The organism is Thermocladium sp. ECH_B (genome assembly GCA_001516585.1).
GTDB lineage: Archaea > Thermoproteota > Thermoprotei > Thermoproteales > Thermocladiaceae > Thermocladium.
Genome location: LOBW01000003.1, coordinates 1 through 44,786 on the forward strand (window position 1 = coordinate 1; position 44,786 = coordinate 44,786).

Here is a 44,786-nt window from a genome sequence, read left to right on the forward strand (position 1 = left end):
TTATTACTCGTATTTATTGAAGCTCAGCGTAACTCCTAATTACGCTAAGTGTGGACTCGATATTAAATCAACAATGTATAATTACGTGACCACGGACTCTAGAACCTTAAGCTATATTTATCCACTAAATGTTTGTAATTTATTTAATCAAAAAAACATAACCAGCATTAACTTCATCGTGAATGCAAGCAGAATAGATGTAAGCCAAGCTACTCCAGAAAATAGTCCTAGCGGCNCTAATTCCGTGTATAATGGTGTGTATTATCTTTATAATACTACTAGTGTTTTGTATGATTTGTATTCCGTTCGTAATCCATCTGTTACTTATTATTTGCCCTCATTTCTCAACTATAGTTTTAGTCTCATAAATAAGCTTAATGTTGTGCCGGTTCAGTTCCGTGAGAGGCTGCCAACACCGGAGTTTTCGCCTACTGCGGAGGCTAATTATGTAATTCAGTTACCAAATGGTTCATATTACTTAATAGTTATTGGGCTTAGCAGCANAAATAATGGGTGATATCGTTGAGGGGCAATAAGGGCGAGGGCGAGGTAATCACTGTGATAATAATAATTGGATTAACCATTGCGTTGGCTATTCTCTTTTACATTATTGCAAGCCGTAACTTTGGTTCAGCTATGGCTAATTCAGTAATGTCCAGCGGCGAAACCCTATTCCTAAATATTGCAACTGATCTAGATGGATCCCTTTCAAATACCATTAGCGAGTCATCCTTGTCCTATGCCATTCCTCCCACGAATTTAGCCGTAATCAACATAGTAAATAATTATTGTTTACTGTACATAAATGGGACCCTCTATAGCGAGTCCGCGGCGGTGATATTTGGGGCGTCCCCATCACTGGTATCTGCGCCGGCAGGATTTAGAGTCGCATTGCTTGGCAATAATTCCATTATCTCATTCAATAGAACATCAAGCATATTTAATGTGAATATGTATGGCTATGGAACAATAAATGGCGTCACTTATGGGGAATACATCGTATTATACCCAAAGATAAGCATATTCCCCGCGAGCAGCACGTATTATATATATGTCCCAACATTCAAAGCGGGAATACATCATGGATTCCATGGATTGCTGAACTTCAATGTAACCGGCTATAGGTACTCATCCCTCTACGTGAAGACGATCGAGTATAGATGTGGAGCTGAAACCCAATATATCGATGATGAGAAAGAGCTTAATAGCAGCGTGATGCTGATAAATAATACGGTGATAGTAAATGAATAAGGAAGGACAAGGCAGCGTGATCAGCACGGTAATATTGGTCTCAACAATGCTCGTGGTGAGCGCAATTCTATTTATTTATGCTATGTTCTTCTTTACGCAATCAGTATCTAATTACTCGATATCATATGTGGCCTCATTCCTAACTAATGTGGCGGATGATATTGATACTTTCATGCTGACGCCGGGTTCTAGATTAACATATAACCCGCCCAACACTAATTACGGTTCATATAATCTCGAGCTAGTTCCCTCCGCTAATTGCAGCATATTCGTTGCTTACTCTAATGAGACTATAATTAATGAGACCTCAGGCATATTAGTATATGGCGTGCCTCCTCAACGCTACTCATTGCCGTCAGGCTATATATACATATGGAGAGGCAGCAACTCCACCGGCGGTCCGAGTCAATCAATTTCAGATTTTTCCTTAATAGTGATGCCGCACTCGTATGCACCCATGGCTACCGTTATGGCGCTAATACAAGGAGGTTATAATTTAATTAATGGCATTACATACGGAACTTATATAGCTATGCTGCCTCGCGTAGTGGCCATAAATGGATCCACGGGAAATGGAGTGGGATACATCTATATACCGGTAATAGTTCCGATCCATGCTACCGATTCAACTGTTAATTCACTGGTTGTTTACATTCTGAACACAGAATCAACCAGTATAAATAATGGTGAAGCAACTAATTTTCTTGTTAAGGAGGATTGTACTATTGGGAACCAGGAATTGAGTTCATTATCCAATGTGTCTGGTAACTCCGTATATGTAACCGTTATATATATCGGGATCAGTTAGGTGATAACAATGGATACGCTGGCATTCATAATAACAACGGCTGCATTAATAGTCTTCGTTATAGTGTTTTCAATTTATATATCCAATTTCATCAATAATAACCTAATTAGTACCGATACCTATGTTTATTCCCTAATAGATGCAGCGCTCCTACATGAGTTCCAGACAGTCGTGTCACTGGCATCGCTGGAGTCGGTTACTGGATCATTTAATTATACGATATCGTTGCCCACAGCCTCATTCGCAACACAAGGCATTGCAATACAGTACAATATAACCATTTATATCAAGGAAACAAGCACTCCAACGCTTATTGGCAACATAACCATAACCTCAAGGCTAGGATCAATAAGTAGAACAATACGTGGATCAGTACCGCTCTACTCTGCTCAGGAACCATTCACCATGTATGCATATAATTGCGAAAAAAGCACAGGTCCAGTGAATCTCGCTAACTCAAGCTGTACATGGAGCAGCCAGGACATAGTGCTGGGGAACGCAATAATAGAGGTATCAAAATAATTCATATGGCCCTGATTACAGAGACAACAATACACTGACTATTGAAATCTATGTGAAAGCTTCAGGATAAGGTTTCCCTTCAAAAGAAAAGGATTGGCTTGAAAAATAATTAATTTTAATAACCCCCGCCATGTTTATCCCATGTGTCCCTGTTATTGGTTAGTGATTTGCATAAGTCTATTTATCCTGAGGAATTTTACTCAATTAATTGGTTAATTAATTTGATTAATGATGTTAAGCCCGATGCAGTGCTCTCGGCCGGTGATTGGGACGAGTATGTAACTCCAAGCGATATGTATGAGGTGATTAGCAGAGTAAGCTTAATCACGATTTACGGTAATCATGAGAATTTCAGCCTAATTAAGCGGTACGCCATAAGTGATGGCTCAATTCATGTGGTGAAGGGATTAAGGGTGAGCGGGATTAACGGGTTAATAGGAGAGGAGGACGGCTTATACACGATCAGCATTGATAGATTCATGAATGTCATTGATAAGGTTAAGAGGAGGATAGGCAGGCCCGACATATTTATAATGCATCAACCACCGTACTTACCCGATCAATACCCATGGATGAGGCAAGACAAGTTTAGTGAAGCTGCCCTGGAGGCCGTTAATATACTTAGGCCAAGACTATTGCTGAATGGCCACATGACTGGCAGTTGCTATAATTACGGCAAGTATGAGTGGGCACTTACCTACGCGTGGATTCATCCCAGAGATACAAGTGCTACGCAGTACTTACAATCAGCAATTCAAGGATTAAGGTATTTAATGATGGGGAACCACAGCAGGACCTGCCCATCTAAATAGTAGTCTTCCATGATAATTCATACTGCGATAGAAAGGATGAACCCCGCCCTTTAGGATGGGAATTAGCCTCACGTGTTTCGCAATGCATTGTCCAAGTCATTAATTATGTCCTCCACGTCCTCCAGCCCCACAGATAATCTGAGGAGGGAATCATCAATCCCAAGAGCCTTCCTATGCTCCTCAGGTATTGCTGATGATGCGCTAACTATTGGGTAAGTAATCAGTGACTCCGGTCCCCCGAAGCTTGGGGTTGGCTTAATTAATTTAAGGGATCCCAATAACTTCTCAACTGAGGATTGACCCCCCTTTACCTTAAATGATACTACTCCCCCGAATCCACCCCTTAGCTTGGAGGCCGCCTCATCACTGCTTAGTCCAGGATAATGAACGGCAGCTACCTTGGGGTGATCCTCCAGGAATTGGGCGATAACCATGGCTGACTCGCATTGCCGCTTCACCCGCAACTCAAGAGTCTTTAATCCCCTCATTACTAGGAACGCCTCCATTGGTTGAAGAATTGAGCCAAGCCTCCTGCGCCAATGCCATAAATCAACAATCGAATCGCCGTCCCCAATTATGGCTCCCGCAACAACGTCATTATGCCCCGAGAGGTACTTAGTGGCGCTGTGAATAACTAAGTCGGCCCCCAACTCAATTGGGTTCAGTAGTATTGGCGTCGCTATTGTGTTATCAACGATAACCGTGGCTCCAGCGTCATGAGCCGCCTTCGCTATTTCCTCCACGTCAAGAACTCTCAGCATTGGGTTAGTTATTGACTCTATCATGACTAGCCCAGCCCCATTCATTGCCTGAATTATTGAGCCGGTGTCTGGAAATGGCGTTCTCAGCCTTACCCCGAATTTCCCTAATTCCCTGGCTAGCCCCAGAGTGGTTCCATACATCTCCATCGGCATCACGACCGTATCGCCGCCCCGCAGTAATCCTAGGAGCACTGCGGAGACCGCGGCCATGCCGCTATTCATGGCTAACGCATCATCGCCCTTCTCCAGCTTAGCCAATGCATGCTCCAGGGCTCGCGTTGTTGGATTCTCCTCCCTGGAGTACTTTAAATCAACCCCCCTATCCGATTTATTGGCCTCAATTAATTGAATAAACATTGCCGAGAGGTGGATGGGTGGAATAAATGACCCTAACTCATCATCGAAGTAATCATGGCCATGAATCGAGTCGGTCTGCCTACCCATATGCCTCAATAATCCCCCTATTTTTAAGTATATATAAGCACGTCAACAATAAATAATTGTATTTGAAAAGTGAACTAACTGACCTCCTCCCCGCCATTTGGCGAGGGTTCCCCGAGGTCTAGAGGGTTACGCCCCATTATGGGCGCTACTCGATTATGATCCACGATAAAGGAGAGAGGCCTCTTTATCGCTGAGATCACTATGCCGGTAGCCTTCTTCAATATGTTTAATGCACCGTTTAGATCACTGTGTAGTTTATGCCCTTTAGGGCAATTAACTACTCCCCTCGGCCCCCTCACAACCTCAACACCATGATAAGCACAGTACTTGGACGTATTATACTCAATGACCTCAAACACCCTCATACCGTATTCTTGAGCCTTCAGTTCTATGACCTCCATGAGTTTACGATAAGACCACATGTTCACTGTGAACTTATTGCCCCTTTGTTGAGCAATGTTGAAGGGGTACCCCAAGTAGATTGTGGATACGCCTAATTCATGCAACTCCCTCAACAGGTGGGAGGCGAAATTTCTGTACAAGTGAAGAAGCCTCCTAATTAGTTTCTTGAAGAGCCTCCTCTTCTCCCTATTAAGCTCATAATACGCCTCGTATTCCTCTAGGTTCTTCATCTTGTCTGACATGGATTGTACCTCACTTATCTTGTTTTGTAGGTAGAAGTAATCCTCCTTCGCCCTAACGCCCTTATAGAGAAGCCACGTACCATCATCAATCACCACGCTCGCCAAGACATTAATGCCCAAGTCTATTGAAGCCATTTTGCTACCCTTAGGCGATTTAACTTGAATGGCCTTCCTCTCCCCCCTCACTATGTGCTTACTCCTCCTTCCCGTTTTAGTTACCTCGACACCAACCTCCACGGGGATGGAGGCGAACCACGCATTTCCAACCTCGTCGTAATAAATCTCCAACCTACCTTGTTTTCCAAGCCACCTTAATCTACCCGTAAATCTAATTTCCATCTTGAAATACTTGAGGACTAGTTTGTGGTTTTTCTCATCCACTACATAATTATCTTCCCTCACGACTAGCATTAGCTTCCTCCCTCCAGTTTCCCCATCCTTCCAATAACTTGGCGGCGAAACGCGATCCATGTGGGGTGGTAGTTTCTCCTCCTTCTTCAGCTTTAGGAGGGAGAAGAACGACGACCAAGCTTCGTTATTCTTATTAAGCACTTGTTGTGCATTGGCACTACCCAATTCATCCTTATACTTCCCATAATACTTATCATACGTCCCCTTTAAGTCAACTCTCCCCTCACGAAAGAATTCTTGCCTCCTCTCATAATTAACCTCATTAAACAACTTGGCAGAGATGTTCGCCAGCCTTCTTAGCTTTCTTTCCTGGAAGCCATTTGGTAGGAGGCGAACCACATTAGTCCTCCTATTCTTTAATTCGATTTCTTTGATGCCCTCTCCCGGTATTGCGGGAGGAATCAGCTCCCGCTCCTCATTCCCAAGAAATTGACCGGAAGAGGACATCCTAAGGAATGCTTTTCCTCATTTTTAAACTTTACCTCGCCCTAAAGAGAGGGGGCTTTTAATCCTTGAACTATTAAATATAGGGGGCCATCCCCGCCCTAAAGGGGCGAGGCTTTCCGCTCTTTTTGTAAATAGCTCCGTTTAATGCCTCCTCCGCACGGCTAGGTACGCACCTATAATCACCACCACAACTATCACAATTATTACCGCAATTAATGATCCCTGCGATGATGAGGATGAAACAGTTGAGGTAGATGGCGGGGGAGGCGTAATCGACGAGGAGGTTGAGGTGGTTACGCTGGTCACCGTCGATGATGGCACTGCGGTGCTCGTCGATGATGGAGGCGAGGAGGTTGAGGTGGATGGGGCTTGCTGCAGTGAGGCAAGTGGTTGTGATATGAAGTATACGTTCCCAGCTCCAGCTGAGCTGGTGAATCCCATGTAGATCAATGCTGTGCCTGGATCGATTAGAACAATTGAGGGCGAGTATTCCTGTCCGTCAGTGGTTAAGACCTCGCTCGTTAAGTTACTCAGTGGACCATATGAGTAGCCTATATTGGTTCCGCTTCCCGATTCTATGGAGTAGCCGAGGGCTATTTCATTGCCGTAGACCCCGAGGGATGGCTGGACAAGGGAGTAGCCGGCCGGTTCGCTTAGCAATAATTGGGGCTTAGCTAAGTTGTTGGGCGACCCGCTTGTGAAGTATATAGAGCCGCCGCTACTGATGGCGGCGTAAAGCATTCCTCCATAGGATGCAGCTGAGACTCCGCTTGCATTGATGGGCACTGAGCCGATTATGGAACCGCTTGCATTGATTACCAATACCTTGCCGGGAGTAGCTGCCAGCACGTAGTAGGAGCCTCCGNGGGATGCGATTGAGGCTGAGTATATTTGGGNTACTCCCTGTACGGTTAGGCTCGTCGCTTCTATTAGCGGCGATAACTTTACCATTGTTAGCCCATTACTGTAAGCCACCAGTAATGCATTGGCTGCTGGATCATATGNTAGGGACACCACTGTGCCCGTTGCATTAATTATTGGCTTGGGTTGGCTCCAGATTTCCCCATTGCTTGAGGTGGACCAGTAAACCTTATTGCCCATGAGGTAAAATGCATTCAGGCTCCCCGTGGAATTATCGTATCCAATGATTGATAGAGATGGCTTTGCTTGGGGCATCGTCGTTGATTGTGTTGATGCCTTGAGGAGAGGCAGCTTTACTGCATAAAGCGTGGCGTAGCTTGTGTTGGTGTAGTTAGAGAGAACTGCCTGCTGAGTGAGAGGCGAGTTGGGGTTGACTAGGTTAGGCGCTATGTAGCTGAATATGTTGGGGGCATAGGGAGTCTTGGCGCCGCCTCCCTGGTAATCCGTGGCGTTGGGGTAAACTGGGTCCCAACCATTAGTGGCGTATCCATCCTGGAAGCCCGCTATAATCACATAACTATACCCAGTTATGTTGCTTCCTATGAGTGACGTGGGCACCTCTATCGATACCGTCTTGGTGGCCAGATCCCCCTTAACTATTAGTGGAGTTGTGTATGTTTGCCCGGAGCAACTCTCCACGTATGAGTTGGATGGCCAGCCGGCAGCTTGTATTACCCACTGCCACGCCGAGCCCTGGGCTATCTTGGCATTCACTCCAGGCAATGCATTTGTGCAGCCGGCCTCGTTTCCTTCATGTATATAGATATCTATTATGGGCTGGGAGAAGCCGTTGGGTCCATCATATACGTTAGTTAGGTTTCCGAATGTTATATTGAATTGAACTAAGTAATCATTCATGGATACATTAACCCACCTCATCCAAACGGAGCCCGGCGGGTAATTAGCGGTGAGGAGCGGGTAAACATAGTAGCCGGGGCCATTGCTTGGAGCAGGGTTGTATATCGACATAACTGGAGTCAACTTAGCTATATTTGATGGGATTGANGCCATCATGGGCCCAATTAGGTTAACCAGTGAACCACTGCTCTCATTCACCGTGGCCACGGAGAATTCTATGGAGTCGCCGGGATTAATGCCCAATGCGGAGAACGGTATAGCTATCTCTATTGAATCGCCTATAGCCACCGCGTTGGGTATTGATGTTACGTAAGTCCATCCCGATGGACCCGACTCATATATGGCGACATCATTGGAGCCGGGGCCCACGAATATCTCGGCAAGCCTAGTCGCGGCGAAGCCAAGCGGTACCCCAGGCGCAGCTGTGTAATTCGCGTCCGGTATATTTAGCCCCATTAGGTCACCCATGCCTGGATTAATGGGGGAGAAGTATATGTATATGGTGTACTTCGGGGTGGTCAATGCATTTGGAGCCACGTAATCAAGTGGGTTGCCGTTAACCTTCACATCTATATATAGATCATTAGCATCAAACGCATAGTACACAGTATTGATGCCGCCGGCTCCCTCTGTCTTATTGAGAACATATTGATATGAACCNCTCCAGGCGAAGTTGTTGTTTATGGAGTAGGCGCGCTTGCCGTTGATGTAGATGAAGTTATACAAGTAACCGGTCATTGGAGGCGTAATCGACGTGTTTGTGCCTGTAATGCTCGGCTTAAGCGGTGGGTGCCACTGATCCGCGAGGAACGGCGTTAGGGGTAGGCCGAGAACCTTGAGGGCATTTATCATGTCTTGCCGGGCCTCGATCTCGAAGACTATCGCGTTTTGCGAGGTGAGGCTTTGATCATTGGGGTCAAACGTGAAGTATATGTCTGAGCCCTCTGCGCCGTATATTGACATCCAGGCCTCGACGTATCGGCCCTCTAGCGTTGATGTGTTCCACGTGCCGAGGAATGGGAAGTCATTGTACTCAGTTATTTGGGTAAAGTTAAGCGGCTGAGTCAGGTTGTGTTCCTTCCCGAATTGAAGCACCATTGACCTAACTATCGCTAATTGTTGCCATATTGCGTCCTGCGGCGAGTGCCCAGCCCATTGAGTGTAGAAGGGCGAGACCGTTCCCGCTGGTCCTTGATTGTTCCAGGAACCCATGGGTATGCCATTTAGCTCCGCCAGGTCATGATGAGTGGATAAGTATTGCTGCATAGTGGTCGTCTGCACCCATGATGAGTTGCCGGCCAGGGCTGTGTATAGGTCTATTAGGAAGGGCACGCCGTCCTCCGGGAATGGACTCATGAACATCCAGTTCTCTCCATCCAGCGCCACCGTGACGAGCGTATCATTATGATGGGAGGCAGGTATTGTGTCATAGATGTGCCTCAAGTAATTCATGAATTGATTGACCGCGGCCCAGTTCCCCTGGGTTGCCGCTATTTCTCCGTAATTGAATCCCCAGGCATTCGAGAGCGTTCCATCTCTGAATGCAATTACTATTGATGAATTGCCGACTATGACCCTATAGGGCTGATAGAGGTTCTCCATTTCCTGAGGAGTTGGATTAGGACCCGTGGGCACGGTTACGTTGGCCTCAGCAAGCGTGGATTCACTGGTGTATGTCCAGTAATACCCAGACTCATTTAGGAGAGGTATCATTGCGCTGGAGATAGCCATCTCGGGACTCCACATACCCATTGGGTACTGTCCAAATATTGCCTTGTATAGGTCGCGGCCAATATTTATCTGTGCCAATACATCGCTGGTCCAGGCGCCCTTTATTACTGGATTACCGTTTTCCCCAGTCCAGCTTGGGATTAGTAGGAGGGGCGTCAATGGATGATCGAATGGAGTAGTTATTATCTCAACATTGCCGCCGGTGTTGTTATTGTTCATTCTATCCATTTTAAACGCATCCAATACGATTCTTGCCTCTACGGGATAGTAACTAGTTATGAGGCGTATATCGCTTATGTTGAATGATGATTGATCATAGAGGGAGGCTATGGTTGAGTTAGCGTATTGGGAACCCAATTGACCGGTTACTATTGGGTAACTGATGCTCCATAGGAACCACTCCACCAGTGCATTAGTTAATTGCTCATTATTCAATGGAATCCCCTTCTGCTCAAGGCTGAATAATTGGGCATAGGTTCTAGAGGCCGGCGTATTGGCCGAGTAGACCCAGAGCGGAGTGTTGAATGCTAGATCAAACTCCAGTACCTGCCTCACGGTGGTTGTATTCCATTCATAACTGGGCGCGAAAGCCTCTAGGAAGGTGTAGTTGTACTGCTTTATTTCCTGGTAGAGTGTATTATTCCACTGGGATTGAGGGATCAAGGCAGCCAATATATACGTATTATTATAATCACCAGCGGCTATTGCCTCTATCTGGTAAAGCAGGGAACCCGAGAGTGAGTAAGTGACGTGAACCGTGGGGAACATGTGTATTATCAATGCCTGCTCAGCATACTCCGCCAGATGAACGGCGGCCCATGGAAGTAGGTACACATTGCTTCCCACATATGTATAGAGGGGTTGATGATCGTTAAACACGATATTTAGATATATGGGTGGGGCCGGAGCCGTGTAATTAACCAGTATCGCGAAGTTCTGTCCATAATTATTGTACCAAGTATTGGTTGTGGCATCGTAGTATACCCATTGTATCCATTGGCCCTGCTTAAATGGACCAATCACTGCAGAGTAATTACCCCACAATGGATTATACTGCATAGTCACATTAGTTATATCACTCCAAGGAAGACCAGTCTGAGGACCAGTAGTCAAACCAAAATGAAGAATGAATGTGTCCGGCGGCTTCCCCACTACGGTTATTAGAACTGAACCATTTGGGAGAACCCTAGCAAATGTGGTGGATGGGCTTGGAGCACTCGATGCCGTTTCCTCTATCGCATAGTTCTGGCCCTTATTGCTGAGCCACTTATTGAGCGCAGGGTCGTAGTATACCCATTGTATCCATTGGCCCTGCTTAAATGGACCAATCACTGCAGAGTAATTACCCCACAATGGATTATACTGCATAGTCACATTAGTTATATCACTCCAAGGAAGACCAGTCTGAGGACCAGTAGTCAAACCAAAATGAAGAATGAGGGGATCAGGAGCGCGGCCTATGGCCGTGATCAATATCGACGCATTACCAAGCACCTCTGCATACGTGTANCCTAGGTTTGGCGGGTTCACCTCTAGGTTCCAATTCCAAAATGGGTGATTTTGGTAATTGATCCACGTATTGGTGGTTTCATCATGGAAAACCCAAGCTATCCATGTCCCATTGCTTATTGGCCCTATGGTGGCCGTGAAGTTCTTCCCGTTCCACTTCATCATTGTATCAAACACTTGGATCCAATTGCCTTGGGGCGCCGACTCAATGCCCCAATGCAGATCCAGCGAATCTGCGCTGGATGGACCTGATAAGTAGATGGTTACGTAGCCGCTCTTATTGACGGTGAATGATACTTGATATGATTGCGCGGCCACTATATGCGTCAGTAGTAGGGCGGCTATTGCCGCCAATATTAGGTACGTTAACCTCATGCGCTGAGCTATTCGGTGACTCTTTTATTTTTTATAGGTTTTCTAAGTTATCTGTTTAATACTCCCTAAATATGTAATTAAGTAGATTATATATCATATATAATAAAAACAAAAAGAAGAATAATGTATTGCTAGGCCTTTAATCCGCCTAAACTATAGGCTCGAAGCAAGAATTTCTGGAGCGCCATGAATAGAATGAATATCGGCAAACCCATTAATACGGCGAAGGCGGCAAATACATTATAGAGCGTTGTTCTATTAGTGACGGCCAAGTAATACATGCCTAATGTAAGTGTCCAAAGCTTGCCGCTCGTTATGAATGCGCTGGCTAAAACATAATCCGTATATGCCCCTATGAATGAGGTCAACGCAACGAACGCCAGCACGGGTCCGCTCATGGGTAGAAGTATCCTCGTGAATGCGCTGAATCTTCCTAATCCATCTATCATTGCCGCCTCCTCGAACTCCCTCGGTATTGAATCAATGAATATCTTCCCCAAGTAAGCGCCGAATATGGAGGAACCGCCGGAGTAGGCGATTATCAAGCCATAGTACGTATTGATCAAGTGGAGCTGCGCGAACATCAAGTAAAGGGGAATCACNGTCACAGTGAATGGAAAGAACGTCAATACGTATATCATATAGATCAATGCGCTCTTGCCCGGCATGTTTATCCTGGATAATGCAACTGCGCCCAGGAACGCCGCGGCCGTGGCTATTAGCATAGATGATACGCCGAGTATAAGGCTATTCCGGAGCCATAGGAAGAACGGATTCTTGAACAATATATAATAATACGCGCTCAGGGTTAGGGTGGAGGGCCTCGGTATTAGGCTGCTTATGCTTATTGATGCCAGCGTCGGCACCTCACTGAATGACGTTATCAATACGTAGTATATGGGAAACACTGCGAATAAAACGAACGCTATCAATATAAGGTGGGAAATCAATAACCTAATGTACTTCATTAATCTATAGGAATTCATCAGGTTATCACCTTCATTATGCCGNATAACCTAAGCATGAGTAATGCAAATGCAGCCAGTATTATCGTATCCACTATGGAGTAGGCGGCGGCGATATTAAACAGGTTATAGCTGAAGGCCTCCTGATAGGCATAGACCACGAATATCTCGGTCGCCGTTCCTGGACCACCCCCCGTCAATAAGTATATCGGGTAAAAATTGTTCCAAGTAAATATGAAACTGCTTATCCCAACGAATGATAGTGCATTCTTCATTTGGGGCAGAGTAATGCTGGTGAATCTCCTGAACATGGAGGCACCATCAACATACGCAGTCTCATATAATTCCCTTGGTATTCCCTGGAGCGCCGAGGTGAAGACCACGGTAAAATATGGAAATGATAGCCAAAGATTGGTAAATATCAAGGCAGCCCATGAGGTGGGCACATAATTAAACCAAAAGATTGGCTTGATTCCAATTAATCCAAGGAATTTATTCACGATCCCGTACTCATAGTTCCACATGCCCGACCACACTAGTATGGTTATGAATGATGGGAACGCCCAGGGAAAAAGCATCAGCGTCATGTAGATATTCTTGCCCCATAAATCCCTCTGATTAAGCACTAGAGCCAATAGGAAGCCGGCAGCCATCATTGGGATAAGGCTGCCCACGGTCCAAATAATTGTCTGGAGAAATATGTTGCCCAGGGTGCCCGACTTTATTATAGTAATGTAATTCGCTAAGCCAACCCATGAGTAATGAAAGAAGTGATATAAATTGAAATTAGTAAATGATATGTAGACCGCGTACCCTATTGGATAAAGCGTTAGGAATAGTATTATGGCGATTACGGGAAGAAGATAAAGAAAACCAATAATTGTTTCTTTTTTAGCCATGACTGCTCAGCCTTACTCCTGGCTAGCCAAGCATGCCGCTCTGCTGCATCTGGGAAACCATGTACTGCTCCCAGCAATTAGCGGCGCCTTGAGCGGATAAGGTGCCGTTAACGGCAAAGAACTCGGTCACGCATTGATGGAATCCATTCCAGTAGAAATTCATCTGCGGAATATTGGGGAACTGCTGTGCATGCTCGGCTTGGGCAAGTATGCCATTCATTACGCCATTCATATATGCCGGCTGAAGCTTGCCCGCGGTTAAGTTAGCCACGACTTGGTTATATACGGGTAGGTACGCAGGTATATCGCCTGCATACTTCCACAGATTCAGCTCCTGAACCGGCCCAGTCATGAACTCAATGAATAATATGGCGGCCTTGATTTGCTCCGGCGTAGCGCCACTGGCCTGTGGACTGCTTATGACCCAACCCGTGGAGCCTAGGAACGGAGCAGCATAAAGCCCTGTCTGGGACACTATTGGTAACGGAGCAGCGCCTAAGTTGGGGCCGAGGGCCTTAACGTATGTAGCGAGGTCCCATGGTCCATCGAATATTATTGCGGCCTTGCCTTGGGAGAATAATTGACCCTCGAGCGTTGGATTCATGTCTGGAGCATTAATGTGGAGATCATATGTTAAATTATACCAGAACTGCATGGCGTTTGCGGCAGCCGGCGTTGCGTTTACAGCNGGGTAGCCGGCTCCATTGAATATGTGGCCGCCGAAGCCTGCCAGCCATGCTGCGAATCTATAACCGTACTCCGATCCCATTCCATAGGCTATTCCCCAAACACCGTACGTCTTATTCACTTGCAGCGCCATTTGAATTAATTGGTTCGTGGTGTTTGGCGGGGTGGATATGTACTTCTTGTTGTAGAACATGACGATGTAATTAATGTTATCGGGTAGGCCATAGAGGGAGCCGTTTAGTTCGAAGTTCTTTATGGAGACCGGATTATACTGGCTCAGCAATGATTGCGGTATGTAACTGGTCAGGTTTAGGAGTAAGCCGCCTGCGAATAATGCGCCAGCATCATTGCTGGTATCCCTATAAACAATGGGTGCCTTGCCGGCCTTAGCGGCCGCCGCGAAGTTGCCCGTGCTTATGGCAACGCCGTAAGTTACATCAACCTTTATACATGGATACTGGGACTCAAATTGGGCTAGGGACGCATTAAACGCTTCATCCTCGCTTGGGCTATAGGTGTCCCATACAGTTATTGTGACCGGCCCGCTCACGCTTGAGCAGAAGGAGGCAGAGGATGGGGCAGTAGTCGTGGTTGATGTGGTGGTGGAGGAAGTAGTTGTTGTAGTAGTGGAAGTTGCTGGCGGCATAGTGGATGATGTGGAGGTGGTTGCTGGCGGTGGCGTAGTGGATGATGTGGTTGTGGATGGCTTGTAGGTTAGGGCCACTGCCGCCGCGATCACTATTATGATGACGACGGCAATGATGGCCCACATAGTTCTTGAGATACCTCGTGCCATACTGTTTTCCCTAGTCAGCTATAAATAAGTATTTCTGTGAAATCCTAATACTTATGGTGATATGTTTTAAAAAATAGTAAGTTATCTATATTTAATGTAGCAATCTATCTATTGACAATAAATGAGGCAAATACTAAATATACTTGGAAAAGATGATTTATTGAGCGACGCGGATGGCCATGAATTTACCTACGCCTTACCAAAGCGTAATACATCACTACAAATATCATTATATTGAAGAATATGAAGCCAACTGCGGAGACGTAGAGTATCGCCGGCTCCATTGCTATGAGGCTAACGAGCGGCGTGAGCGTGGAGACGAACGTGGAGACTTGAAGGGTATGAGCCACCTGTACGGCGAAGTTAACNCCATATAGATTCACAAGGGACTCAGCTGCGCCGAGGGGCGGCACCAATGCGTATGGCATATGAGCAACTCCATTCATTACCTCAGATGCATCCACTATAGCTAAGGAAAACAATAATAGAAGCGCGGCAATGGATCGCGAGNGCTTCTTGATTGTGATGATTAGCAGCGCTAAGTCCCCTAGTCCCAGAACAATTATTAGGTATAATAACCAGGCAAGGTTATAGGTGGGTTCATAGACTGGGTAAAAGGCTGAAGGCAAGTAGGCCGGCGGCTTTCCAAATATGGACCACGCCACAGTGGGCGAATATAGGTAAACCTCATATAGATACCAAGCGCCAAACACTACCCACAGCGCCCCGAAGACTATGGCTAACTTGGCTCCTATGATTCTACCGCTCGAGTAGTATTGGCTCGGCGCAGCGGCCTCCCGCCACGAATAAACTGCTGCTATTAATGCGGCTGNTAGGGATAAAGCGGCGGCTAGCGTTGCCAAGAGGAGCGGAGGATAAGTTGGGTTGCCCAGTGCCTGGCCTAGGTTAACAGATAAATTGAATCCTATCATGGACGAGGAGCTCTTAGTTATCTGCACGCCCAATGGGTAATTAATCACGGCAAACACCATCCTGAACATGGCCGGTATAACCGTCATGAATGCGGCCGTCACGTAACCCACGGCCACGTGCCTCATTGGCGGGAGCGAATTGAATGTTCTATAGTAGAAGCCGAGCATGGGGAGGGCTATCACTATGCCGAACACTATGGCCACGCCCCACACCGGCCAGAAGAGGGCGCCAGCCACGTTAGTGAATATGGGGAGGAGGCCGGCTAGGAACACCGTTATTATGGTTCCAAATAAGCCTCCAATGGCGTAAATCACTATTAAGTATGACCCGATATTGCGAGCCATATTTATGTAATTCTCATTCTTGCTCCTGTAACCCATGTACTCCAGGGTAGGCAGTAGCCAGGCGAGNCCAAGAACAGTGTATACTATGGGTATGTGAATCGAGAATGCCCACGCAATTAATGCCACGGCTATTGTTGCAGCATTCATGGCTCACCACCCCTTGCCCTTGGCTTAGTGGCTAGGTATAACATGTACGCCGTTAATCCAGGTATGGCTAATATAACTAGCAGTATTGCTGCCGCGAGCAGCGGCGACACGCTTATGGTTGGGTTATATATTGCACTGACGGGGACTCCGGTTATTGTTGGCGGATTCCCGCCGAGGTTCTGAACCAGTATGAATGGGTTCCTGCCCGTCTCCGACGTCACTGCGCCGCCTATGGATGCTAATCCAGCAACTGGACCAAGTGCATAGCCCAACTTAAACCACCAGGTTGGTGGCTCCCTCCTGAATAGTAGGTATAATCCCGTTATGGCTGCCCATCCGCCTAATGCCGCGCCTAGGCCAACCATTAGTACTAGGTAAAAGAAGGGGAGAAACGCGGGGGGCCTCATGTATGCAGGCCACGTATAGTAACCCCAGAACGCATGATTGGTGGTGCCGAATGCAAAGAAGCTGAGAAGGGGATCAACCTTGAGCCCGCTCCAGAACATTCCCTCCATTGCGGCCAGCTTTAATGGGTCTCCATTCATTACTAGTTCCCCTTGGTCATGACCCAATATGAAGCCCTCGATTGCGGTTAGCACGGCTATTGTTGGAATCATCACCCTAAGTATGGATAAGTGATGGGGATCCCGACCATGCATGTACTTATAGATATATATGCTGGCAATTATTGACCAGCTGAGTATCGTGGCCGCCAGCATTCCATGCCAAATGAATACTTGGGCGCCCCACCAATACACGTTAAATACTTGGGATGGCGACTCGAACGTGGCTACGTAAGTTATTAGGCCGCCAATGTTAGCCTGTTTTATGACTAGGCCGGGCGGAGCCATGCTTAATGAGGACATCACTGCAAGTATATTATATGCGCTGAAGTAGGCTCCAAATGCGGCTAATGCACCAATGAGGAGGTGAATTCCCCTATTTAACTTGTTCCACGTGAATTCATAGAATACAATGAATATTACCTCGAAGAGGAATGCGTATAGCTCTATATAAAAGGGCAAAACGAGCGCTGACCCCATTATTGAGACGAAGTTACTCCATATGGTTACTAGGCCGAACTCCACCAGGGTACCAAAAGCGGCGCCGGTTCCAAGGAATATGCCTGCCACTCTGCCGAACATCTTGGCAGTATCAAGCCAACGGGCGTCCTTGCCATAGGCGTAAATCGCCTCCGCCACGACGGCCAGCGTTATGGTGCCTATGAACATCGACGCCAGAAGCAAGTGAACCAATATNCCTGTCGCCGATACGTACCTAACCAGTAGGGGTGCATATAGAGTAGCCATAAATTTTGGTAGCAATAGGGATAAATATAAGCATTCTATACGAAAAACGAACAAGAAGCAAGAAGCAGTCTCGAGTTAAGCCATATTATTTAATTCGATAAACGAACCCAAAAGCAATCCACGCCACCATGAGGAACGATACGCTAAGGAGCCCCAAGCAACTCCTTCTCGATGCTCCTTATTATGCCTAGGACAAGGCGTTTTTGGGAACCATTAACCATGGTTCGCCCCTCCATGACGCCGCCAATTATGGATAATACCAAGTCCCGTGGTTGCCTAACATTGTTCACGCCCATTCCCAAGCAGTAATCCGCGGCAGTCGATAATAAGACCAATAATTCGGCTCGCGTATCCACATCTATATGGCTGCTCCTAAGCATTGAAGCCACCCGCCCCAAGATATACCCATCATCAGTGCATCCCCTGGCGAAGCACGTGAGGAGACCCCTAATTGTTGTTCTACAGGCGCTGAATTTTCCCAGCCTCACTATCTCCACGAGACCCCTCTGCGCGAGGGATGAAGTCTTCTTATAGGTGGAGCTTATGGCTAGGCCCGTTATCCTGGATAACCTATACATAGTGCTGCCCTCATTGCATATCACTGCATTCAATAGCTTGAGTTCCTCATCATCCAATAGAGGCATTAATATGGCCCACTTCCTCCTTAATTCCTCTATATTCATCATAACCCATGGATGCGGAGAAGACATATTCCTTACCCACATGCGCGCAATGATGGGGATCCACATAAAACTTATTTTAAAGCGTATTAATATAGCGGGGGCTTGTGGATCCCAATGATGGCTTAAACAATAGATCGATTTATACGCATTACAATGCGTCAAGCCCCTCATGAAGCGGGTACTCATACTTGGAGCCGGCGCAGCGGGATTAATGATAGCGAATAGATTGGCCAGGGAATTAAGGACCGAAATAAGCAATGGAGAGGTGGAGGTGGCCCTTATGGATAAAGGATTCACTCATAAATTGCAGGCCGGCTTCACTTACTTACCATTCGGCATATTCAAGCCAAGCGACTTAACGAGGCCAATAAGAAGCCTAGTTAANCCCAGGATTAGATTAATGTTGGGAGACGTAGGCACGGTAGAGGAAATCAATGCCTGTGATAGGGTGGTGAAGACCAAGACCGGGAACATCAATTATGATTACCTCATCATAGCGAGCGGGGCCGAGTATGATTATGACTTCATAAATGGATTAAGAGGGGCCGGCTTAACCTATTACGATGAGGAGGGCGCAATTGCGATACGCAATGCATTACGGGGGTTCTCGAGAGGGACGATAGTGACCGTGGCAGTGGAGGCGCTCTATAAGTGCCCCGGTGCCCCCAATAAGTTTAACTTATTGCTGGATTCATATTTGAGGAATATACATGGCGGTAGGTCTGATATAAGTATCATAACGCTGTGGCCGACCGATCATGTTCATGCGCAGCGAAAATACCATAGGGCAGCCATGGAGGAATATGAGGCGCGCGGAATTGATGTTAGGCTTAACTGGATACTGGACTCAATTGATGCCGGGAACAAGACCCTGGTCTCCCTTGATGGGGAGAAAGTGAAGTATGATTTATTGATATATATACCGAAACATGTAGGCTCAACGCCGGCCAGGGGCTTAAGCAAGGATCCCGATGGGTGGCTAAATGTGGATAGGAATAGCCTTAACTTGATTATAGATAGGTTTAGGATTGATGATGTTTNTGTGGCCGGTGATGCTGGTCCACCCTGGATAACCAAGGCAGCATCAAATGCGCATTATGAGGCGCCAGTGATAGTGAGCAACATAATAAGCGATTTAGGTGGGCACGGGTATGGATATGGTTCATACTGGGGCGAAACCATTTGTCCATTTGTTTCTGATGCGCCTAGCTCCATTAATCATCAGGGAAGGGCTTGGATCCCCATTTGGACCTATGATGCGATAACGCCGGCCTTCAGGGGCATTGGTTATGGGTGGATGTTTAACCTAATGTATCTGGACATGTATTGGGATGTATTGGTGAGGGGATTGGTATGAGCGATGACTTGCTTAGATTATTAAGCGATGATAACGTTAGGGAAATCGCTAAAATAGTGGATAATATAGGTAAATATGAGTTATCGAGCGACGTCGTGGAGCTGTTGATGGCTGTGAAAATGATATCTAGGCTACTGAATGATAATATGATCCATGATGTGGCCCACGCGGTGGCCGCCGTGTTTAAGATCATTGATGCACTTGAGGGGAGCCAAGCAATTGATATCCTGCTTAGGGCACTGCAGGACCCAGAGCTAGATAGGAACATGGGATCCAAGGAGGCTGGCATTTATCAATTGCTGAAAAGCTTTAATGATCCAAGCTTCAGGACTGGGTTAGCCGTGATCGTGGAGTTAATTAAGGCAATCGGGAGATCCGCCTCAGCTTATAAATTAGCCGAACGTGAGTCCACACGATGATGCTGACGTGGGTAAGGCTTAACGTAAGCCAGCGCTGCACATCCTCGGTGGTACTGGATGTCCAAGGTAATAGAGGTCAACGGCAAGAAAATCGAGCTGGATTCCGATGGCTATCTAAAGGATCCCTGGAGCTGGAGCGAGGAGGTTGCCAAGATACTGGGGGAGGAGGAGTGCAGGGATCCGGAGACTGGGAAACCCATTATGACGGAGGAGCATTGGAAGGTGGTTAAGTATCTCCGCGAGTATTGGGAAAAGTATGGAACCTGTCCCCCAATACGGATGCTGGTGAAGGGAACTGGGATAAGTCTTCAAAGGATTTACCAATTATTTCCCAATGGGCCGGCCAAGGGCGCATGCAGGGTGGCGGGGGCACCTAAGCCAACAGGATGCGTATGAGGAATGCGCCCCGAGTAATTATTTCGGGCGTGCATGGGAAAAGCGGTAAGACAATTTTCACGACGTTGTTGATACATGACTTGGTTAGCCGCGGCATAAGGGTTAGGCCATTCAAGGTAGGGCCCGACTTCATTGATCCAATGCATCACGCTGCCGCATGCGGTTGCCCGAGCAGGAACCTGGATGAGTACTTGATGGGCATGGATGGAGTCAAGTGCAGATTAATGCGTTACTCCGACGGCGATGTATCAATAATTGAGGGAGTGCTGGGGCTCTATGATAGCGTGGATGGAGTGACTGAGACTGGGAGCACCGCTAAAATAGCGAGGGAAACCGGGACGCCGGTTATTCTTGTCATGGATGGCAACAGAACAAACAGGAGCCTAGCGGCAGTGTTACGTGGCTTTAGGGGGTTTGATGATGGGGTTAATATAGCGGGCGTGGCGGTGACCAATGTGACTAAGAGGCAGATAGATAAGTTAACTAGGCTTTTTGAGGGGGAGGGGGTTCCCATTGTTGGGGTAATACCTAGAAGCGAGGAAATAGAGCGGGACTTCAGGTATAGGCACTTGGGTCTCGTGCCTGTGGTGGAGGGGGGCGGCGGTGGGGGTTATGATCATTGGATAGATGTTGATGCGGTGCTTAGGATCGCGGGGGAAGCGTCGCCGCTGGAGCATAACTGTGGGGGTAATGAGGGGCCGCCTAAAACGGGGCTGAGGGTTGGCATAATAATGGATAAGGCATTTAGCTTCTATTACCCGGAGACCTTGGAGACCATTAACTCAGCGGCGGGGGAAGTAATCATAATAGACTCCATGAGGGATGGAGCGCTCCCCAATATAGATGCATTAATAATTGGTGGGGGTTTTCCGGAGGAGCACGCCGACTTAATAGAGAGGAATCGATCGCTCCTAGCCGATATCAGGCGATTCTCTGAGCGGGGCGGCTTCATTTATGCGGAGTGCGGTGGCTTAATGCTGCTTTCAAGTACTCTGGAGACCATTAATAACGAGGAGTACGGCATGAGCGGTGTAATAGATGCGTATGTCACTATGCTTAGGAGACCCGTGGGGCACGGCTATGTCGAGTCGGTGGCGATAATGGATACGCCCATGTTTCGGATGGGGGAGAACGTGAAGGGCCATGAATTTCACCACTCCAGGCTAATATTGAGGGAGAAGGCTGATTTCTATCTAAGAATTATTAGGGGGAGCGGGATTAATGGCTATGATGGTATAAGGAAAAGAAATACATTTGCTCAATACACCCATATGCATCCAGAGGGGCTAAATGCCGTGGGAAACGCATTGAGCAATATATGGCGAGAGAGAAACAAGTTCCCCTCGGGCCCCTCAACAGCTTAATCCCGCATGCAGTTACCGCCTCCTTACCATGAAGGGACTTATCGAATCGAGCATTAACACTATTTTTATTAATATCTAGGCCTATTTATAGTCATGAAGTGGTGGGAGTTATCACTTGATGAATTTAAGAATGTCGATAAATCAGTGGCCGTGCTGCCCGTGGGGATAATTGAGGCGCACGGCCCACACCTCCCCCTTGGCACGGATGCATTAATGGCCATTTATGTTGCGGAGAAGGCTACTGAATACNCCAATGTACTGATGCTTCCCCCAGTATGGTACGGCAACACGTATGTGCTGGATAAATTCGTTGGAACCATATCAATCGATCCCCGGGTACTGTATGAGCTATATAAGTCGATATTCATGGAGGCAGCGCGGAATGAGGTTGAGTACCTTGTGGTGGTTAATGGGCATGGAGGCAACATTGATGCATTAAGCATGGCAGCCAAGGAAGCGACGCGCAGCGTTGATTTAACAATTGTACTGGTTAATTGGTGGATTGATTTAGCGAAGGAAGCCAGGAAAGCAGTGCTGGAGACGCCGGAGGGGCACGCTGCCGAGGATGAGACTAGTGAAGTGATGGCNGCGTACCCATCGCTGGTGAAGCGAGTGCCCATTGATGGTAAGTCAGATGAGTGGGTTGAGTCCCGCTTCAGGATTTATGGTAAGCGAGTGTATGATGCTGAGTACCACTTCGCGGTGCAGGGGTACCCATCCAAGGCAAGCCAGGAAAAGGGGAGGAAAATAATGGATGCAGCAATAACTGAACTAGTTGCCCTATTAAATGATTTAAAGGTTGGGAGACTACCAATTAAGCGAGTCACGTGAGTATCTAAAATAAGTGATGTAACCACGCAGGGCATTGATGGGTGATGAGTGACCTAAATGCTGATTCCCTATAATTATTCATATTCACGCCACGAGTAGCCGCAGCGGGTGCATCTATAGAACCTGGTTGGAGGCTCATCCGCGGCCCTGGNTTGTTGTACCCAGTAATATGCCTCATCATTACCGCACTTGGGGCAGTAGGCCTTTATCTTCGGCAAGGATGATTCCTGGGCCTCTATCACTATTGGATCATCATTGGCCTTCTTCTCAATGATCATCCTATCGACGTGCCTGGTGGATGGGTCTATATCCTCCACATAGCCGCACTTGGGGCACCTATAAACAGTCTTGCCGTTCATTTTGACCGGCATCATCACGGACCTACACTTTGGGCAAAACTTTAACGGCATGGCTCCCAGCTCGTTTAGTAATATTTATAAACCTTACTAAGTACATGGATTCCGTATATGGTTAATGTCAAGGATGTTCCGCCCGACGCATTGATAAGGCGATTAGCCGCGTACCTCAAGGAGAACGTGCAACAAATGAAGCCTGCCCCCTGGTCGCTCTACGCTAAGAGCGGGGCTAGGAAGGATACTCCGCCTCAAAACATGGATTGGTGGTACATAAGGGCAGCATCGCTGCTCCGCAAGATATACCTAAATGATCCAGTCGGCGTTGGGAGCCTTCGAATGGCGTATAGCTACAGGGNACCCGTGGGCAAGAAGGCGCGAGCCCCAAGAACCAGGAAAAGCGCTGGGGCACCGATAAGGAATATACTGCATCAATTAGAGCAGGCGGGGCTTGTGACTAAGGTGCCGGGCAAAGGGAGAACCCTGACCCCGCAGGGGCGGGGCCTCCTTGATAGGATGGCCACTCAATTAGCTAAGGAACTAGTTAAGACGAGGCCTGAACTGGGGAAGTACATAACGCCTAATCAAACACAGCAATGACCTCCTCCCCCACCATTCGGCGAGGCTCATTACTTCTTTTATCGCGATGCCTTCTCGGCGTATAATCCATCCTCGGTCTCCTTAACTATGCGGAGACCAGCCATCCGCATCCTATTAATTATGCCGCGCCTAATGTCTCGTCCCCTATATTTCTCGCCGGGATGCGGTAAGTAGTGATACATCACTCCATTACGTTTCAATACTCTAGAGTACTCTCCATATATATTGGCGGAGAATAATTCCCCTGTGTCCCTCTTGAGAGTTGGTGGATCATGAATCACCACATCAAATGCGGAGTCCCTGAAGCGTTTAAGGGCGATCAACATGTCGGATAGGAGCAGATCGACCCGTGGATCCATGAAGGAGCGGCTATACTTATTATACCTAGATAATAATACAACGTTGGGGTCTGCCTCCACTGTGATCACGCGGCGAGCCCCGTGCGATAATAGGGCTAGAGTCACGTAGCCTAACCCACTGCAGCACTCGAGCACTGTTTTCCCCATTACCTTAATTGGCTTAATCTTGCCTTCAGCGTACAGGAGGGGATTCATTTTCAACGTGTGCATTATTATACCATCTATCACTAGAACCGGGGCCCAGTCCGGCTTTACTTGGCATAACTTATAAGAGCGGGAGCCGCCTAGGGCAAGCTTCATTCCATTAACATAAATCGGCTTACACTCAGCGTCGCTGCTCCAATCAATAAATGCGTCTCCCTGGATGGGGGCCCAATCCAATGAGAGCATTGATGGGTTAACATGATTCGAATAAAAATCTCTCGGGCATAGATTCATTGGGGCCTCGCTCCGGAATTGCTCATCTCAATAATTGATTTAAGCCTGAACCCTTGACTAGAATTGATGCAGTTCAGCAAGGAGGTGCGGGATCCTGTTCATGGCTGGATTCACTTAACTAAGGAGGNGGCTAACTTAATCGATGATAGCATGTACATACAGAGACTGAGGTACGTCGCTCAACTAGGGCTTGTCTACTTGACTTACCCCACGGCGAAATACACCAGATTCGATCATAGCCTAGGCGTGATGCATTTGGCTCATAGGATGGCGGAGGAGGCCGTGAGGAAAATGAGCGCCACGGAGCTTCGGAGAGCGAAGGAGGGCATGGGGATTCCAGNTGATGGGGTGGATCAAGTGCTTCAACACGTTAGACTAGCTGCTCTGCATCATGATGTGGGGCACCTTCCCCTGTCCCACACGCTTGAGGGGATACTGAGCAGCGACTCTGGTAAGGCGTGTGGGGCCGGGATTGACGGGGATTATTTGGATTGGCGAAGGAGCATGAAGTGACGGGTTACCTAATAACCATGAGGAACGATTTCCAGAAACTAATCGAGAATAACGTGGGAGGCATAAACATGGATACAATGAGGCGACTCGCATTCCCGAAACTAGNCGCGGGAGCCCCGCTTCACTCCATAATATCGAGTAGCCTCGATGCGGATAGAATGGATTACATACTTAGGGATATATACTTCACTGGGGCCGGCACCGCCACTAATGCCATTGACGTGGAGCGCCTCGTTCAATACGTGTACCTAGACGGCGATGAATTATTATTCGACGAGAAGGCAAAGCCGTTCCTGGAGGGATTCGCCATAGCCAGGTACAATTCGTATAAGTGGGTGTATTTCCATCATAAACCCCTCTTCTTCACTAAAATCGCTAGGGACCTATTGATGAAGATCGTGGGCAGCCACCCATATCCCTGCCTCCTCCTAAAATTCATTAATGGGNAGCTGGGGAATAACGTGGAGCTGCTTAAGATCACCGATGACTACTTCATTTCACTACTGCCGGAATTAGCGTCCGGCAATAATCCTATTCCAGAAGCCGTGATGCTGGCCACCAGGAAGAGCCCCTATAGAGCGCTATGGAAGAGGGATAATGATTATGTGGAGACAATGGGTAAACTATCTATTTGGTTGAATCAAGCACTGGATAAGCTTAGGGACAAGGCTGGAAATAGGCTTGAGGGGATCATTGAGCATGAATTAATTACCAAAATGAATTGCGGTAATGACTGCATAAAGACGATAATACCCAAATTCGATACTTCATTCAAGGCATTAGTGAGGGGCAGATCAGGCACCGTCACTAATATATGGGATGCATCCCCCCTCGTGCGCGCAATTGATGAGNCGTGGCAATCATCGCCCCACATATTCATATACGTGAACTCCAATTGCAATTGCACCAGGGAATCCATAGCGAGGAACCTAATTGATGTTGTGAAGGAATTAATGGAGAGGGAGACCATATCGCCGCCCTGAGAATTAATTGCTTTTGCCATTGACAAAAACTGACAAGACTCGCCCCTTCTAGGGGCGGGGAGGAGGACAGNGCACTGACATTAAACAACCCATAACTTCAGGTGTTGATCGTGAAGATCAATGTGAATTCCAATAATATTCTTGGTTCTTCAGGATAAGGCATAATCATTATCGTTTTGTTTTCTGTTTTAGAGACAGTATTTGAATTCTGACCTCCTCCCCGCCCTAAAGGGTGGGGGTTCCCCGAGGTCTTGGGGATTACGCCCCTTTATGGACGCTACTCGTTCCCCTCCCGAGCCGGTATTGCGGGGGTACGTCGGCCCCCACTCCCCATTCCCTAAAAATTGACCGGCCAAGAGCCCCATTCCCAGAGACTTTTAAGCTTTACCCCGCCCCTGAAGGGCGAGATTTGCCGTTAGTTTTATCACGTAAATAATTAGTACTATTAAGGCAATTTCTCCGGCTTTCCTTAATCCAAGCAATGCATCCGCGAATATCCAGGACGCGTAGTATGAGGCGTAGAACGCTAAAGCCACTGGGCTAGGCTTGGGCTTGAATCCAGTGCTTGCCCTGAATGCTGAGTAAATGACCAGGGATACAATGAACCAACCCACGAAATTAGTTAAGGGAACCCCAAAGTATTGCCCCCTCNCGCTCCACCTCCAGAGACCAAGGGGACCGGAGAGAACTGGATCGAATGCTATATCCAGGGCAACCATGCCGAGTGACGCCAAGTAATAATTGCCGGCCGCCTCCATAGTGAAGTAGGCAAGGGATGACCAAAGGAGAGGAATGAAGAGGGGAACGCCGAGCATCATTGGCCCCATTGCTGACGTGTAGCTATATGACCCGAAGGGAACCCCATAATGAACCCCCACGTACTCGAATAGGAATGAAATGATGGAGGCAAGCGATAGAAACACAATGGTTCTCCGCGTTCCCAAGGCAATTATGGAATTAATCATATAAAATAGTATGAAGAACATGGGAGACCCAAGTAATCCAAACACCATTCCAATGACTCGAGGAAGGGGGAAGTAACTCAATAGAAGCGATGCAACGTAGAGGAAAGCCAAGGCCCACGCAGCTTCACGCCTATCCATGAATGTGATTATAGGGGAGCCAATTAAACATTCTGACCTCTTCCCCGCCATTTGGCGAGGGTTACCCGAGGCCTCACGGGGTTACACCCCTTTCACGGGCGCTACTCGTTCCCCTGGCATTGAAGGGAAGCCAACTACCCCGCCAGCACCAGGGCTTAGGCTTTACCCCACCCTAAAGGGCGAGGTTTGTCATCCATTATCATGGGAACCAGGCTATGGTTCCAGCGTCAGTAAGGTTTAAATTTTTCCTTGAAACAATTGAATTATGAGGACGAGTCTGGGCAATGTTACCCTTGAATTAATCGAGGGAGACATAACGGAGGCGGACGCGGATGCCATAGTTAATGCCGCTAATCCCTACCTGGAGCATGGGGGAGGAGTGGCGGCAGCCATAGTTAGAAAGGGGGGATGGGAAATACAGGAAGAGAGCCGGAGATACGTGAGGGAACACGGCCCAGTCCCCGTGGGGGGCGCAGCAGTAACTGGAGCAGGTAGGCTACGGGCAAAGCACGTGATTCACGCCGTGGGGCCGCGATGGGGCATAGACCCACCTGAGAAGCTTCAGGAAGCCGTGATTAACTCACTGCGGCTCGCCGATGAGCTTGGCCTCAGGAGCATAGCGTTCCCCGCAATATCCACCGGGGTGTATGGGTGGCCCTATGAGGCGGCGGCGAGGGAAATGATTAAGGCAATCAGGAAAACCGTAAACGCTCTCAAGAACATCAATAAGATAATGATCTACCTCTACGGCAGAGACGCCTATAACGCGTTCATGGATGCATTTAACTTGCTGGAGGATTGAAGGGGCTCTCCACACATCGCCCGGGGATTTCGATGCTTCATCTTCATTTATTTGCATCTGAATGGGTCCGACTCATTCAAGCTTTTACGCTCATCCCTTTCGGGAACTTCATTGAAAAACCGCATTGCATGCCCCCATCCGCTGCATTAAAGCCCATAACATTGATGACCGGCAATTGGGGAACCCCATTCTCATCGCTTGCCTCGCCCATCATGCCGAGAAAGGGAAATGAAGATGAGGGGGAGCCGCCATGATCCCCAGAACGAATCGATGATCATTCTTCTCGCCCCATCATTCCCCCTTCCCAAAGCCTCCATCATAGAATGAGGCGTCGTAGATCCCCCTCTTAAACGGTGCTTATGGGCAATCTGGAGTCGCGAAGTCTACCGCATAGATGGGGGTTGGATATTGCGTGCTAACTTGACTTATCTGAGGGGACCCGCTTGGATTGTATTGAAGCACGAAGTACACGCTGCCGCCGAACGCTTCCTCCACGTAGCCATTAGTCAATGGGTAGCATATAACCCCACGACCGAAGTACACGGGAGACGCCGCAGTATTAATAACGCTCGGATTTACCTGCCAATCACCTTGTCCATCGATCAGCCCGAATCCGATTGGGTATATGCCTCCGGTTCTCGTGGATTCGGGTGAACAGAATAGGTATGGGTTCTCCAGTCCTATGGACCACACCAGGTTGGAGGTGCCATCGTTTCCGGGACCCGTAATGGTTAGGGATGAGACTAGGGATGCTATTGGCTGGGATGGATCTGAAGCCGTCGCTGCCTCGAATAGGTATTCCAGCGTTTCTTGGGCGAGCGATATTGCTAGCTCTAGATCGGAGCAGCTGAACCAAGAGCAGGACGTATCGCTCGGCTCCGCTGCCCCATATGAGCCCGACCAAGTCATGTATGAATTGTAGCCATTCTCACTATCGATGCTTAAGGCAGTGGTCATGTTTATCCCCACGTTATAATATCGAAACTCGCCTGTGTTGCCGTAGGAATTACTACTAGCCACTTGTATATTATTAAATCCCATATAATCGGTATAAATGGTATCGCCTACTGGACCATTAGCAGTTATTATACAATAATCAATACTATATTGATCACCAGTAGATACATCTCCACTAGCCACGATGATCTGCTCCCCAGTCCCAAACATAAATACATTGCTATTACCATTTAACGGTAATTTAGTTTCACCACATGGATCCTGATTTATATATGTTGGATCGCTTGTGAAGTTTAGAATTAGGATGCGAGAGGCGGCTTTGGCTTGCCCCGCCCACTCGTTTATCAATCCATTAATGGTAGCGGTGTAGTAATCGCGGATCTGGACCGGGCTCGCTATTAAGTAATTCACGCCGCCGAAGCCCACTATGTAGGCCGGGCCATTCACCGCCATGACGGGGTACCCAATCACCTTACTGTGGCGCTCGTCTCCCCACGCCACCGCCACCACGTTCTCCAGGAGCGTGACTAACTTGGGGTTAGCGGTGTAAAGCATCACGAAGTCCCCCCTCCCCATGGGTCCCTCCAGTACGTCCGCCAAGCGGCGCAGACCTACCCTGAGGGATTGGTTCACGTAGTCCCAATCAATGACGAGGACGGAGCCATTGGGTAGTTGAGGCACTTGGTCCAGCCCTATTTCCCTCACGGAGCTTTGGGGAGAGACATCCAGGGAGGAGGCAAAGGAGGTGGGTCCAATTACGTAGGCCGTGGAAAGCATTAATGGCTGCTGCGCCGGCGGCTCCAGCTGCATCGGCTTGGCGACGCCTAGCTCAATTCTCAGCCAGGCGTAGCGCGTCTTCATGATCATTGCATTGACCGCGTTGGAGAAGCGGGGGTTGGACACGTACTCGATCACGAATGTGGCGGTAATGAATAGAATTATAAGGAAGCCAATAAATAGCCACGCGTCCCTATTGCCTGGCTTTGGCTTGCCCATGTATTAATTGAAATAACCACGGATATAAACTTTTTTTTGGGGGTTCACCCAGAATGCACGCCCCGGGGTATCGCCCTCATCGGGATGCAGAGCAATTCCTGTGCCAAGTCGTGACTCCTTCCGAATCCNATAAGGGCGAGGCTCAATATCTATTCCTGGCCCCACCATTTGGCGAGGGCTCCCAGAGCTTNTGGGTTACGCCCCCATTCATGGGCGCTACTCCTTCCCCTGGCATTATGGNGATTGGCCCCCATCCCCGTTCCCCAAGGATTGAGGGGAANCTAATTACCCCCACTAATCAAGAGCATAACCCCACCGCTCTAGCAGACTAAAAGGCGAGGTTTCTAGTTCTTTTTACCAATGTTCTTCCCAGCGGGATGGTATATGGTGAGTTTCTTGGGAGAGGNNGGGAATCCTTGCCTTTGATGAGTAAAATTCAGAGCGCAGTATGGTTCATCAGGGATAATTCATGAATTTTGTTTGCCTCATACTGCGTTACCATTAATTGGACACGCAGTGAAAACAATTAACTCCAAACCCCAAGAACGAAGACCATTCTTCTCAGCTGACCCCCTCCCCGCCCTGAGGGGCGAGGTTTATCGTCCGTTTTATCAACTTGTTCCCTGTATATAATGGAGTGCCTCATTATTTTTGTGGGAATCATATATTTACGTGTCCACTTAGTGGTAACGCAATTGATCACTGGCCTCCACGCATCACTAGACTTATCCTCATTGCCGCAGTATAGAAAAAGGGGGAGAGAGGCGCGGGGGATTAATGATTCTTGAGGAGGCGGCTGATGTTGGAGAAATGGCTGCAGGCATAAATGAGTTACTTGGGCTTGGGCTTAACTTGGAGCGGGTTGCGTTCATTAGGAGCAGGGGATCCAGAAGCTTGGCGGTGGCTCGGACGTTCGGCGCCCCGATTCAGTGGAGATTCGTCTTAAAACCTCAAATACTTTACATTATTGAGGTTATATCCGAGAGATTCGATTCATTGAGTTGTGAGGATAAGGCCTATGTGATACTTCATGAATTGCTTCATATACCTCCACGAATGAGCGGGGGGCTGCGGAACCATGGACACCCAGCCTTTAGGCAATTAAGCAGGAACAGGGGGAAACTGAGCGAGCTATGTAGGCAGCGCTGCAATGATCGGCAATGATGAAGTGATTTCTAAAGTTTAAAATGGGCTTCCCAAGTTCGCCGTGGATGAATCGCAATTTTAAGTTGGTTACTATTGAGATGGGTGTTTCCAGGTTTGGAACATCGGCCTTCGACTTGATGGTTATGTGGATCCTCCTGCACTACACTGGCTCGGCTTTTCTCGCTGGGCTTGGGGACGGCATGTTATCGCTTCCCCTTCTCCTGAGCTTCATCGTGGGAGCCATCGTGGATAAGTTGAGGCGGAGAAAATTAATCGCTGAGGCAGCGGCCGGTGTTAGGAGCATAGCGCTGATTCCCATGATTATGGCAGTTATGAGGGGCCCCGAGATCCTGGTCGTGGCCTCATCATACGTTGTGGCATTCCTGCTTGGAATGACGTCGGATATACTTAACTCCATTAGAACTACTTGGAGCAAGGAATTCCTGGGGGAGGATGAGTACAAGTCCGGCAGCGGATCCTATAATGCTGTGGGTTCATTGGCGGAGGCGATTGGCTTCGCTGTTCCCGGCCTCCTCCTGGGTATTGGGTACTCGCTGGCCATCCTATCGCTCTTAATGGTATTCCTCTCATCCATTATCCCATTGGCATTAATTAAGGCCAAGCCATCAATCTCAAGCGAGGGCGGCGTTTCCTCCTCTATCCGGGAAGGGCTTGTCTTCATTAAGGGCAACGCATTCATGCTTCAATTCATAGTGATTAGCCTAGCCGCGAATCTGGTCTTCGGCATGTCTGGAATACTATTCACCGACTTAGTTGAGGAGGAGTTTAAATTGCCTCCCATCTACATGAGCATGCTGTTACTGACCTCCTCCCCGCCCTAAAGGGTGGAGGTTCCCCTAGGGCGGTTCATTGGTTCGTGGTTCATCGCCTTCATCCTCACCACTTCACAGCTGGTGGGATTCACCCACCCCGCTCCATTCGTCCAGCGATAGACCACGGGCTGGGTCTTCAACCCATTACCCCTATCCCTCATCACGGAGAGCCCCCCATCCACGGATCCCAGGGACTCGGGGATATATGAGATATTCCTTGCACCATTCAAGTCCGCATTAATGACCACCCCAATGCGGGGACACTTAAACAAACCACGCTTAACACGCCCACCTTCATGGGCATCCCCGCATAGGGAACAATCCTTTGATGTGTTTGGTTCGGGAACACTAATTACCCTAATTCCCAATTCCTCCCCAACATCCTCGAAGCGCCTAATAGTGTAGTTATAGCTCCAGAAGTTTGATGTAAGCTTATTACCACGCCCCCTAGCAATGCCCTTCGGATAACCAACAACAACCTCACCCACACCCCTAACAATTAGCTCCCCCATTATCTTCCTAACCATGCTATTCAGGGCGTGCTTCAGGAACCTACCCCTCTTATCATAGAGGAGCCTAAGCCTCCTGCTCGTCCTTTGCCTATGCCTGGCTAGAAGCTTCTGAACGCTACGTATCTTTTTGCTGTAGTTCGTATTGGGAGAGGACGCCGCCGCCCTTGAATAGGAACCACGCACCATCCTCAACATAGACCGTGGCTAAATTAACGATCCCCCAAATCCACCCCAGCCCTCGCGTTGCCCTTGGCCTCGGCTACAACCTCGACCTCCATTGGGATGTGGGCATACCAACTCCTCCTAGCCTCATCATGAATAATCTCTAACCTACCCTGTTTCCCGCGCCATTTTAGTTTCCCTTTAAACCTAAGAGGGAGTTTAAAGTCCTTTAGGTATATTGTTCTTTCGCTTTCGTTAACTTCATAACGATCGTTCCTAATGAAGATCATCAACTTGTATTCTCCGTCTTCATCCCTCCAGTAGCCCGGAGGCCTTGGCTTGAACCACCTTGGCAACTCCCCCTCCTTCTTCTCCCTAATTAGGGAGAAGCTCCTCCAAGCCTCGGCGTTCTTCCTAGCAACTTGCTGCGCATTAACCCTTAACGCGTGCTTGTACTTCTCGTATACCTCCTTTTCCGTCTTATTGAAGTCGACTTTTTCTCCCTTCTTGAATTGTTGCGTCCTTAGCCAATTCACCTCGTTCCAACATTTCGCCGTGACTATGCCTAGTTCCTTCAGCTTCTCATGCGTTTCCTCATCCACCACTAGTTTAACTACGTTAGTTCTTCTCGTGCCCACACCTCTCATGCTCCTCGATGAGCCTCTTGATCACATCGTCATAGGTCTCCCTAGGGTGGATCTTCAGCCTCCTCAACTCCTCCTTGGTATCCCTCCCAACCCTAATCGGCTCAGTGACAGGCATACCACAGAGGTAGAAAACAGTAGCTTAAAAACCTTACCCCGCCCCTAGAAGAGGCGAGGCTTGTCGCTCGTTTTGTCAATACTTGGCTCAATAATGGCCACTAGGCTTAGGGGAAGCGTGGGTATTATTTCTGCAATAGCCATGGCCATCATGGGGGCCGCGGCGGCATCCATCGGCTTCATAGGCAATGTTTACTTAGATGAGGCGCCCACGGCAGTGATAGGGGTTGCTCTGGGGGTAATTAATGTAGTAACTGGGGCAGCCATGCTTAAGGCGGTTCCGAGCCAAATGATGGCCAGGGCCCAGGGCGCGATCAATACATTCGCATTAACTGCCACTTTTCTCTCCGGCGCCGTTGGGGGCCTAATAATTGATGTCGCGACGCTGAGGGGGGCATTCCTCGTGGTGGGCGTATTCCTAGCAATTATTGCGGTGATAATAACTCGGCTTAAGGCAGTGGCCAGCATATCGGTTTAAGCTCTGTTCCCGTTAGTGGCCTCAAGCAGCTTAGCCAGTACCTCGCTGGTTTCCGGGAATCTTCCCTCCCTATGCCTGGAGAACACTAATTCATCATTGATGAATACGTCGAAGACGCCGCCGCTTCCCGGCACCAACGTTATTGAGTCAATTGATGGGCCGAGGCTCAGAAGCTCATCGGCCAACTTCACCGCTCGCGGCTGAAACTTGCAGGGCCTGCAATAAACTATTTTAATGCTAACCATGCATCTCCCTGGATCCGGGGCCTAATAATGCTTGATCCCCATGTTCATTGCGAGAGATGAGCCGCTAGGTGAGGCGGCAATGCGGGTAGCAAGTCTCTTACTTAGCATCAAGGGGGAGAATAATTGCTTATTATATTAATTAGCGCTGGCCCCTAAGTGCATGAGCGTCACCGATTCAACAACTAATTTGGAGTACTTAAAGGAGAGGGTGCGGGAATTCTGTGAAGCCAGGGATTGGGATCAATTTCATAACCCGAAGGACCTGGCAATAGGAGTAGTGACTGAGGCGGCGGAGCTCCTTGAAATATTCAGGTTCAGGAGCGAGGCGGAGAGCGAGGAATTAATGAGGAACCCGGAGGCAAGGGAGGAGGCGGCAATGGAGATGGCTGACGTCCTCTTCATGCTGCTTAGGTTCGCGCAGAAATATGGCTTTGACCTGGCTCAATCCCTCCTCAGGAAACTAGAGATAAATGAGGCGAGGTACCCCATTGAGAAGGCGAAGGGAAGAAACATTAAATATAATAAATTATGAGGATTCAGTTGAGGAATGGAAGTGGGCCCGCCGGGATTTGAACCCGGGACCTCTCGCGCGTGAGGCGAACGTCCTAGCCGCTAGACCACGGGCCCTGCATGGGTTGTTCCTAGGCATTTTTAATTTTTACCTAGTGCGACTAGCCCTCCATTAACCCCCGCTCCGTGGCGAGGCAATGCTTGGAGGCAATTTTTATAAATTCACATGCCGACTCGAATCAAAGCCCCGGTAGCTCAGTCCGGCTAGAGCGACGGGCTGCAGGCCCAGGTTGAGACCCGTAGATACGAGGAAGTAGCGGAAATCCCGGATGGGGCTTCCCAGGGAAGGTTCAAATCCCGGCCGGGGCTCCACCATGCTTCTTCTCGATTATCTTTACCGCGACCCCATTAAGGAGCGGCGTGCCTCCATACTTACCCTTCTCTGGACCAATGAGGGAATTAATGGGTCTCCCATCTAAGTCCATTAAGGCGCTCTTAGTCATCCAAGCCACGCCGCTTGGGGTTCCCTCATCCTTAACGGCCCTAACCCTGGCTCTGCCATACTTGGACTCCACCTCAACTATTCCCTCAATGTCATGCGTGTATAGTATGGGCTCGGGGGAGCCGTAAACCTCCTTGAATTGGCTATTAGTGTAGAGGGGGTGTGACGTGAAGACCAGAATCAAGTCCCTCCCTGGAGGCGAGGGACTCGGCAGGGGGTGTGCGCTGGGCTTCCTGGGCCTCGGCCTATTCCTTATTGGCGCTATCTTCTTCTCCATTAATTCAGCCACCGTCACTCCAGTGCCCCTTATCGCCACATCAACTGCCTGCAGCGGCTCCTCGATTATGAGGGGGTGATCGCCGAGGACTCGCTTCCCCACCTCCTTCACGAGCATTGTCTCCGGGATCCCCATGGGGTCCTGAATTGGTTCATTGAGGACTAAGTACTCATGCCAATAACTATACACCACATCCATTTTCTCCAGGAAAGTGGGGGCCGGGATCACTATGTTAGCCAGCCTAGCCGTCTCGCTCCAATACGGGTCGTGAACCACGAGGGTTAATCTCCCCTCCTCCACTGCCTCCCTCAACCTATCGGCGCCCGGGAGCGAGTGGATTGGGTTAGAGTTCCACACGAACATTAAGTCAAAGGCCCCCTCCCCAGCCTCATACGCCACTTCAGCCATCCCAATCACCCTCCCGGGGCGAGCGATATGTAGCCCCCTCAGGTAATTGAAGTCAATGCCCCAACCCAGCGAGTTGGAGTAATAGAATCCACGCTCCATGCCCAGGAGCGCCGGGATAAGGGATATCAAGCCAATAGCGTCTCCACCATTCCTAGTCCTCCCCAGGGCAAAGCCTATTAATGTGAGGGGGCGGCGCTGGGAGTAGTACTCCGCCAACCGCTTAACACTGCTCCACCTGAGGCCCGTGTACTCGCTTATCTCCTCATCACTGTACTTCTCCACGAATCCCCTTAACTCGGGCAATCCATCTACATCCCCCGTGACGCTCCCCATCCTGAATAACTCCTTGATTACCCCAATGGCTAGGTACACATCACTGCCTGGACGCACAATTATCGCTTCATCGGCCTTCCTAGCCGCATCGCTCATCCTCACATCGATGACTACCTTATATGCATTCCTGAGCGCGACCCAGCCATGAATGAAGCTGACGCTGGCCGGCACTCCCCATAGAACCGCCGCATCATATCGTTGGAACTCGCTCGGCAATGCGCCGAAGCTAGTGCCGTAGTGGGCGGCAATGGCGGCATGCCCCTCCGCGCTGCATATAGAGTAATCGGTTTGGGACGCCCCTAACGCATTCCAGAGCCTCGCTGGGTAGTACCAAGTGAGGAGTCCTTGATTACCGTCGTAATCCACGTGAATTATCCTGGAGGGGTCACGCCTCGCCGTTTCCCTCACTAGGCGAGCCAATGCATCTAGGGCCTCCTCGAGGGTGGCTTCTCGCCCATCTATCATGGGCGCCTCCACCCTATTCACCCTATTTCTCCGTAGATCGGCCCTGCCCCTGGCGCACGTGAATCCATTCACTGGGAACATTGGGAGCGGCCGATAATTGCGGTCAAATATGCAGGTATCGTAGCAGTCGCGGGGGCAAGCTATGACCATGGGGAAGCGGGATAACCACGCCCATAAATTTTTTCTCCCAGTTCCCAAGTGGACCCGAGTGGTTATAGTTAATGCATTCCCCCTGGGTGCACCGTAAAGCCTAAAATAAAGAGTATACTCTAGGGGTCATGACTATTGTAAGCGTTACCCCGGAGATAGCGCTGGATGAGGGATTCACGTATGCTGGAGGCCTAGGCGTGCTCGAGGGGGATAAATTCTATGCAATGGCGAGGCGAGGAATCGATTACGTGGTAATAACGCTTCTCTATAGGGAGGGCTACGTTGATTACTCATTCAGCGACGAGTTAATGCCGAGGCCGCAGCCCCAGCCCAAGGAGTTCCTGGAGAAGCTGGTCAAGGTGGATAGCGCCGGCATTAGGCTTAGGCATAGGAGGGTTCTCATCGATTTCATGGAGTATAGGGTGGGCAAGGCGAGGGTCGTCTTCATTGATCCAACGTCACCCATGTGGGCGGCGAACCTCGTGGATAGGGTCTATATTGAGAAGAGCCTTGAGGATAAGTTCGCCAAGTACGTCCTCCTGGCCAAGGGGGCTGCGGAGTACATAACCAGAATCATCGGCATCAATAATGTGGAGATAATTGATTTACAGGAGGCGTACACCGCGCTTCTCCCCCTCGTGCTTAGGCTTGAGCCGCGGAAGTATAGGCTCATAATTCACACGCCGGGCCCCTGGGGCCACCCCTCCTTCCCGAGGGAATTCTTCGAGGATGAATTCGGCTACTCCTTCATCTCTAACCCAGTCATACTGACGGAGCTGGGGCTCAGCATGACTGGCGGAGGCGTCGTGGTTTCGGNGAAAATGATGGACGTGGTGAGCAAGGTGATTCCGCACCACATGCATAAGGTCACCTACATAACTAATGGAGTGGATGAGGAGCGGTGGATTCATCCGGCAATAGCCGGGGCTAGGGGCATTGAGGAATTGGCGGCGGCTAAGGCCAGGGCCAGGGAGGAGTTGTTGGGCGTAATCACTAGGTATAAGCAGGTAAATGCGGGGGATAGGCCCATAATTGCCTGGAATAGGAGGATCACCAAATATAAGAGGCCGGAATTCATTCTGGACTTTATAGAGGAGGAACAGCCGCGGGACGCCGTCTTCGTGCTCGCGGGGAAGGCTCACCCCGATGACTCATATGGGCTCGAGGTGATGAGGCGAATGAAGCAGGCCGCCCTTAATTACGAGAACGTCGTATTCATGCCTGACTACGGGATTCAATTAGCGAAGCCNATAGTGGCCGGCTCCTCCGTAATGGTGTTCACGCCGTTCCCAGGCTGGGAGGCATCCGGCACATCCTTCATGAAGGGCGGGCTAAACGCCACTCCTGCCCTATCATCCAGGGATGGGGCCGCGGTGGAGTTGATAAAGGATGGAGAGAATGGTTGGCTCTTCGGAAGCGACGTGAGGGAATTAATAGATATAGGCATCGACGCCAGGGCCAGGGATATCAATGAGAAGGAGTACGAGGATTTCGTGGGCAAATTAAAGGCGATCATCAAGATGTATCACGACGATAAGGCCGGGTTCCTTAAGGTAATGATGAATGCGAGAAATAGCTTCATCAAGAGCGCCCCAATAACCAATGCATTAGCCAAGTACTACCCGGGCAAGCTATGACCGAGCCAACGGCTAAATTTAAATAGTGCAACGGCTAAGGGGAATGAGAGGCGGGGGTACCCGAGCATGGTCAAAGGGGGCGGGTTGAGGTCCCGTTGGCGTAGGCCTGCGTGGGTTCAAATCCCACCCCCCGCACCAGAGATTTTAGGGAGTTTTGTAATAATACTAAATTGCATTGATGCATTGGATGACTTCAAGACAAACATTTTCAACTACCCACGTAGGAATTGTAGGTTTAGGGTTGAGGCTGGCTCAGTCATTGATTAGTTGTTAAGTGCCAGGAGCGTCTTCACGGTATATGGGACGTTCAGGGTCGGTATTGAGCACGTGAGCACCTCCGTGATTAACTCGGGCGGGTTGAGTGTTGGGTTGGTTCCGACTATGTTAAGGCCTCCTTCGAGACCCCACCCTGCTCCAGTACCCTAGGCACCCGAGGCTTGGTGTTAGGGATAGCGTACATGCCCTATACTCGCACCCAGTGATCCCCATACTTAGCCTACTCCGTAGGTGGAATGCATACGAGAGGTTCGACAAGGTTGGTTTGCCCCACGCGATTTACGCGCCGTATGAGCTTAGGGAGGTTAACCACTCGATAAGGCCCGTGACAATAAGTGTTGACAAGAGGAGGACGCGGAGGGTTCATTGGTTGGTTAATACTGAGGCCAGTAAGTAGGAGTGGGGCTAGGCTTAGGAACTACATGAGGCCCCTCGATATGGCTAATTACCTGGGTGTCAGTAGGTCAACAAGCATTAGGTCTGGGGACGGTTAGAGTCACGCCGATAAAGCTGGGTAATACTTATAATTCTCAATAAACGCGTAAATCAATGGGTTGGAAACTAGCCATACTAAACACCGTAGGCACAAGCATACTAAGCAACNTGGAGAGATTAGCGAAGGATTGTGAATTAGATAGTAGGAAGTTAAGCCAAACCCTCTGCCAATTACTGGGCAGGATACCATAGAATGCCTTACCCACCGATCCAGTCCAGGAAGAGTTCCTAAAAAGAGCCACGCCGAGCGATCCAATCTTTAGGGAGGTCCTCGAAATCGTGAGCAGCGACCCAGGTAAATTCAGTGCGGAGCTTAACTCATTGATTGCGTTCTTCAACTCCCTACCATCTAAGCACAGCATTGATGAGGTCGAGGTCTACCTATACCCAACGGACACGGGCACTGCAAGGTTCTGCGCAAACATAATCCACGAGGTAGTCAGGGAACACGGAAGTAAGTTGTTTGGAATCACGAAGGTCATACCATGCAAGTCGATTAAAGTTAAGGGCTTCGGCACAGGGCCCATGTTCTTCAGAGAGGGCTTAGTTGAACTCATCGATGGGTAAGCTAGGCTCATTGTGAATAAGGCTAGACAGGGCTTCAAGGTCGTCGTCAACGTGACAGCAGGCTTTAAGCCAGAGACAACATACACCGCCTTGATAGCCCTATTGTCTTGTGCGTGGAAGGTCATTTATACATACGGAGGTTTTGGAGAAGTTGTTGATTTACCAATACTGCCGATAGGCATTAGGCAGAGGTACCTGGATGAGTTAGGTAAGGTTGGCAATGGGGCGCCGAGGTACTTACTTACTCAGCAGGGCGTGGATGTCGAGGATTTGATAGAGAGGAACTTGGTTGAGGAGAGAGATGGCTTTGTAAAGCCTAGGGAGTGGGTGAAGAAGTTATTGGATGTCATCAATGAGTGCTGAGCTTATGCCAACATATTTATAAGATTTTAATAAAAGTGAGCGAAAAGATTTCTGTGCGTATTTACCTGGCCTCGTGGGACAACCCGTTCGAGTGGGATGAGCCGAGTACCGCCGTGAGCCAACAGATAATGTGTACCGTTCCTACACGGCACTACCCCCTTATGGTTAGGGAATTTGGTGTAGATAAGGCGATTATCGTAGCCCTAGATAGCGTGGTAACGGCAAGGGGACGGAATAAGGTGGACTTCGAATGCGCTAGGGCAAACCCAAGGCTTAAGCCAGATGAAGACTCCAGTATAGTAATGCCTAGGGAGGTAGAGAACTATGGGGGTTGGGTTAAGGCTGCCTTTGAGTACATTAATTGCGTGGCCGTTAACTCAATAGAATAGATAGGGATATTGCTGATAAGGTTAAGGTTGTTATTGCCCCATACATTGGTATTAGGGAAGTTAAGATTAGGGATAAGGAATGTCTCATGTTTAAATACGGAGTCGGCGAAGGCGTTGAACCCAGCACATACCTAACCTACGCCCTAGCCGGTACTCTTAATGCAACTTGGCGAGCACCTTAATGATGTTAAGGAGTTTATTATTGATATCACACTTGGCGTAAATTACACACCATTCTTGACAGTTGAACTAGCCAAGATGATTGCATCGCTGGCATTGAATTAGCATAGCACCGGTTACGTTGTGGGGATCCGTATATACAATGCCGTGGAGGTTGGATCTGAGGGTAACATGAGAGTTTTCTATGTGTGCAACATAGATGAGTTAAAAGCGAATAAATACTTGGACCCAGTAATTACAGCTACACACAATGGCGGTCTCAGCGAGGATGAGACGACGGTCATTGGGGCACTAATTATGAATGGCCCAATAGCCCTAATACACTCATGCATAGACCTTGTTGAGTTCAACGAAGCAAGTTGGATCACCGATGATTTGAAGTATGAGGGGCTTCTGCAATCTGTGAAACTGAATAGGACTAACGGTGGCTATGAAACATCACTAATGGGTTTCACGAAACCCGAGGTGACCTATGCTAAGGTCTTTACGAGAGCTCTATGCACATCGCTACTTGGGCAAACTTAAGGAAAGCAAACCCCCAGCTGATGATGGTTACATTCTCATTAATAAAAGGAGCTTATAATGCCGTACTTTGAGAAGCCATCGAAGGCGTCTGAGGTTATTGTTAAGTAAGAGCTTAATAGATGGGCAGAAGAAAATGGATAAGGATGAGTTGAGGAACTTCATAGTCCACGCGGGAATCATCCTTGGCTCTACATGTGTGGACACTGCTAAGTTTATTAATGAGACGTTTGACAGAAAGGCGGTACGCTGCAACTGGAAACTCATTAAGGGCTTCGTAGTGAGGCACATAGGTGATATTTTAGGTTAAGACTTAATTGTAACCATGAAGAAGGCGTATAGCCCCTTATTGATTATCTCGTCGACTTCCTGCTTTGTCAACTCTCTGGTTTGATTTAAACGCCCATAAAGTAGTTGGAACACCACGAGAACGTCGCCCCTGCCCAGCTTTATGGCAGCCCTATTTACTGCGACATTCATGCCCAAGATTGAGGAAGCAATAGCCGCGGTTAATTCGTGACCCACCACACTGACGAAGCCCCGGGACAATAATTCCCTAGCCTCCTCGGCAGTTACCCTCCTAACTTTTATAGTAACTTCCCCGTCCTCCTCCGGGAGCATTTGGAGGCTGAATGCCGTGCTTAGGTATGTAGTCATGCCTCAGCCCATTCGTTGCGTAATTAAAGGATTTCCTACGCGGGCATTGTTTGCTGCTTTTCGAGTAATTGCCTGTATAGGTTAATCCTAGCCACGACAATGCCTAAGTCGTTAAGTAATCCATCCAACGCCTTTAGCGTCTCTTGGCGGTTGTCCTGGTCCCTCAATATGGGTGCTAACGTATCCGCCACATTGCTTGGNTGTAGGTTCTTGGGTAGCTCGTTGAGCATGCCCTGTGCATTCCTGCCGTTTCTGTTTATGAGGTAGACGTAGTTAATCACTTCATGTACCAGGTCACGCCTTAATTCGTTGAGTCTAGTAAGATCTTTGCTTCTATTCTCATCCCTCACACCCCCCTCATTTCCCACAGTAGGTCGTACATTCTTGTCAGGTGAATTGTCACCTTATACATCAATGTCCTACTTGCCTCACCCTCCTCGTCCTCCAATTCGCCTGTCCATGCATGTTTTTGCTCGATATAACTAATCACATCCCTAACCCTGTCGATGCTTAGTATTACCGGTGACTTGCCTGTGTTTAGTAGGTACACTAGTGATTTGTCCCTACCCATATCCTTAGCACTGTTAAGCCTTTCCTCGGTATAGCGCCAAACCAAGTATATTGGTAACTTCACGTCGTGAACCATGGCGCCACCTGCCACGTTTATCCCAAATTCATTAGCCCTCCTAACTATCCTAACCAAGTAATCAAGTGCATAATGGTTGCTGACGACGACTAGGTCATCGCCACCGCTGTATATGATGAAGACGCTGTCGCTGTAGTTAGGCGTGTTCATGTAGAGCATTGCGCCGTATACATCAAATATCGTTATGAGTAATTGACTGTAGAGTACGTACTGGGCAGCGCCCAGTTTCGAGGCCTCCCTCTTTAGATCGCCCATTTTGTTGGCGTCAGACTTTATGGTTACGGCTACGCTGCCTAAATCCTCGAAACTCTTTAATTCACCGAATTCATCGGTTGGCATGCGTGTATTTAGGAAGAACAGCGTATGTCCCGCATTGATTGCGTTGTTAATGCTCAGCCTATTGAGGTCGTAGATTATCCGTGGCACAGTCCCGAGCCTAACGCCTTCGAGGCAAACCACGTAGTTAATCCCAATTCCTATTGATTCGCACCCAAGTTGGTTAACTGGGTTCGCAACCTCAGCGAGCATGCCCAACCTCCTACTCACCCCACCTATTCTGTGGGCTAGGGCGCAGAATGGGCATAGTGTTTGGTTATCCACGTGGCTGGGCCTCTCGGTGGGCATGTGACACATATCGCATAGATCCTTGCCGTTGATTATGAATTTCTTCCATTTACCATACCTCCTATTATCACGTCCACCATAGGCTTCCCTAAGGACGCCACCGAAGTCATCAACAATGTTGTGCACCCTGGAGTGAGCCACCACAACCCTAACCCTACTCTCAAACTCCCTCACAACCTCATCCTCTATTTCCTCAATGACGCCGTTGAGTACGTCCTCATCAATTGCTGGGATGAGCATCACAACCTCACCGCCGGTATCGACAAGTACGTTAACCGGACTCAACGTATCAACCCCCAGTTTCCTATTTGTGTCCCTGATGAACCTCGTTGCTATGGTGTGCTGTAGTAGGTTTACGAGTATTGACCTACCCTTCAACTGCCTCATTGCCTTCTCAGTCCTGTTTATTCTACTAATCATGTCCTGAATACCGACTATGTCGGCAACGACTATGGCGTATTTATCCTTTGAAATCGTGGTGGATGCGTAGGCAGCTGCTGCGTGTGCAACCGTGTAGGCTGAGTAGGTGTTACCATTGCCGCAGGTTGAGTAGGGGACGTAGACCAGCGTTGATTTGGCGATCGATAGTAGCGTCGTAATTAGCGCCTCCCAATCAAGCCTAAGTCCCCCAAGGCTCTCCATGTGCCTGTCCAGTTCATTCACTATTTTGACGTAGTCATCCCTAGCCCTAGCACCATTAATCACCACATTCATCAGCAATGCCGGCCCAACACTAACCTCCCTCTTGATGAACGGTACCCTCAACGGCTTATTAACATCGCACTCACCTTGATCAACAACAGACCCACCAATGGCAACCCCAATGTACCTAAGCACCTCCTGAGATCCCAATAGGTTGCTTACCTGGTCTGGATCAATGCCGGCGGATCTCAGTGCGTTGCTTAGAATCTCGATGTAATGCTTGGCATTACTTATCGGGTCACCGCCGCGTGCCCTTGACCTAACCCTACCCATTACGTAAAGTATTACAGATACCACGAGGGATTTGGCACTCATGGAATCACCCTAACACAAACCCAACCCACTGGTTCATTATTGACGAGCCTAATTGTTGAGTCACCCCACACCTTGCCCAGCTTTGATGATACGTAATTAGTGACATCCCTAAAGAGCGCGGGATCCAGAGACTCCAGGAGGTTAAGCATGGTCTTCCACCTCCTACCAACTCCATAACCAACCCTAATGGGTAAACCATCACCACACTCAGGGACTCTAACGCCCCTCCTGGACTCTAACGCCACTAGGTCCGTGCTGAACTCGCGGAGGGCCTTGATTAGATCTGGATTGAGGTATTCGCGCCTCTTGTCGATGATTAACTCATACCTAATAACAGTACCAGGCCTCAGTCCCAGTGCACGTATTGAGAACTTGCCCTCACGATCCCTGATGCAATAAACGCCGCAATCGTTATGCTTTGGCTTGGTTAATTGTTTAATGATCACCTTATTCATTACGTTATACGGCGCCTCCTTCNCCTCCTCCTCGTACAGAACCTTATCGCTCACCACCAGGACCACATTATCCTCAGCATCTATCGAGACCCTATTCAGGGCAACACCCTCACTGATTCTCTCCCTAACAATGTCCAGGAACCTGGTCCTCTTTTCAGCATCGTTTTTAAGTAACCAGTATAGGTAAGTCGTCCTCAGGAAACCCTTAACCTCACTAGCCGGTATCCCCTCAGGGTTGTGATCAAGGACCTCGCCCGAACCGCACTGCTCCTCGACACTGTAGAGGCGGCTTGAATACTTCATGGGGTCCCTCGTCACGAAATCCCTAATGAGCGAGTCAAAGCTCACCCTCGGGTTCCTAATGACTTGGTCTATCGGTAACTTATTGAGGTCCAGTACGTATAGGTTATTATTGAGTACTACGAAATCGATACCCTCCATTAACCT

44 protein-coding genes, 2 tRNA genes and 2 pseudogenes are annotated in these 44,786 nt (G+C 48.7%); 27 read left to right on the plus strand and 21 right to left on the minus strand.

The features are described 5' to 3' along the window. The 5 genes from AT710_00715 to AT710_00735 form a co-directional block, all read left to right on the plus strand. A partial coding sequence (locus tag AT710_00715) for a hypothetical protein (GenBank protein ID KUO93137.1) occupies positions 1–517 on the plus strand: 517 nt, incomplete at its 5' end. Beyond that, positions 514–1,251, plus strand: a complete 738-nt coding sequence (locus AT710_00720) for a hypothetical protein (GenBank protein ID KUO93138.1) — start codon at positions 514–516, stop codon at positions 1,249–1,251. The genes AT710_00715 and AT710_00720, both read left to right, overlap by 4 nt. Further along, positions 1,244–2,059, plus strand: a complete 816-nt coding sequence (locus tag AT710_00725; protein ID KUO93139.1) for a hypothetical protein — start codon at positions 1,244–1,246, stop codon at positions 2,057–2,059. The genes AT710_00720 and AT710_00725 overlap by 8 nt, the downstream gene beginning before the upstream one ends. Positions 2,060–2,062: 3 nt before the next feature. Next, positions 2,063–2,581: a hypothetical protein gene (locus tag AT710_00730; GenBank protein KUO93179.1), complete on the plus strand. Its 519-nt coding sequence runs from the start codon at positions 2,063–2,065 to the stop codon at positions 2,579–2,581. Positions 2,582–2,724: 143 nt separating this feature from the next. Continuing rightward, positions 2,725–3,393 (plus strand): hypothetical protein, encoded by a 669-nt coding sequence (locus tag AT710_00735; protein ID KUO93140.1) that lies wholly within the window; start codon positions 2,725–2,727, stop codon positions 3,391–3,393. Between the two features lie 68 nt (positions 3,394–3,461). On the opposite strand, the gene AT710_00740 is transcribed toward AT710_00735, so the two are convergent. The 9 genes from AT710_00740 to AT710_00780 form a co-directional block, all read right to left on the minus strand. Continuing rightward, positions 3,462–4,598 carry a cystathionine gamma-synthase gene (locus AT710_00740; protein ID KUO93141.1) on the minus strand — a complete coding sequence of 379 codons (1,137 nt, stop codon included), beginning with the start codon at positions 4,596–4,598 and terminating at the stop codon, positions 3,462–3,464. A gap of 74 nt (positions 4,599–4,672) precedes the next feature. Then, complete coding sequence (locus AT710_00745; GenBank protein ID KUO93142.1) at positions 4,673–6,100, minus strand: transposase; 1,428 nt, start codon at positions 6,098–6,100, stop codon at positions 4,673–4,675. A gap of 141 nt (positions 6,101–6,241) precedes the next feature. Further along, entirely contained in the window at positions 6,242–11,494 is a 5,253-nt protein-coding gene (locus tag AT710_00750) for a hypothetical protein (protein KUO93143.1), read from the minus strand. 131 nt (positions 11,495–11,625) lie between these two features. Next, a complete protein-coding gene (locus AT710_00755) occupies positions 11,626–12,480 on the minus strand; it encodes a sugar ABC transporter permease (protein ID KUO93144.1) in 855 nt (284 codons plus the stop codon). Next, on the minus strand, positions 12,480–13,358 hold the full coding sequence (locus AT710_00760) for a sugar ABC transporter permease (protein KUO93145.1): 879 nt from the start codon (positions 13,356–13,358) through the stop codon (positions 12,480–12,482). The genes AT710_00755 and AT710_00760 overlap by 1 nt, the downstream gene beginning before the upstream one ends. A 22-nt stretch (positions 13,359–13,380) precedes the next feature. After that, complete coding sequence (locus AT710_00765; GenBank protein ID KUO93146.1) at positions 13,381–14,841, minus strand: sugar ABC transporter substrate-binding protein; 1,461 nt, start codon at positions 14,839–14,841, stop codon at positions 13,381–13,383. Between the two features lie 185 nt (positions 14,842–15,026). Continuing rightward, positions 15,027–16,265, minus strand: a complete 1,239-nt coding sequence (locus AT710_00770) for a cytochrome BD quinol oxidase subunit I (protein ID KUO93147.1) — start codon at positions 16,263–16,265, stop codon at positions 15,027–15,029. Then, entirely contained in the window at positions 16,262–17,575 is a 1,314-nt protein-coding gene (locus AT710_00775) for a cytochrome BD quinol oxidase subunit I (GenBank protein KUO93148.1), read from the minus strand. The genes AT710_00770 and AT710_00775 overlap by 4 nt, the downstream gene beginning before the upstream one ends. Before the next feature lie 143 nt (positions 17,576–17,718). Next, positions 17,719–18,300, minus strand: a complete 582-nt coding sequence (locus tag AT710_00780; GenBank protein KUO93149.1) for a hypothetical protein — start codon at positions 18,298–18,300, stop codon at positions 17,719–17,721. A gap of 127 nt (positions 18,301–18,427) precedes the next feature. On the opposite strand from AT710_00780, the gene AT710_00785 reads away from it, so the two are divergent. The 5 genes and pseudogenes from AT710_00785 to AT710_00805 all read left to right on the plus strand — a co-directional run bounded on the left by AT710_00785 (position 18,428) and on the right by AT710_00805 (position 22,625). Beyond that, complete coding sequence (locus tag AT710_00785; GenBank protein KUO93150.1) at positions 18,428–19,615, plus strand: hypothetical protein; 1,188 nt, start codon at positions 18,428–18,430, stop codon at positions 19,613–19,615. Continuing rightward, positions 19,612–20,034 carry a hypothetical protein gene (locus tag AT710_00790; GenBank protein KUO93151.1) on the plus strand — a complete coding sequence of 141 codons (423 nt, stop codon included), beginning with the start codon at positions 19,612–19,614 and terminating at the stop codon, positions 20,032–20,034. The genes AT710_00785 and AT710_00790 overlap by 4 nt, the downstream gene beginning before the upstream one ends. 57 nt (positions 20,035–20,091) lie before the next feature. Beyond that, complete coding sequence (locus tag AT710_00795) at positions 20,092–20,430, plus strand: sulfur relay protein TusE (GenBank protein ID KUO93152.1); 339 nt, start codon at positions 20,092–20,094, stop codon at positions 20,428–20,430. Continuing rightward, positions 20,427–21,710: pseudogene (locus AT710_00800) on the plus strand. The gene AT710_00795 and the pseudogene AT710_00800 overlap by 4 nt, the downstream one beginning before the upstream one ends. A gap of 177 nt (positions 21,711–21,887) precedes the next feature. Further along, positions 21,888–22,625 carry a creatininase gene (locus tag AT710_00805; GenBank protein KUO93153.1) on the plus strand — a complete coding sequence of 246 codons (738 nt, stop codon included), beginning with the start codon at positions 21,888–21,890 and terminating at the stop codon, positions 22,623–22,625. Between the two features lie 74 nt (positions 22,626–22,699). Here the strand turns inward: AT710_00805 and AT710_00810 are convergent, their stop codons facing one another. Then, positions 22,700–23,035: a DNA-directed RNA polymerase subunit M gene (locus tag AT710_00810; GenBank protein ID KUO93154.1), complete on the minus strand. Its 336-nt coding sequence runs from the start codon at positions 23,033–23,035 to the stop codon at positions 22,700–22,702. Between the two features lie 57 nt (positions 23,036–23,092). Between AT710_00810 and AT710_00815 the strand changes: the two genes are divergently transcribed. Then, positions 23,093–23,578, plus strand: coding sequence for a 30S ribosomal protein S19 (locus AT710_00815; GenBank protein KUO93155.1), 486 nt, complete (start codon positions 23,093–23,095; stop codon positions 23,576–23,578). Positions 23,579–23,616: 38 nt separating this feature from the next. Here AT710_00815 and AT710_00820 read toward each other — a convergent pair whose 3' ends face one another. Further along, positions 23,617–24,327 carry a hypothetical protein gene (locus AT710_00820; GenBank protein ID KUO93156.1) on the minus strand — a complete coding sequence of 237 codons (711 nt, stop codon included), beginning with the start codon at positions 24,325–24,327 and terminating at the stop codon, positions 23,617–23,619. A 114-nt stretch (positions 24,328–24,441) separates the two neighbouring features. On the opposite strand from AT710_00820, the gene AT710_00825 reads away from it, so the two are divergent. Together AT710_00825 and AT710_00830 are read left to right on the plus strand one after the other, a co-directional pair. After that, a complete protein-coding gene (locus AT710_00825) occupies positions 24,442–24,888 on the plus strand; it encodes a hypothetical protein (GenBank protein ID KUO93157.1) in 447 nt (148 codons plus the stop codon). After that, positions 24,885–25,871 (plus strand): hypothetical protein, encoded by a 987-nt coding sequence (locus AT710_00830; protein ID KUO93158.1) that lies wholly within the window; start codon positions 24,885–24,887, stop codon positions 25,869–25,871. Before AT710_00825 ends, AT710_00830 begins: the two co-directional genes overlap by 4 nt. 377 nt (positions 25,872–26,248) lie before the next feature. Here AT710_00830 and AT710_00835 read toward each other — a convergent pair whose 3' ends face one another. Next, positions 26,249–26,974, minus strand: a complete 726-nt coding sequence (locus tag AT710_00835) for a hypothetical protein (protein KUO93159.1) — start codon at positions 26,972–26,974, stop codon at positions 26,249–26,251. A 265-nt stretch (positions 26,975–27,239) separates the two neighbouring features. Here AT710_00835 and AT710_00840 point away from each other — a divergent pair, with 265 nt between their 5' ends. Continuing rightward, positions 27,240–27,776 carry an RNase III inhibitor gene (locus tag AT710_00840; GenBank protein KUO93160.1) on the plus strand — a complete coding sequence of 179 codons (537 nt, stop codon included), beginning with the start codon at positions 27,240–27,242 and terminating at the stop codon, positions 27,774–27,776. A gap of 357 nt (positions 27,777–28,133) precedes the next feature. Here the strand turns inward: AT710_00840 and AT710_00845 are convergent, their stop codons facing one another. After that, positions 28,134–29,729 carry a hypothetical protein gene (locus tag AT710_00845; GenBank protein ID KUO93161.1) on the minus strand — a complete coding sequence of 532 codons (1,596 nt, stop codon included), beginning with the start codon at positions 29,727–29,729 and terminating at the stop codon, positions 28,134–28,136. 53 nt (positions 29,730–29,782) lie between these two features. Between AT710_00845 and AT710_00850 the strand changes: the two genes are divergently transcribed. From AT710_00850 to AT710_00860, 3 genes are all read left to right on the plus strand, one after another. Next, positions 29,783–30,061: a hypothetical protein gene (locus AT710_00850; GenBank protein ID KUO93162.1), complete on the plus strand. Its 279-nt coding sequence runs from the start codon at positions 29,783–29,785 to the stop codon at positions 30,059–30,061. Between the two features lie 445 nt (positions 30,062–30,506). Then, positions 30,507–30,893 (plus strand): metallopeptidase, encoded by a 387-nt coding sequence (locus AT710_00855; protein KUO93163.1) that lies wholly within the window; start codon positions 30,507–30,509, stop codon positions 30,891–30,893. 47 nt (positions 30,894–30,940) lie between these two features. Beyond that, complete coding sequence (locus AT710_00860) at positions 30,941–31,717, plus strand: hypothetical protein (GenBank protein ID KUO93164.1); 777 nt, start codon at positions 30,941–30,943, stop codon at positions 31,715–31,717. On the opposite strand, the pseudogene AT710_00865 reads toward AT710_00860, so the two are convergent. Beyond that, positions 31,714–33,029, minus strand: a pseudogene (locus tag AT710_00865) (transposase). The gene AT710_00860 and the pseudogene AT710_00865 sit on opposite strands and share 4 nt — an antisense overlap. A 175-nt stretch (positions 33,030–33,204) precedes the next feature. Between AT710_00865 and AT710_00870 the strand changes: the two are divergent. Then, complete coding sequence (locus AT710_00870) at positions 33,205–33,621, plus strand: hypothetical protein (GenBank protein KUO93165.1); 417 nt, start codon at positions 33,205–33,207, stop codon at positions 33,619–33,621. Here the strand turns inward: AT710_00870 and AT710_00875 are convergent. Next, complete coding sequence (locus AT710_00875) at positions 33,618–33,857, minus strand: hypothetical protein (protein KUO93180.1); 240 nt, start codon at positions 33,855–33,857, stop codon at positions 33,618–33,620. The genes AT710_00870 and AT710_00875 overlap by 4 nt on opposite strands. A 169-nt stretch (positions 33,858–34,026) precedes the next feature. Between AT710_00875 and AT710_00880 the strand changes: the two genes are divergently transcribed. Continuing rightward, positions 34,027–34,398 carry a nucleotide pyrophosphohydrolase gene (locus tag AT710_00880; GenBank protein KUO93166.1) on the plus strand — a complete coding sequence of 124 codons (372 nt, stop codon included), beginning with the start codon at positions 34,027–34,029 and terminating at the stop codon, positions 34,396–34,398. A 22-nt stretch (positions 34,399–34,420) separates the two neighbouring features. On the opposite strand, the gene AT710_00885 is transcribed toward AT710_00880, so the two are convergent. Both AT710_00885 and AT710_00890 read right to left on the minus strand, forming a co-directional pair. Further along, a tRNA-Val gene (locus AT710_00885) sits at positions 34,421–34,493 on the minus strand. Positions 34,494–34,726: 233 nt separating this feature from the next. Further along, on the minus strand, positions 34,727–36,511 hold the full coding sequence (locus tag AT710_00890; protein ID KUO93167.1) for a dehydrogenase: 1,785 nt from the start codon (positions 36,509–36,511) through the stop codon (positions 34,727–34,729). A gap of 128 nt (positions 36,512–36,639) precedes the next feature. Between AT710_00890 and AT710_00895 the strand changes: the two genes are divergently transcribed. The 8 genes from AT710_00895 (at position 36,640) to AT710_00930 (ending at position 41,250) form a co-directional block, all read left to right on the plus strand. Continuing rightward, on the plus strand, positions 36,640–38,148 hold the full coding sequence (locus AT710_00895; GenBank protein KUO93168.1) for a glycosyl transferase family 1: 1,509 nt from the start codon (positions 36,640–36,642) through the stop codon (positions 38,146–38,148). Positions 38,149–38,198: 50 nt separating this feature from the next. Further along, positions 38,199–38,286: transfer RNA gene (locus AT710_00900), tRNA-Leu, on the plus strand. A gap of 340 nt (positions 38,287–38,626) precedes the next feature. Further along, a complete protein-coding gene (locus AT710_00905; GenBank protein KUO93169.1) occupies positions 38,627–38,821 on the plus strand; it encodes a hypothetical protein in 195 nt (64 codons plus the stop codon). Between the two features lie 377 nt (positions 38,822–39,198). Then, positions 39,199–39,486: a hypothetical protein gene (locus tag AT710_00910; protein KUO93170.1), complete on the plus strand. Its 288-nt coding sequence runs from the start codon at positions 39,199–39,201 to the stop codon at positions 39,484–39,486. Positions 39,487–39,498: 12 nt separating this feature from the next. After that, the gene (locus AT710_00915) at positions 39,499–39,849 is read left to right on the plus strand and encodes a hypothetical protein (protein KUO93171.1); all 351 of its coding nucleotides are present in this window, start codon (positions 39,499–39,501) and stop codon (positions 39,847–39,849) included. A gap of 53 nt (positions 39,850–39,902) precedes the next feature. Beyond that, positions 39,903–40,238: a hypothetical protein gene (locus AT710_00920; protein ID KUO93172.1), complete on the plus strand. Its 336-nt coding sequence runs from the start codon at positions 39,903–39,905 to the stop codon at positions 40,236–40,238. A 327-nt stretch (positions 40,239–40,565) separates the two neighbouring features. Beyond that, positions 40,566–40,943, plus strand: coding sequence for a hypothetical protein (locus tag AT710_00925; protein ID KUO93173.1), 378 nt, complete (start codon positions 40,566–40,568; stop codon positions 40,941–40,943). Between the two features lie 67 nt (positions 40,944–41,010). Beyond that, on the plus strand, positions 41,011–41,250 hold the full coding sequence (locus AT710_00930; protein KUO93174.1) for a hypothetical protein: 240 nt from the start codon (positions 41,011–41,013) through the stop codon (positions 41,248–41,250). Here AT710_00930 and AT710_00935 read toward each other — a convergent pair. The 4 genes from AT710_00935 to AT710_00950 all read right to left on the minus strand — a co-directional run bounded on the left by AT710_00935 (position 41,247) and on the right by AT710_00950 (position 44,780). Continuing rightward, the gene (locus AT710_00935) at positions 41,247–41,597 is read right to left on the minus strand and encodes a hypothetical protein (protein KUO93175.1); all 351 of its coding nucleotides are present in this window, start codon (positions 41,595–41,597) and stop codon (positions 41,247–41,249) included. The two genes, AT710_00930 and AT710_00935, sit on opposite strands and share 4 nt — an antisense overlap. Before the next feature lie 35 nt (positions 41,598–41,632). Further along, positions 41,633–41,965, minus strand: coding sequence for a hypothetical protein (locus tag AT710_00940; protein KUO93176.1), 333 nt, complete (start codon positions 41,963–41,965; stop codon positions 41,633–41,635). Then, positions 41,944–43,884: a hypothetical protein gene (locus tag AT710_00945; protein KUO93177.1), complete on the minus strand. Its 1,941-nt coding sequence runs from the start codon at positions 43,882–43,884 to the stop codon at positions 41,944–41,946. The genes AT710_00940 and AT710_00945 overlap by 22 nt, the downstream gene beginning before the upstream one ends. Beyond that, the gene (locus tag AT710_00950; GenBank protein ID KUO93178.1) at positions 43,881–44,780 is read right to left on the minus strand and encodes a hypothetical protein; all 900 of its coding nucleotides are present in this window, start codon (positions 44,778–44,780) and stop codon (positions 43,881–43,883) included. The genes AT710_00945 and AT710_00950 overlap by 4 nt, the downstream gene beginning before the upstream one ends. Between the last annotated feature and the right edge of the window lie 6 nt (positions 44,781–44,786).

Excerpts from the sequence above, each read along its gene's own strand:
- AT710_00725 (KUO93139.1), top strand. The coding sequence starts at position 1,244 with ATGAATAAGGAAGGACAAGGCAGCGTGATCAGCACGGTAATATTGGTC.
- AT710_00740 (KUO93141.1), bottom strand. The coding sequence starts at position 4,598 with ATGGGTAGGCAGACCGACTCGATTCATGGCCATGATTACTTCGATGAT.
- AT710_00745 (KUO93142.1), bottom strand. The coding sequence starts at position 6,100 with ATGTCCTCTTCCGGTCAATTTCTTGGGAATGAGGAGCGGGAGCTGATT.
- AT710_00780 (KUO93149.1), bottom strand. The coding sequence starts at position 18,300 with ATGTGGGTAAGGAATATGTCTTCTCCGCATCCATGGGTTATGATGAAT.
- AT710_00790 (KUO93151.1), top strand. The coding sequence starts at position 19,612 with ATGAGCGATGACTTGCTTAGATTATTAAGCGATGATAACGTTAGGGAA.
- AT710_00795 (KUO93152.1), top strand. The coding sequence starts at position 20,092 with ATGTCCAAGGTAATAGAGGTCAACGGCAAGAAAATCGAGCTGGATTCC.
- AT710_00820 (KUO93156.1), bottom strand. The coding sequence starts at position 24,327 with ATGCTCTCATTGGATTGGGCCCCCATCCAGGGAGACGCATTTATTGAT.
- AT710_00840 (KUO93160.1), top strand. The coding sequence starts at position 27,240 with ATGAGGACGAGTCTGGGCAATGTTACCCTTGAATTAATCGAGGGAGAC.
- AT710_00845 (KUO93161.1), bottom strand. The coding sequence starts at position 29,729 with ATGGGCAAGCCAAAGCCAGGCAATAGGGACGCGTGGCTATTTATTGGC.
- AT710_00855 (KUO93163.1), top strand. The coding sequence starts at position 30,507 with ATGATTCTTGAGGAGGCGGCTGATGTTGGAGAAATGGCTGCAGGCATA.
- AT710_00860 (KUO93164.1), top strand. The coding sequence starts at position 30,941 with ATGAATCGCAATTTTAAGTTGGTTACTATTGAGATGGGTGTTTCCAGG.
- AT710_00880 (KUO93166.1), top strand. The coding sequence starts at position 34,027 with ATGAGCGTCACCGATTCAACAACTAATTTGGAGTACTTAAAGGAGAGG.
- AT710_00890 (KUO93167.1), bottom strand. The coding sequence starts at position 36,511 with ATGGTCATAGCTTGCCCCCGCGACTGCTACGATACCTGCATATTTGAC.
- AT710_00935 (KUO93175.1), bottom strand. The coding sequence starts at position 41,597 with ATGACTACATACCTAAGCACGGCATTCAGCCTCCAAATGCTCCCGGAG.
- AT710_00945 (KUO93177.1), bottom strand. The coding sequence starts at position 43,884 with ATGAGTGCCAAATCCCTCGTGGTATCTGTAATACTTTACGTAATGGGT.